A 57535-nucleotide genomic window follows, 5' to 3' on the forward strand; every position below is an offset into this window, starting at 1 on the left:
AGAACCTGTCAGAACAAGTCCCCCCGTGCCTCGCGGCGACAAGAAAAGACTTTACACACCCACAAACACCAACACCAACTCGAAACCACGTGAAACACGCCACACACCCCCACAACCCCAGCATGACAAGGCAAAACGGCCCGGAAACTACCTCAAGAGGTGGCTTCCGGGCCGTCGTCGGCAGGTGTCCGCGAGCTATTTGCTGCGCACGGTCACCATTGCCATGTTCTTCTTGCCACGGCGAATGATCGCGTACTTGCCGTGAAGCAGCTGCTCAGGGCCTACTTCCGCGTCTTCGCCTTGGACCTTGACGTTGTTCACGGCGGCCCCGCCCTCCTTGAGAGTGCGCCTGGCCGCGGATTTGGACTCGCACAGATCGGTGCTGACCAATAGGTTGATCAGGGAAAGATCGGAGCCGTCTACTTCCGCATGCGGCAGTTCAGCCGTCGCGGCCACGAGGGTTGCTTCATCCAACGCGGCAAAGTCGCCCTTGCCGAACAACGCGTTGGAAGCTTCAATGACCTTTTCGGTCGCGTCGACTCCGTGGACCAGAGAGCAGACCTCATAAGCGAGCGTCTTCTGCGCTTCACGACGGAAGGGCTCTTCCTCGGTCTTGCGCCCCAGCTCTTCGATCTCCGCGCGAGTGCGGAAAGTGAATACCTTGAGTCGGTCGACAACGTCGGCGTCAGCGGTATTGAGCCAGAACTGGTAGAACGCGTACGGGCTCGTGAGCTCGGGATCCAGCCAAATGGCGTTCCCCTCGGACTTGCCAAACTTGGTACCGTCCGAATTGGTGATCAGAGGAGTCCCGATGGCGTGGACCGTTTCCCCTTCGACCTTGCGAACAAGCTCGGTTCCCGAGGTCAGATTGCCCCATTGGTCGGAACCGCCGGATTGCAAAGTACATCCGTACTGACGGTAGAGCTCCAGGAAGTCCATACCCTGCAGAATCTGATAGCTGAACTCCGTGTACGAGATACCCTCATCCGAATTGAGCCTTTTGGCCACAATCTCTTTTTTGATCATCGTGCCCACGCGGAAGTTCTTGCCGATGTCCCGCAGAAAGTCGATGGCCGACAGTCCTCCGGTCCAGTCCAGATTATTGACCATTCGCGCCGCGTTTTCGCCTTCGAAGGAGAGAAAACGCTGGACCTGGCCACGCAGGGCATCGACCCAGTCGGCCACGACCTCACGCGAATTCAAGGTGCGCTCCGCGGTTTGGCGGGGGTCCCCGATCAAACCTGTCGACCCACCGACCAGGCCCAACGGTTTGTGACCGTCTAGCTGGAGCCGGCGCATGACGAGGAGCTGGACCAGGTGTCCCAAGTGCAAGGACGCTGCCGTGGGGTCGAACCCGCAATAATAGGTGACCGTTTCTTCCGCCAGGGCCTTCTCCAAGGCTTCCTGGTCGGTCGAGACGTGGACCAGACCACGCCACACAAGTTCCTGCCAGATATTGTCAAAACTCTGGTCATTGGACTGTTCGTGCAATCCATGCACCGAGTCGATCACGGGATTATTCGTCACGCGGTTCACGCTACCATTCGCCATGCGTCATTGCTTCTTTCATCACAGTTCCTATCCCCTACGAAGACAGGGAATCCGTCGTCCATTCCTCCAGTCCAGCGGGCACATCGTGGGAAGCGATCAACGCCAACCGCTGCGTCGGGCGGGTCATGCTCACGTAGAGATCGCCGACGGTTCCGTACGCCGCATCCACCATCGACCCGGGCTCCGCGATCACGACGGTGTCGAATTCGAGCCCCTTGGCTTCCCACGGGGTCAGAACCAGGATCTGCCGTTCAAGGGCTGTCTCCGAGGTTCCCGTCAAATCCGAGAACTCCTCGGTCACCGCCCTGACCACGCGCTCGTAGTCGGGCTCGGCCACGATGACGCCGACCAACCCACCGGCCACCGCGGACAGGTCCTGCCGCAGTCGACGTTTCAACGCACCGAGTACGTCGTCGGTGCGGATCACCTCAGGACTCCATTGGCCCTCACGAACCGCCCGTGGGGCCGAGACATCGAGCCCCGCGGCCTGGGCCATCGACACCGCTGCGTCAGAAATCTGCGACGGAGTACGGTAGTTGACGGTCAGTTCGTCGAGCGTGTACCGCTCCCCCGCGAAGGGTTCCAGGGCCTCGTGCCAACTGGAGGACGATGCGGCGGCCGAGGCCTGAGCGATATCACCGACGATCGTGAAGGATTTCATGGGGCACCTCCTCATCAGGAGGCGCCATTGCATCGGCGAGAGCTCTTGTGCCTCGTCCACGACGACGTGCCCATACGCCCAAGTACGATCGGAATTCGCGGCTTCGGCGGCGGTCATTCGTGCTGTACCGACTTCGTTGTACCCCGCAAGCATCTCCGCGGTCACCACGCCATTGACGCCCATGTCTTCCAAAGCCGCGTCGACGTTCTCCAGGGTCTTGGTCGCGTTTTCGAGATTGAAATTGCGCTCCGCCGCCGCCCGTGCGGCGGACTGACCGACGGCCGCCTCGAAGTCGCCGAGCAATTCGGCGGCCTCATCCAAGAGGGGCACATCGGCCTCGGTGAAAGGCGCGTCCTTGGGCCGGAGCAGCGCATCGATCTCCTCCGACGTCAGATGCGATGCCGCCGACTCCAAGTATTGACGCTTCGAAAACAGGTCACGGACCAGCATCTCGGCAGTCATCGGCATCCAGGCAAGATTCAGGGCCACTCGGACATCGCGCGACTGACGCACGTCTTCGACGAGGTAGGAACGATCCATGTCGTTGCCGCTCGATTCGTTGAGTTGCTTTTCGAGCTGGTCCGCCAGATCCTGCACAAGGATCTTGACGAAGGTCTCCCGTGCCTGGTTATGGGGCTTTCCGGTGGCGCGGGCACGCTCTCGCGCATGCTTGACCTGCCTCGGCCTGAGCTGAACCTTCGAGGAATCAACATAAAGTTCTTGGATTTGCTGAGGAACCTTCTGGCGGTCGGCGACTGCCTTCTTGACGACCTGAGCCATCTCCAAGGCTCCCTTGATGCGCGCAACCCGCGGATCGGTTTCCGGAACCGCACGAATGCCAGGGAAGAGGGTAGCCAGCGAGGACATCACGACGCCGGTCTCCCCGAGGGACGGCAGGACGCGTTCGATGTACCACATGAAGGAGGAAGACGGCCCGACGACAAGGACCCCGGACTTCTGAAGCCGCTCACGATTGGTATAGAGCAGGTACGCGGCTCTGTGAAGTGCGACCGCAGTCTTGCCCGTTCCCGGCCCGCCCTGGACAACCCGGATCCCGGCGAGGTCCGCGCGGATGATGCGGTCCTGTTCTGCCTGAATGGTAGCGACAATGTCGTTCATCCGACCCGTGCGCTTGCGGTTCAGAGCAGCCAATAATGCGCCTTCGCCGTGCAGCACCTCCTCGCTGTCGAGGAATTCCGGGTCGAGCACGTCGTCCTCGATGTTCTTGAGAGTGCGTCTGTCCAGAATCAGGTGGCGACGCCGCTGAACGCCCTGCCGCTCGAACGCGGTCGCCTGGTAGAAGGTTCCCGCCTCCGGGGCGCGCCAATCGACCATGAGGCGCTCATGATTCTGGTCGGCCAGGCCAATGCGCCCGATATAGCGGGTCGATTCGTCATCGAGGTCCAAACGGCCAAAGACCAAACGGTTGTCCACGGCGTCAAGCTGGGCGAGCCTGTCCTCGTAGAACGTCGCGTAGGCGTCTCGTTCGGATCGATTTTGATGGCTCCCTGCCGAACCGGTGCGGCGCACATCGGCGAGTTTTCCCCGATTTTCTTCCCGGAGTTCGTCCAGGCGCGTGTAGAGGCGGTCCACGTAGGCACGCTCATGGCTCATGGCCTCCTCGAGCTGCCGCTCATAGGCCTCGTGATCTGTGTTTTCGGGGGTCGCCTTCTGCGGGGCGTCCTCGTGAGGGGTAGACATAGGCGTTCTGAAATTCCCTAGAAAGTCCGAGATGTGGTTGCTGAAGAGTAAAGAGTCTAGACCGTGTAGAGGGCGCTGACGTTATGCCCTTGGAGATTTGATCGCCCGTTCAGCCCGTCAAGTTCCATGACGACGCCGATTCCGATCACGTCCAACCCGGCCCGTTCCATGAGTTTGACGGCAGCGCCGAGAGTCCCTCCGGTCGCGAGAATGTCATCGAGGATCAGGACTCTGCTGCCAGCGGGAATATCGTCGCGATGGATTTCCAGGGTCGCGGTCCCGTATTCGAGCTTGTACGACTCGGCGTAGGTTTCCCGCGGCAATTTTCCTTCTTTGCGAACCGGCATGACCCCGACACCCGCGGCATACGCTGCTGCCGAGGCCAGGAGAAAGCCGCGCGCCTCGACGCCCGCGATGACATCGAATTGGCCCTCGAAGCGGTTCAGGAGGGCGTCGATGACTTCACGGAATGCCGCACCGTCCGCGAACAGCGGAGTCAGGTCCCTGAAGATGATTCCCGGTTCCGGATAGTTCGGGATGACCGCACACACCTTGTCGATGGTCTTGGCAACGCGGGTGTCCGCGGTGGGCGTGATGGACTCGTTCATAACTCGCCTGACTTCCGGGCGCGCAAGGCCCCATTGGACGAAAAGTGCACACAACAGAGTACGCCACACTGCCCTGGCGAGATAACTCACCGAGGCAGCATGGCACGCAATCAAACGGTCGGCGAGCCCGGGCTGTTCTTGCTTGTCACATGGAGACCGGAGCGAGGTCAGTCGATCATGCGGAGACGCTCCGCAAACTTCCTGTCGGGACCGAGCGCCGTCTTCAACGCTTCGAGCTGCGCCTTCACGGCCGACGGAGCCGTGCCACCCTGGGAGGCACGCGAGTTCAAGGAACCTTCGACGGTCAAAACCTCTCGGACCGCAGGTACCAAGTGTTCCGAGATCTGAGCGAAGTCCTCGTCGGACAGATCCCAGAGCTCGCAGTCCTTTTGCTCGCAGACGCGCACGGCGTCTCCCGCGATTTCGTGAGCCACACGGAACGGGACCCCTTGACGCACAAGCCATTCGGCGACATCGGTCGCCAAAGCAAAACCTTGCGGAGCAAGTTCTGCCAGCCGTTCGATGTTGAATTCCAGCGTCTCGATCATGCCCGAGACCGCGGGCAGCAAGACCTCGAGCTGGTCGATCGCGTCGAAGACGGGTTCTTTGTCCTCTTGCAGATCCCTGTTGTACGCGAGAGGCAACGCCTTGAGAGTCGCCAGCAGACCAGCGAGATCGCCGATCAGACGGCCGGATTTGCCTCTGGCCAACTCTGCGATGTCCGGATTCTTCTTCTGGGGCATGATCGAGGATCCGGTCGAGAAGGAATCATGGAGCTTGACGAAGGAAAACTCTTTGGTAGCCCAAAGGATGACTTCTTCCGAAATGCGGGACAAGTCAACCGAGATCATCGCCGCGATCCAGGAGAATTCTGCATAGACATCGCGACCGGCCGTCCCGTCGATCGAATTATGCGCTGCCGAGTCGAAACCGAGATCTTGGGCGACGGCCTTCGGATCGAGTCCCAAGGACGATCCCGCGAGAGCTCCGGAGCCGTACGGGGATACCGCGGCACGCTTGTCCCAGTCGCGAAGGCGTTCAAGGTCGCGCGAGAGCGCCCATGCGTGGGCCAGGAGTTGATGGGACAGCAAGATCGGCTGGGCGTGCTGCAAGTGCGTCCTGCCCGGCATCGGGGCGTAAGGATGCTTTTCCGACTGCGAGATGAGTGCATCGATCACATCCAGAACCCCCCGGGCCAAGAGTGATGCGTGATCCCGGAGGTACATGCGACCAAGAGTCGCGATCTGATCATTGCGCGAGCGGCCAGCTCTGAGTTTGCCGCCCAGATCCACGCCTGCCCGTTCGATGAGCCCTTTCTCCAACGCACCATGGACGTCCTCGTCGGAGTCCGCAGGAACATACGCTCCCGTGCGGACGTCCTCTTCCAACTCGTCCAAGGCCGCGAGCATGCCCGTCAGCTCATCGTCGCTGAGCAGCTCCTTTGCGTGCAGAACGCGGGCGTGAGCGCGCGATCCAGCGATGTCGTACGGAGCCAGCCGCCAGTCGAACTGGGTCGACTTGCTCAGGGCCGCGAGCGCTTCCGACGGTCCGCCTGCAAAGCGTCCGCCCCAGAGGGCGCCGTCGTTGGTTCCGTGCTTATCGTGGGTTGAAGTCACCGTTCGCCTTTCATTACCGCCCACCGTGGGCTCGGTCCTCGACATCGACCTCTGCCCGCCGGTCGCGGACCGGCGGGCAGAGCCAAGAGGTACTGCTGACTACAGTCCCAACCGCTGGTCACGAGCGGACGCGACCTTGGAGGACATACCGAAGAGTTCGATGAATCCTCGTGCCTGGGACTGATCGAAGCTGTCGCCCTCATCATAGGTCGCCAGGTTGAAGTCATACAGAGAAGTATTGGACCGCCGCCCCGTAACGGTGGCCCGTCCACCGTGCAGGTCCATGCGGATCTCACCGTTGACCATTTTCTGCGTGTCGTCCACGAAGACGTCGAGGGACTTCTTGAGCGGGGAGAACCACTGACCGTCGTAGACGAGCTCCGTCCACCGCTGGTCGACCGTCTTCTTGAAACGAGCCTGTTCACGCTCGATGGTGACGTTTTCGAGCTCCTTGTGGGCGGCGATGAGAGCCATCGCACCGGGAGCCTCGTAGATCTCGCGGGACTTGATTCCAACAAGGCGATCCTCGACGACGTCGATCCGACCGATCCCCTGAGCACCAGCTCGACGATTCATGATCTCGATGGCCTCGAGAGGAGTCACCGACTGACCGTCAATGGCAACCGGAATTCCCTGTTCGAAAGTAATGGTGACTTCGTCAACGGCCGGCGGGAAGGTCGGATCGTCCGTGTAGTCGTAGACGTCCTTGGTCGGCTTGTTCCAGATGTCCTCGAGGAACCCGGTTTCCACGGCCCTTCCCCACACATTCTGGTCGATCGAGAACGGATTGGACTTGGTCGTCACGATCGGCAGGTCATTATTTTCGGCGTACGTGATCGCTTTTTCACGGGTCAGGGCAAGATCACGTACCGGTGCAATGCACTGGAGATCCGGTCCGAGGGTCTGGATGCCGACCTCGAAACGCACCTGGTCGTTGCCTTTGCCCGTGCACCCGTGGGCTACGGTCGTCGCATTGAACTGCTTCGCGGCTTTCACCAGATGCTTGACGATCACCGGACGGGACACCGCGGAAACCAGAGGATAGGCATCCATGTAGAGGGAGTTGGACTTGAGCGCGGGCATGCAATATTCGGTCGCGAATTCTTCGCGAGCATCTGCGACGTACGCCTCGACGGCGCCGCAATCGAGGGCTCGCTGCCGAACAGTCTCCAGGTCCTCGCCGCCCTGCCCGACGTCGACCGCCACGGCGATCACTTCGGCCCCGGTGGCTTCTCCGATCCAGCCGATGGCCACGGAGGTGTCCAATCCTCCCGAATACGCGAGTACAACCCGATCCGTCATGGGTGAACCTTTCTGCTAGTTCGCGACCGGCCGTTCGGCCAGCCCTTCATATCTCGTTCTTGTATGACTATACATAAATTATTGTATTTATACACATTGGCGTCATACCCACTTTCCCCACCGCAGGCACGGCGTTATGTGCCGGCGAAACGTCTTCCGTGTGCGTCGGCCAGTCGTCCTGTACGATTATTTTGAGTAGTTCACAATAAGAGGATGGAGAAACAATGACGGACCAGGAACAGAACCCCCCGGAGCTGACCGATCAAGAACTCGACGTCCTGCATCAAATCTTCGACCTGGCCCGCGAGGGTCAGGCAGAACAACTCGGTGCGGCCCTCGACCAAGGCGTCCCGGTCAACCTGACCAATTCCAAAGGCGACACCCTGCTCATCCTGGGGGCGTACCGGGAACAGCCCGAGGTCGTCTCACTGCTGATCGACCGCGGGGCGGACCTGAACCGGCTCAACGACCGCGGTCAGACTGCACTCGCGAGCGCGATCTTCCGAAATAACCGGGAAATCGCGACCGCGCTCCTCGACGCAGGCGCGGATCCTTCACTCGGGTCTCAGACGGCCACTGCGATCGCGGACTTCTTCGACATCGCCGATATGAAGGAGCTGCTCCGCGAGCGGGGCATCGACTAATCCAGGACCTCCAATCTTGGCCCTACTCCGACCATTCCAGGAAGCGCTGCGCCAGAGCGTTCCCCCCGTTGGGGTCTCGGGAAACCACCATCACGGTGTCGTCGCCGGCGATCGTTCCGATAGCTTCCGGAATATCCGTGTGGTCTAGAGCCGAGGCCAGGAATTGGGCGGCACCCGCGGGGGTCCGGAGCATCACAATGTTCCCGCTCGATTCGGCCATAATGAGCAGATCACGGAAAAGACCCTTCAACCGATCTGGCGCATCCCTTTCCTTGACCGAGTCCGACCCCGAGACCGAATAGATGAGGACGCCGTCCGAGCCCCGGATTCTCTCGGCGCCGATTTCCACGAGGTCTCGAGAAAGTGTCGCCTGGGTCACCTGGACCCCGTCCTGTTCCAAGTACTCTGCGAGCGCAGACTGCGACCGAATCTTCGCCGACTCGAGCAATGAAATGATGCGAGCCTGACGCGCGGCCTTGGTCGAAGGAATCCCCATCGTTATCGTCGTTCCTTTCCCAGACCCGAGGCGCTCATCAGCCAAGCCATGAGCGCCTTCTGTGCATGCAACCGATTCTCCGCTTCATCCCATACAACCGAGGCCGAACCATCGATCACTTCGGAAGCGACCTCCAATCCACGGAATGCTGGCAAACAATGCATGAATATAGCCGATTCGCCGGCCTTGTCCATCGCCTCGGCGCTGACCTGGTACGGGGCGAAAATGCTCTTGCGTTCCTCAGTCTCGTCCTCCTGGCCCATCGAGACCCACGTATCCGTTACGACGACGTCCGCGCCTTCGAGGGCCACTGCCGTATCGGTCGTAGCCACCACGGATCCGCCGGTCTCGGCCGCACGCTGCCGCGCGGCGTCGAGCACCTCTGAGCGAGGAAGATACCCCTCCGGGCCGGCGACCCGCACATTCATGCCGGCCGTCGCCCCACCCAGCAGATACGAATGGGACATGTTGTTGGCGGCGTCGCCGAGATAAGCCAAGGTCAGACCCTCGGTCCTACCGAACCGCTCCTTGATCGTGAGAAGGTCGGCCAGGATCTGGCACGGGTGATAGTCGTCGGAAAGGGCATTGATGACCGGCACCGTCGAATACTCCGCCATCTCCTCGAGGCCCGACTGCTCGAATGTGCGCCACACGATGGTCGACACCATACGTGTGAGAACTCGGGCCGTGTCCGCAATCGATTCCTTATGACCGAGCTGGGACTCCCCAGGATTGACGATCAATGGATTGCCACCGAGGTCGCTGACTCCTGCACCGAACGAAAATCGGGTACGGGTGGATGTTTTGTCGAAGATGATCGCGACCGATTGAGGGCCGGCGAACGGTTTGGCCGCCCAGCGGTCCTTCTTCATCGCCTCGGCCAGCTCGAGAACGGCTTTCTGCTCTTCGGGGGAAAGGTCGGTGTCCACCAGGAAATGGCGTGTCATGGTCTCAATTCTTCGTAGCTCGAAAGGGTGGAAGGGCCGATGGCCGTTTTTAGGCGCCGTGTGCCGCTTCCAAAATGGTCGGGAGGGCCTCCAAGAAGGCATCGACATGCGTGCCTTCGATAATCAGCGGCGGGGCGAGGCGCAGGGTCGATGGCCCGGTGGCGTTGATGATGAAGCCTCGTTCTCGGGCGGCCGAGACGGCTTTTGGGCCGAGAGCCCCTTCCGCTGAATTCGGCTTCTCCAGGTCGAAGCCGATGAGAAGTCCGCTCCCCCGGACATCGACGACACCGTTGATGGCACCCAGTCCATCCCGGAGGCGTCGGCCCATGGTCCACGCATTCTCGAGCAGGTCTTCGTCTTCAATGGCTTGAATGGTCGCCAACCCCGCCGCCATAGCCAACGGGTTTCCACCGAAGGTCGTGCCATGTTTTCCGGGCCCCAGGACGTCCACGGCGTCCGGGGTCATCGCGAGCATCGCCCCGATGGGGAACCCCCCGCCCAAGGACTTGGCAAGGGTGACGACGTCAGGCTCCAGACCCCCCGAGAGCGTGCCCTGGCTCGCGAGCCACTGGCCCGTACGGCCCATCCCGGTCTGAACCTCATCCACCACGAGCAATGCACCGTTGTTCTTCGTCAGACGGCGGGCAGCTTCGAGAAATCCCTCCGGCAGAGGGTGAACACCGGCTTCGCCTTGGATGGGCTCGAGAATGAGCCCGGCGACGTCCTCGTCCATGGCATGCTCCAACGCGTCAACCGTAGGATCAATGAATTCGACGCCGCCCGGCAACGGTTCGAAAGGCGCTCGGTAGTCCTCCTTGGAGGTCACCGCCAGGGCTCCGGTGGACCGACCGTGAAAGCCGTGTTTCAGGGCCAAGAGCCTGCTCTTGCGCGGATCGGTCGAGTTTCCGTGAGATCTGACGAGCTTCAATGCGGCCTCGTTGGCTTCGGTTCCCGAATTCGTGAAGAAGACTTTCCCTCCGTCCGGGGCACCTGCGATATCGAGGAGCTTTCGGGCGAGCCGCAATTGCTCAGGAGTCGTAAAGAAGTTCGAGACGTGGCTGAGCCGGCCCGCCTGACGCGATATCGCCTCGGTCCATGCCGGGTGGCCGTGTCCCAGAGCGTTGACCGCGATCCCGCCCAGAAGGTCAAGGTAAGTCCGGCCGTCCGCATCCGTCACGAGGCACCCTTTGCCTTCCGTGAGAACGAGAGCCGGATCTCCGAATACGCCCAGTAGGTCGTTGCGATAATCGTCCAGAAGGTCTTGCTGCGTCATGGGGTCTCCTCTGCTGTGTGGAATGGGTTGACCAGAACGAAGTCGGCGAGCGGCTTGGGAGCCGATGCTGTGCCGGTCACCTGGGTCCCGATTCCGGAGTCTGTAAAGATTTCCAAGAGCGGCGAATGGGCTCGTCGCCCGTCGACGATCGAAGCCGTGGGAACACCGTTTTCGACCGCTGCCAGGCACGCGCTCATCTTTGGGATCATGCCTTCCGCCAGCTGCGGAACCAAGTCCCGCAGTTCTTTGGTGGTCAGGGAGCTGATGAGGGAGTCGGTGTCGGGCCAGTCGGCGTACAGACCCTCGACGTCGGTCAGCATCACGAGCTTTTCCGCTCCAATGGCAGCGGCCACGGCCGCCGCTGCGGTGTCCGCGTTGACGTTCAAAACTTCACCGGTCGGCGTATCGAGCGGCATGCCTTCTTCGACGGCTCGTCCATCGGCCAGTATTTCCGGCGCGATCGAAGAGATGACCGGTATTTTCCCGGCGTCGATCATGGACGTGATGGCGGTGGTGTTGACCCCGACGACTTCGCCCACGAGACCGAGATCCACTTCCTCGCCGTCGACGACGGTCTTGATCCGACGCGCACGCAATAGGCCTCCGTCTTCCCCCGACATGCCGACCGCGTGGGGACCGTGCTGATTGATGAGACCCACCAGCTGACGAGCAACCTGCCCAGTGAGCACCATCCGAACCACGTCCATCGCTTCCGGTGTGGTGTACCGCAATCCACCGCGGAATTCGCTAGGGATACCTAGTCGAGCGAGCATCGTGGATATCTGCGGCCCACCGCCGTGGACCACCACAGGTTTGATTCCCACGGAACGCAGGAACACCATGTCCTCCGCAAATGCTGAGCGAAGCTCTTCGCTGATCATGGCGTTACCGCCGTATTTGAAGACCATGATTTTCCCGGCGAACCGCTGAATCCACGGGAGCGCTTCCATGAGCGTCTCCGCTTTGCTCTGCGCCGAGGCGTACCGCAATTGGTCACTCTGCTGTGGCACGGTAGATCGATTCTCCTAGCTCGAGTACGCCGAGTTTTCTTCGACGTAGTCGTGGGTCAAGTCGTTGGTCCAAATAGTCGCGGATTCAGTTCCGGCGCCGAGGTCTATGACGACCTCGACTTTCCGGCTGCTCTCGAGGTCCACCAGCGATCGGTCTTCCCCGATCGCCCCACCAGCACAAATCTTGACTCCATTGATCGCGACATCTACCTCGTCGGGCTCGAAGTCCGCCGACGTTGTGCCTACCTCGGAGAGGATACGACCCCAGTTCGGGTCATTTCCGAAGATCGCGCATTTGAAGAGGTTGGATCGGGAGACCGCTCGGGAGACTTCGAGTGCCTGGGGCTCCGACACAGCTCCCCGGGTCGTGACGTGGATGTCGTGACTGGCCCCTTCGGCGTCCGAAATGAGCTGAAGGGCCAAGCTCACGCAGACTTTCGTGAGGGCTTCGGCGAATTCTTCGACATCGGGGCTGGTGCCGCTTGCACCGGAGGCCAGGAGGGCGACCGTATCGTTCGTCGACATGCACCCGTCCGAATCCGCGCGGTTGAAGCTGTGCTCCACCGCAGCCTTCAACGCGGAGTCGAGGTCCTCCGCGCCCAATGATGCGTCCGTTGCGAGCACGACGAGCATGGTGGCCAAACCGGGGGCGAGCATTCCGGCACCTTTGGCAATGCCTCCGATCCGAACCTGGCCGTTGGAAGTCTGCAACGTCATGGACGCCTTCTTCGGAACCGTATCCGTGGTCATAATCGCGGTCGCGGCCGCGTCGTCATTCTCAGGCCCGCTGCCCAGGGACCGGACGGCGTTCTTGATGCCGGGCAGCAGTCGGTCCATCGGCAGTTGCTCGCCTATCAATCCGGTTGAGCAGATCAGCACGTCACCCGCAGCCGATCCGGTCAACTCTGCAACCTCTTCTGCGCTGCGGTGTGCGTTGCGAAAACCTTCGGGCCCGGTGCAGGCGTTTGCGCCGCCCGAATTGAGCAGAATGACGTCGGCCCTCCCATCCGCAACCACCTGGCGGGACCAATCGACCGGAGCCGCAGCGAAGCGGTTACTCGTGAAGACGGCAGCTGCCGAGAACTCTGGCCCCAGATTGCGCAAGACGGCGACGTCGTTGCCACCGCTGGCCTTCAGACCCGCGGCGACGCCGGAGTATTCGAAGCCATGGACCACGGACAGACCGTGTTCCACGTCGACATCGGAAAGTTCGGCTGGTTCATGGCTCACGGAACGAGTCCTTCCTGTTCCAAGCCCGTGGTCTCGGCGAGCCCGAGGGCGATGTTCATCGACTGAATGGCGCCGCCGGCGGTGCCTTTCGCAAGATTGTCGATCGCGCAGGTCACGATCACACGCCCCACGTGCTCGTCGAAAGCCAGTTGCATCACTGCGTGATTGCTCCCTTGCACCGACTTCGTCGTCGGCCATTGGCCTTCCGGCAACACGTGGACGAAAGGTTCAGGGTCGTATGCGGTATCCCACATCGTCCGGAGATCATTCGACGTGACTCCTGCTTTGACCCGGGCCGTGGCTGTGGTCAGGATTCCCCGCGGCATCGGGGCCAGAGTAGGCGTGAAGCTCACGCTGACCTGCCGCCCCGATGCATCAGCAAATCCCTGCTCCATTTCCGGTGTGTGCCGGTGAATTCCGCCAACTCCGTAAGGGGACATCGAAGACATTGCTTCGCTGGCCATCAGATGTGGCTTAAGAGCTTTGCCCGCCCCGGATGTGCCCGAAGCAGCAACGATGACCACATCCTGAGGTTCTAGTACGTTGGCCGCGAATCCCGGGGCCAGGGCCAGCTGGGCGCTCGTGGGATAACACCCCGGCACGGCGATCCTCTTGGCGCCCACCAGGTTCTCGCGCTGCTTAGCCATCTCTCCTCCGCGGGTGGGCGAAGTAATGAGCTCGGGAAGCCCATAAGGCCAATGACCTGCATGGTCGGTTCCATAGAACCGAGACCAGGCATCTGGGTCACGAAGGCGATGGTCGGCACCGGCGTCAATCACCAGCGTGCCTTCGGGCAATTGGGCCGCAACCGGACCGCTCGCCCCGTGAGGCAGAGCCAGGAAAACGACGTCGTGTCCGGCCAACGTATCTGCAAAGGTCTCCTGAACAGTCAGATGGGCCAGCGAACGCAGATTCGGGACGAGTTCGCCAAGGCGACCACCGGCCGTTGAATTCGCCGTCACCGTGGTCACTTCTGCTTCCGGGTGTTGCGACAGGAGTCGTAAGACCTCTCCACCGGCATAACCCGTCGCGCCCGATACTGCTACCGAAAATGTCATGAACCCACCGTACCGCAGATTTATACAATGAACTAAATCTTTATACATACAACTACTAGGATGGCCGCGAGACCACAGTCCAACCGAAGGAGATGGCCTTGTCAGAGCAGATACCCGAAACCATGACAACCGTTGTTGCGCCGGTGAGCGGTGGTCCACAGGTCTTGGTGGATCAGCAGGCTCCCGTCCCGGACCCGTCGGCAACCCAATTGTTGGTGAGGAACGTCGCTACGGGAGTCAACTTCATCGAGACTTACCAGCGCTCCGGTGTCTACGACGTGAAGTACCCATTCACGCCCGGAAGCGAAGCAGTTGGCGTGGTTGTGGCCGCCGGATCCAGTGTGACCCACGCTCGAGTCGGCGATCGGATCGCCACCAGCCAGGCCTTGGCCACCTACTCTGAATACTTCCTGGTCGAAGACGACAAGGCAGTCAAGCTTCCTGAAGGAATAGATCCGAAGGACGCCGCGTGTCTCCCGCTTCAGGGTGTGACCGCGCATTACCTGGTGCGTTCGACCTACCCTGTGAGTGCGTCGGACACGGTGTTATTCCACGCAGGCGCGGGCGGAGTAGGTGGTTTGGCGATACAGCTCATCAAGAATCTGGGGGCCAAGGTCATCGCGACAGTCTCTACGGATGAGAAGGAAGAGATCGCTCGTCGTCACGGAGCAGACCACGTGGTCCGGTACGAGCATTTCGCGGATGAGGTTCGTGAGCTGACCGACGGCCGCGGAGTGGACGTCGTGTACGACTCTGTCGGCAAGGCAACGTTCGAGGATTCCTTGACGACGCTCCGACCTCGAGGGGTCGCGGTTCTCTTCGGAGGTGCAAGCGGACAGGTACCGCCTTTCGATCTCCAGCGACTCAATGCGATGGGCTCGTTGTATGTGACGCGTCCGTCGATAGGAGCGTATTTGAGGGATCGGAGAGAACTCGAATGGCGCATGAGCGAGCTATTCGACGATGTTCTGGCTGGACGATTGAAGGTCAGCCTGGACGCAACCTTTGCCTTGGCCGAAGCCGCCCGGGCCCACCAGTATCTGGAAGATCGAAAGACTCGAGGCAAGGTATTGTTGCAGCCTTAATAGGTGACACCAACGCGGCGGTTTCGCCCCCCCCCCCCGCATGCAAGAAGGCCCGTCGAGGAATTCCTCGGCGGGCCTTCTTACGGTCAATGGCGGGCTATGCCTCGGACCGAGAGCGTTTATGCACTGATCTGTTCGTGGAGTTCTTCTTCGCGAGTCTTATGTCTGGCGAAGATTGCCCCGGCGATTCCGGCCAGGAACACCACGACCGCACCTGCCACCATGAGCCAGCCGTTCCGCTTCTCCGCAGAGACGCTGTCATCGGTGACGGGTTTGAGAGTACCTGCATCGTCGGTCTTGACGACCTTCAGCACTCCCTTGTCCACAGCCATCAGAGCATCGACATTCTGCGGGAAGTCTTCGTCCTGAGCGCCGGTTTGGGTCCCTCGGAACTGAACCTGTTGACCGGGTTTGACCTCGGTAGGGTCGTTCACGCCACCGTCGAACCGTTGGTAGGACACGTTCGAGTCCGAGGGGAGCTTGCCTTGGTACACACCATTGAACGTTTTCGTCTGAAGGTCGTTCGTCGATGTCAGGAACTGCCCTGAAACCACCCAGGAGTGCCCCGCGTAGGGAGCATCTTCCTTGGCGGAGTGCAACGACCGGACACCACCGTATATCAGCAGGCCAGCGAGAATCAGGGCGACCAGAATGATCAAGACACCGAGCCAACGCCATTTGGAGCGGCGGCGAAGGTAGTGCCCCGTTTGTTCGTCGTCTTCGTCAAAGCCAAAGAAGTCTTGTGACACGATTCTCCTCGTCTACCGGATGTTGCTGGGGAAGCCCGGTGTCGATGGGGCGGACTGGTGGTAGTTTACCCGCGCAGAACGGCCCCGTGGCGTTGTGACGCTAGCTCGATCGCGGCCTCTCGTGCCTCGCTGGCTTCGTCGTTGGTCAGCGTACGGTCCTGCGCTCGGAAGCGCATCGCGCACGCCAGAGATTTCTTATGTTCCTGGATACCTTGACCACGGTAGTCGTCGAAGACTCGAACATCCTCCAACAACTCTCCGGATCCCTCCCGCAAAGTGGCCAGGATTTCCGACGCCGGCAGATCTGAGTCCACGACGAGCGCGACGTCCTGGGAAACAGCGGGGTACCCGGAGATCGGCTCGGCCGTCACCGGTTTGCCTGCGTGACTGACCAATTGAGTGAAGTCCATCTCCATGGCCACGGTCCGCTCGGGCAGATCCAAGTTCTTGAGCACTTGCGGGTGCAGCTCTCCGGCGAATCCCAGATGATGGCCTTCCGAATCCATGAGTTCCGCGGTCCTGCCGGGATGAAACGCCTGGTGCCGTCCCTGGCGTATTTCGATCTTTACTCCGGCCGAATCCGCGATCATGCGGGCCACATCGAGCGCGTCCTGCCAGTCGTAGGGACGAGGGGTGATACCCGGGGAAGGCTGAGCATCGTTCCCGGTCAGAATCGCGGCGATATGACGCGGCTGCTGAGGCAGTCCCGCATTGAGGTCGGCAAGGACTCCTGCGCCCGGCTTGATACCCACTGCCGGGATGCGTTGAGTGCCCAGGTGCTCCTTGGGGTGGAAGACAAGGGCCGTCTCGTAAAGTGCCAAGTCGCGGAATCCACGAGAATGATTACGTTTGAGGACCTGAACCAAACCCGGCAAAAGCGAGGTTTGAAGGTAGCCCAGGGCCTCACTGATCGGATTCTCCAGTTTGATCGCGGCCACACGTTGATCTGTCTCCGGGGTCCCGAAAAGCGCGTTGTCGGCCTCGCTCACGAACGGGTACGAGGCGACCTCGGTCAGCCCGGCCGCCGCGAGCGCGTTGAGGCAGCGACGGCGCACGGATTGTTCGACGGTGAGTCCTTTGCCGCTCGGAGGGACCGGCAGAGTCGAGGGGATCTTCTCGTAACCCGACAACCGAGCGATTTCCTCGGCGAGGTCTTCCGCCTCGCTGAGATCGGGGCGCCACGAAGGTGCCGTGACCTGCAGGACGCCCCCGGTCTGGGTGACCTCCGCCCCGATGTCTTCGAGGATTCGGACGACGTCCTCCTGAGGGAAGTCCATGCCGACCCTTTTGCCCGGGTAATCGACTCCCATGTGAATTTCATGCGGGTAATAGTGCTCGAAGACGTCCGTCACGCCCTGTTCCGATCGTCCACCAGCCAGCTCCTCCAAGAGCTCGACTGCCCGTTGGGCGGCCGCAGCACAGACGAGAGGATCGACTCCGCGTTCAAACCGTTTCGATGCTTCGGACGGAAGCTTGTGACGGCGCCGGGTCCTGGCGATCGATACCTCCTCGAAACGCGCGGCCTCGATGAGGATGCGGCTGGTTGAGCCGGTCACCTCAGTTGTGGCACCACCCATGACCCCGGCCAGGCCGATAGGACCTGACTCGTCGGTGATCAACAGATCTTCCGGATCGAGTTTTCGCTCTTTGCCGTCGAGGGTCGTGAGGGATTCCCCGGACTGTGCACGGCGGACTTGGATCTCACCGGTCAATCGATCGGCATCGTAGAAGTGCAGCGGCTGTCCATATTCCAACATGACGTAATTTGAAATATCCACCGGCAAGGAGATCGACCGGATTCCGGCAAGTCGAAGACGTGAGGACATCCACGTCGGCGTCGGAGCTTCAGGGTCAACGTCGGCCACGGTTCGGGCAACGAATCGGGTCGCTCCTTGCCGATCGTGGATCGGCGACTCGTCGCTGATCCGAACCGGGTAACCCGCGTCGTTTCCGTGGGGCGCCCGCTGGTCCAAAGCTTCCGCAGGATCCGTGAATTTTTCGTTGACGGCGTGGCAGTACTCGCGGGCAACACCACGGATCGAAAAGGCATATCCGCGATCTGGAGTCACGTTGATCTCCGCGGCTTCGTCGTCGAGACCGAGCAGTGAGAGAGCGTCGGTTCCCGGTTCCGGGTCGAGTCCCAACGTCGAGAGAACCAGGATACCGTCGTGGTCGTCGCCGATTCCGAGCTCACGCACAGAAGCGATCATGCCCGCAGAAACATGTCCGTACGTCTGACGAGGCGTAATCCGGAAATCTCCCGGTAACACGGCGCCCGGCAGGGTCACGACGACCTTGTCCCCCGGTTTGAAGTTGTGGGCTCCGCAGACTATGCCCTGAACACCCGAAGGGTCAATGCCTTCGCCGGTGAGCTCCTGCGACTGGCCCTCAGGCACAACGCGAACGGAACACCAGTTCACGGTCTTGCCGTTCGAGTGTTCCTCCGGTTCCATGGTCAGCACCTGACCGACCACAATTGGTCCCGAAATCTCGTCCGACGGACGGTGGACGTCTTCTTCTTCAAGCCCAACCTTAACGAGGGTCTCCATGAGGTACTCCGCTGAGGCACCCGCAGGGAGGGGCGCATACTCGCGCAGCCACGAAAGAGGAATACGCATTGAATTAAATCTCCATCCCAAAATGCTCGCTGAAGCGGATATCGCCTTCGATCATGTCCCGCATGTCCGGTACGCCATTGCGGAACATCAGGGTCCGCTCGATGCCCATACCGAATGCGAATCCGGAGTATTGGTCCGGGTCGACTCCCCCAGCGCGCAAGACGTTCGGGTGAACCATTCCGCAACCACCCCACTCGATCCACTGCGGCCCGCCTTTGGCGTCCGGATGCCAAACATCCATTTCGGCCGAAGGCTCCGTGAAAGGGAAATAATTGGGGCGAAGCCTGATCTTCGCTTCGGGCCCGAACATCTGACGGGCGAAGTGCTCGAGCGTACCTTTGAGATCAGCCATCGTCAGCCCACGATCCACCGCGAGTCCTTCAATCTGGTGGAACACCGGCGTATGCGTTGAGTCCAGTTCATCCGTCCGGTAAACCCGGCCTGGGCAGACAATGTAAAGCGGCAATTCGCGTTTGTGCAGAGCCCTCATCTGGACCGGCGATGTGTGGGTGCGAAGCACCAAGTGGGCCTTCGCGGGATCAACGAAGAAGGTGTCCTGCAATTCGCGGGCAGGGTGGTCCGGCTTGAAGTTCAAGGAATCGAAGTTGAACCACTCGGATTCGACCTCGGGTCCGTCCTCGACTTCCCAGCCCATCGACACGAAGATGTCAGTCGCCTGTTCTTGAAGCAGCGTCACCGGGTGGCGTCCGCCGATGCACCGGTGCCCGGAACCGGCCGTGACGTCAACAGATTCCTCGACAAGGATCCGTTCCGCATGTTCGTTTTCCAGCACCTCATTCCGAGCCTCGAGCGCTTGGGTGATCCTGCCGCGCGCCTGGCCCAGCAATTTGCCGATTTCCTTCTTATGCTGATTCGACAACGAACGCATTTGGCGGTTCGCAGCGCTCACGCCCGACTTTTCGCCGGTAAATCGAAGCCGAACGTGCTTGAGTGCTTCGAAATCCGGGGTTCGGCTCTCGATGCTCTCGAGGGCTTGGGATACCTCCGCAGCGAATGCCTCGCGGACGCGCTCCAAACCCTGTTCAGGATCGTTTTCCAGGACGCCCACCATGTCTTCAAGGACCGGATCAGGTCCCGACGACGATGCGGCGCTGTCCGGCGACGTTTCAGTCATGAACAACTCATCTCTTGAAATTGCTGGCTTGTGCGTTGAACTCATTGCCTCGACGGGACGCATGGAATCCGGCCCAGAGGTCTTCGAGCACCCCCAGTCTAGAGGATATGGAGGTCTCTCAGCTCACCTTGTGGATAAGGGCGTCGATGATCGGCAGGTCGGCTGGGATCCAGGGAAGGGCCCGAAGTCTCTGCCTGTCGTCCAGGGGAACCCACTGCAATTGGCGGTGATCTTGAAGCGGCCGAGGGTCGCCGGTCGTAATGGTGCCAATGAACACCCTCATGGCGAGTCTTTCGTTGAGAGGCCACCCTTGTGGGTGGGGGCCTTCGACCTCGTCGAAGAGCTCCGCTTCTATGCCCAGCTCTTCGCTCAATTCGCGATGCAGGCCCTCCAGCAGATCCTCACCCGGCTCGACTTTTCCGCCGGGGAATTCCCACAATCCGTCGAGGGCAGCGGGTGCAGAACGTTGAGCTGCCAATAGCCGAGTTGGGGCCGATATGTCGTCGACGAGCGCGGCGCCTACAACCTGCACCGGGTACTTCTGTTCGGAGCTATCCACGCGTCAGTCCTCTCTTGTGCCTGGCCCGTCGTCGCTTTCGGGCCCAGTGGACACGTAATTCTCTCGATAGATATCCGGCTCGATGTAAATGACACGAGCTTCTGGTACCGCGTCTCTGATCCTGGCTTCCGTTGCGTTGATGGCATCCACAAGACCTACGGTGCTCACGTTTCCAGCAACGGCGATTTTGGCGGCCACCAGAATCTCCTCCGGGCCGAGGTGCATCGTTTTGAGGTGGATCAGATCGGTATCGGCCTGCTGGGTGATAGCCTCCCGGATTTTGCGTTCCGATTCCGGGTTGGCGGACTCCCCGACCAGCAGGGATTTGATCTCCACAGCGAGGAACACTGCAACGACGACCAAGAGAACTCCGATCGCCCCCGAACCTGCCGCATCCCAGCGACCGTCGCCGGTAACGACCGTCATCACCACCCCCACCAGGGCCAGGACAAGGCCGGTTACGGCGGCCGAGTCCTCGAGCATCACGACGGGCAGCTCCGGGGACTTGGCAGCGCGCAGGTAGCCCAGCCAACTACGACGTCCGCGGTTCTGCTGAGCCTGTTTGTTTGCGACGAGGAACGAGCGGCCTTCAAGCAGAATCGAGCCCACGAGAACCACGATCGGGACCCACGCCCACGATTCGATGGCGTGGGGTTCGTGCCATTTCTCCCAAGCCTCGTACAACGAGAAGAGCCCGCCGAGGCTGAACATGACGATCGAGACCAGAAAAGCATAGATGTAACGATTCTGTCCGTGGCCGAAGGGATGCTCTTTGTCGGCCTTTTTCCTGGAAGCTTTCCCACCGATGAGGAGCAAGATCTGGTTTCCGGTGTCCGCCAGGGAATGGATCGATTCCGCGAGCATGGACGAGGACTTGGTCAGCAAGTACGCCCCGAACTTCAGGATCGCTATACCGAAGTTGGCGCCTAGCGCCGCAAATATCGCTTTGTTTCCGCCGTTGTCAGCCATGTGGTGCCTCCCGGATGTTGGACTTCGTCGTGGGAAAGGGTGCCCTCGGGCTCGAAGAACCTACGGTCGCCTGGCTCGTGCGCTCGAATAGAGGCAAACTGTCGCCGCTGTCCCAACGTTCAGGGATTCGGCGCGTCCGTAGACAGGAACGGCGACTCGGGCGTCGGCCAGGTTCTTTTCCTCATCCGTCAGGCCTTGCGCTTCATTGCCGAAGAGCCACAGTGTGGGCCGTCGGAGATCGATGCCATCGGCCGGGGAGTCCTTTCGTTTCTCCACCCGAGCTTGGGCAGCTGCGTCGGACAGGTCATCCAAACTGTGGTCGCCATAGCCATCAGCGGCCAAAACCATCATGCCGCTCTTGCGTGCCTTGCCGACGAGCTCGTGGATCTCCATGCCGACCATGACAGGCAGGTGAAACATCGAACCGGCTGTGGAGCGGACCGTCTTCGGATTCAGAACGTCGACGCTGCCCTTGGTCGTGATCGCGGCGTCCGCGCCGGCTGCATCGGAGGCACGGATCAGCGTGCCGACGTTACCCGGATCCTGTACACGCACCATTGCAGCGATCAGCCCGGGATCATGACCGACAGCCCACGGACTGTTGCCGAGGCTGGGCTCAACGTGCGCCACAGCGATCACGCCCTGAGGAGTCAAGGCATCGGACATCGCAGCGAGAACCTCATCGGTTACTAGCCGTATGAAAACCTTGCGGCGTTTGCCGCCGGCCGAGGGAGCCGTGCTCCCCTCGGCCGCCGCGATCGCATCCCCCAAACCGGGATGCTTCTCCAGGGCCGCCTCGGTGACGTAGATGGCATCGAGCACGGGATGGTCCCGATGAGCGGCCAGGGCCTCACGGACTCCCTGAGGCCCTTCGACCATGAACAGCTCTCTTTTGGCCCGGGTCCGCGGGCGAGCCAGAGCAGCGATGTCTTTGACACGATCGGCGGCCGGGTTGATCAGGGTGCGCTCGCGTGAGAGCGTCTCGAAAATATCCACTGTGCCAGGCTACCCGAAGCCGACGGACCCACACCGCGGTCGGAACAGGGCATGCAAAAACGACGACGCCGCCGCGCCGACTCCACGGTGGGAGAGGGTGCGGCGGCGTCGTTCGGTGCCCGGGAAGGCTCCGCGCGGCCTTAGGCGGCCTTGGCTGCGGAGGTGTCCTCGGGAAGGTTGTTCTTGGCGATGTCGATGAGCGCCTTGAAAGCGGTCGGCTCGTTGACGGCCAGCTCAGCGAGCATACGACGGTCGACCTCGACTTCAGCGGCCTTGAGGCCCTGAATGAAACGGTTGTAGGTCAAACCCTCGGCGCGAGCAGCCGCGTTGATGCGCTGGATCCACAAACGGCGGAAGTCGCCCTTCTTCTTGCGACGGTGGTCGTAGCTGTAGACGAGCGAGTGCGTAACCTGCTCTTTGGCCTTGCGGTACAGGCGCGAACGCTGCCCACGGTAGCCGGACGCACGGTCCAGAGTTGTACGACGCTTCTTATGGGCGTTTACCGCCCGCTTCACACGTGCCACGTGTGTACTCCTAACTGTTCGGTGGGCCGCGGCGAAGGGGCCCAGAATTCTAGTGAGACGGCCTGAGCCGCTCGGGGCGAAGTGACTACTTGGTCAGCATCTTCTTAATGACCTTGGCCTGACCGCCCGTGACGATCTGATCGCTCGCGAGGCGACGAGTCAGACGGGAGGACTTGTGCTCCAGGTAGTGGCGGCGGTTGGCCTGCTGGCGCTTGACCTTGCCCGAACCTGTCAGCTTGAAGCGCTTCTTGGCACCAGAGTGAGTCTTCTGCTTCGGCATATCAGCCGTTCTCCTAACGTTCTTCTCCCTCCACGCTCCGTGGAGCGTGACGGGTTGGACTTGCAGTGACCGTTCAGGCCACTGCTGGCGGGGATCCTGCCACGCGGAAGCAAATCCGACGTGCCGCAGGGTCAACCGAAACGGCTGAGCCCTTGTTTACTCTGCGGAGGAACTGGGCTTCGGTGTGGCCGAAGTCTCGCTTTCCTGCCCCTTGGCTTGATCTTTGAGCTCGGCAGGCATGGCATCTGCCATGCTGTTGGTCACCGGCTCCGCATTGCTGGTGTCCACGCGCTCACGCGTCTTGCGGCCACCGCCCTGCTGGTTCTTCTGATCGCGGCGTGCCTGGGCACGTGCCTCAGCCTTGTTACGCAATGGTCCGATAACCATGACCATATTGCGGCCGTCCTGGCGGGGGTTGGACTCGACGGCCCCTACCTCTGCCAGATCGTCAGCCATGCGCTCGAGAAGCCGGACGCCCATTTCGGGGCGCTGCTGCTCGCGACCGCGGAACTGAATCATGGCCTTGACTTTGTCACCTGCGGCCAGGAAACGCTTTGCGTGCCCCACCTTGGTTTCGTAGTCGTGGTCATCGATCTTCAGACGGAAACGGATCTCTTTGAGCACCGTGTTCGTCTGGTTCCGACGAGACTCGCGCGCTTTGACCGCGGCTTCGTACTTGTACTTGCCGAAGTCCATGAGCTTGCATACCGGCGGCTTGGCGGACGGTGCTACCTCGACCAGATCAAGATCCGATTCGCGCGCCAGACGCAGGGCGTCTTCTACGCGGACAATCCCAACCTGTTCACCGCTTGGGCCTACCAGGCGGACTTCCGGGACGCGGATACGGTCATTGATACGTGGATCGCTAATGTGGCACTCCTGTAGTTAGCGGGTTTCCCCATAGGTTGTTCGTGCATGCAACGGCAACAAAAAAAAGCCCCCGTTGCTTTCAAACGGAGGCATGGCCCAATGATCCAGATAGCACCCGCCACCACTGGCGAGAGCACCCGAGTCTTCGGGGCGCAACCCGGCAATCCACTGGACTGACGCGGGTGGGAGACATGCTCCGCTTGAAACTCCTCAACACTATACACCATGGTTACTCTGGGGCCCAGTGGCGTTCCCGACAATCTCCGTCACCCAGGACCGAGTCCTCGCATCCTTGTGGGAAGCTTGGGTTATGACCAACAATCCTTCATCCCAGGACTCGACTTCAGGTGAGCACCCGCAGGAAACGTACAGATTCGACGAGGCTGCTGCGGCGGCCCAGAACACCTCAGGTTCTGAACCCACACCTGAGGACATCGAGGCCATAGGCCAGCAGATGCGCGATATCGCCGATGTCGCGGCCGTCGAAGTCATCACCACTTCAGCCGTGCACATGATGAGTGCCGCAGCCGTCAAGTGCGGTCTGGCCGCCGAGGAAGACGCGGCTGAGGTCAAGGACCTCGATGAGGCGCGCAAACTCATCACGGCGCTCGCAGGTTTGGTAACCGCTGCCGCCCCCGAAATCGGGTCGCAGCATGCCGGTCCGCTGCGCGACGGCCTTCGCTCGTTGCAACTTGCATTCCGCGAAGCGTCGATCGCTCCAGACGCGCCGGGCCAGGGGCCGGGCGAAAAATTCACCGGCCCCGTCTTCTGACCAGCTGATCTGCGAACTGGCGGGGTGATCAGCTCAAGCCGACGCCGCACGCAAGCGGATGTCGGCAGAGTCGACTCGCTCCGCCAGAATTCCATGGGTAGAAAACCTGTTTTGGAACCCTTGCACGACGTCGTCGAGTTCCTGCTGGTCCAGACCCGGTCGAATCGAAAGTTCGATGCTCAATTCGGGGCCCGGTCCACCGCCCGGCAAAATGTGGCCATCAGCGTCGCGGCAGCCAACTCCTCTTCCGGGCGCCATGTTGACCGTGGCAATGTTCGGTTCCGCAACACCGCACTCCTGAAGAGCTTCGAGCACAGCCGGATCGGAGTACGCCGGACGCCACCGTTTCCCCTTGGCTATCGCCCACATGGCCGGTCTGCGAACCACGAAGGTCAGATCGGTTCCTGGATTGAGCACGAGCATCTGGTTTTCGTCCTCAACCGCTGACAATGCAATTTTTCGGGAATCAGCGGCCACAGGCCGCGCTTTTTCATGCCACGAGGTCAAAGCATCCACGTTGGAAAATACCGGCAAGGCCTTGCGTCCGTCGGGAGCTTGGATGCTCACGAGCGCCATATCCGATTCCTTGTCCGAGACCAGACCCGTTTCGGTGATGTGTGATTGGGACAGCTCGGCCAGTACCGGTGCAAAGAGCCGAATTCCGGCCATGGCGTCTACCACGAATTCCTCTGGCGCTTCTCCTCGCGAGAAACGCTTCAGAGCGTCCGCGAGTTCTGCCGGTGTCCTACCGTCATCCCTGGGGTACTGGTGGGTGTGGGAGGTCCCCTCCCCCAAGTCCCGCCCCTTCCAGGGTTGACCACCAGTGTCCGTTTCCCGACCGGCGCTGGCCAATTGGGCCTGAATGTGCGCGGGCAGATCTTTTTTGTCGGCCATGGCTATTCGGGGCGACCCGCGACGTCGAGGGCCTCGACGAGAGTGAACTTCCCGGCGTACAGCGCCTTTCCGACGATGGTCCCTTCGACACCGCGGGGAACCATAGCGCGGAGGGCCTCGAGGTCGGCGAGCGACGAGATCCCGCCCGAAGCGACGACGGGTTTGTCCGTCCGTTGCGCGACTTCCGCCAACAATTCGGTGTTCGGCCCCTGCAGGGTTCCGTCCTTGGTAACGTCGGTGACCACAAAACGTGAACAACCATCGGCATTGAGCCGGTCCAGGACCTCCCAGAGATCCCCGCCTTCCTGAGTCCAACCGCGGGCCGCAAGGGTGGTCCCACGGACGTCTAGTCCGACCGCGATGAGGTCACCGTGTTCTGCGATCACGCGCCTGGTCCACTCCGGATTTTCCAAAGCCGCTGTGCCCAGGTTGATCCGGGTTGGTTCGAGCTTCAAAGCCCGATCCAGTGATTCGTCGTCCCTGATGCCTCCGGACATCTCGATTTTAAGGTCCAAGGCCTGCGAGACTCGCTGAAGCACATCGAAGTTGTTGCCGCGACCGAAAGCTGCGTCCAGGTCCACCAGGTGCAGCCATTCGGCACCCGCCTCCTGCCACGCCAGCGCCGCTTCCACGGGGTCGCCGTACCCCGTTTCGGATCCGGCCTCCCCTTGGACGAGTCGCACGGCCTGGCCGTTGGCGACGTCGACCGCGGGCAAGAGCTCCAGGCGATCATTCGGATTCATGCGGTCCCCTTAATCAAGAGTCGTAACGTAAAAACCGTAAGCGAAAAGAACCACCGCGAGAACCCAAAGAACGATTTGGGCGATGACCGTGATTTTCTGCTTTCGGAATGAAATTGCGCCCCCGGCGAGAAATGCGCCGAAGGTCATGAGCAAGAGGCCTGAGACAATAGGGCTCATCGCGGCTCTTCTCCTCTCGGTGTGATGTCTTTACTGGCCAGGTCGACGGGCTCGCCCTCGGTATCCAGGCGCCTTGTACGCGGCAGTGACCCCAACCAGTTTCTGAGCAATTGAAGACCGGCGGCGGAAGATTTCTCCGGGTGGAATTGAGTTGCGGACAAAGGTCCGTTTTCGACCGCCGCGATGAATGGTCCGCCGTGATGCGACCACGTGACCTGCGGAGGCTTCATAACCTCTATGGTCTGGTCGAATTCCCATTGCTGAACGCCATAGGAGTGCACGAAATAAAAACGTTCGTTTTCAATTCCTTGGAAAAGGACGGTCTCGGCAGGCGGTTGCACACGGTTCCATCCCATGTGCGGCACGACGTCGGCTTTCAAACGCTCCACGAGACCCGGCCACTCGCCGAGCCCATCCGTCTCCTCTCCGTGCTCATCACCGTGCTCGAAGAAAACCTGCAGACCGACACAGATACCGAGCACCGGTCGAGACCCTGCGATACGGCGGCCGATCATGCGAGGAGCGTCCGCAGCGCGCAGGGCGCCCATCACGGCGGAAAAGGCTCCCACTCCTGGAACCACCAGCCCATCAGCACCCAGGACGTCACGCTCGGACCGAGAGAGCACGACGTCGGCGCCAGCGGCTTCCAGCGCTCGAACAACTGAGCGAACATTGCCGGCACCATAATCCAGGACCGTTACCGTTGGCCGGTCGGAACTCTCCGGCTCCTGATCCTTCAATGGATTCTCCGAAGACGCCATCTACAGAGCTCCCTTGGTGGACGGAATTCCTTCGACACGTGGATCCGGCTCAACCGCCTCCCGCAGTGCCCGGGCCAATGCTTTGAACTGGGCTTCAGCGATATGGTGCGGATCCCTCCCTGAAACGACCTCCATGTGGAGACAGATCCCCGCGTGAAAAGCGATGGCCTCCAGCACATGGCGCACCATAGAACCCGTAAAGTGCCCGCCGATCAAGTGGAATTCGAAACCGGCCGGCTCACCGGTGTGCACGAGGAAGGGCCTGCCGGAAATATCGACCACAGCACGAGCCAGGGCCTCATCCAAGGGGACGGCCGCCTGGCCGAAACGACGTATCCCGCGCTTCTCACCGAGGGCCTTCTTGAGCGCATCTCCCAGGACGATCGCGGTGTCCTCGACGGTGTGGTGGACATCGATATGCGTGTCGCCCGAACACTGGATGTCCATGTCGATCAACGAGTGCTTGGACAAAGCGGTCAGCATGTGGTCGTAGAACGGAACCGATGTCTCGATGTGCGATGAACCCGTTCCGTCAAGGTCGATCGTGACGGACACGTTGGATTCGCTCGTCTCACGCTCAAGACTCGCGGTGCGTGCCGTTGATGGGGTCGTCATGACTCTCCTGCGGTCAAGAGGGCGCGGCCCTCGCTGTTGTGGTCGGTTCGTAAAGCGCTAGCTCGCGGCGCTCCCGGGGGCGCGATGCTTTTCGACGTGTTTGTCCAGACTATCGAGAAAAGCGGTGGTCTCTTCCTCCGTGCCCGCGGTGACTCGCAGATGGCCTGCAATGCCGACGTCCCTGATCAGCACGCCGTCTTCGAGGAGATCCTTCCACAGGCCGTGACTGTCGTGGATTCCCCCGAAGAAAACGAAATTCGAGTCGGATGAGGCCGGTGCAAGTCCCAGACGCCGCAGGTGATCGACGATCCGGTCCCGCTGAGTCTTAATGTTTTCGACGTTAGCCAGGAGTTGCCCACGATGGCGCAATGCTGCGAGGGCGGTTGCCTGCGTTATCGCCGAGAGGTGATAAGGGAGCCTCACGAGCATGACGGCATCCACTACGCTCGGATCCGCCGCGAAATAGCCGAGTCGGGCACCGGCAAAGGCGAACGCCTTGCTCATGGTGCGTGTCACGATGAGCCGCTGCCGCCCCGGCAAAAGCGTCAGAGCGGTCCGTCGGGGATCACGAGCGAACTCCGCATACGCCTCGTCAACCACGACGATGCCGTTGAACGACGATGCAGCTTCGTATACGGCTTCGACGACATCGAGATCGAGGCCGGTACCCGTCGGATTGTTAGGAGAGCACAGAATGGTGACCTCTGGCCGAGCTTCTGCGACTTGCCGCGCGGCAGACTCGGCGGTGAGGGAGAAGTCATCAGCGCGCTCACCCTCGATGAATTCGGTATTGGTGCCGGAGGCCAAGAGCGGATACATCGAGTAAGTCGGCACGAAGCTCATCACGCTTCTGCCGGGACCGCCGAATACTTGCAGGATTTGCTGAAGGATTTCATTCGAGCCGTTGGCAGCCCACAGATTTTCCGTACGCAACTCGTGGCCCAGAAACGCGGCGAGTTCGGAGCGGAGCTCGACGAAGTCGCGGTCCGGGTATCGATTGAGGGTCTTTGCGACCTCTCTGACACCATCCGTAATGGCGTCGACCACTTCCACAGGCACGGGATGCGTATTTTCATTGACGTTCAAGGCATAAGGAACCTCAAGCATGGGGGCCCCATAGGGTGAACGACCCCTGAGGTCATCCCGAAGGGGCAGGCTATTCAACGCATCCAATGAATCAGTCACCCCCTCATCTTAAGGACTGCAGATCATCCCTCGGAAATCACCGGCACAATAAGACGCTGTCCCGGAGTAACGCGGCCGCTCGAAAGATCGTTCAGGTCATTGATCTTCGCAATTGCCTCCCGGGTGTCCCCACTGGGATCCACGTCCCGAGCAATATCCCACAAAGTGTCACCGCTGCCGACCGTGACGGTCTTCGTCACAACCCCCGCACTTTCGGTGCCTGCATTGGCCGTCCCTGCAGCGAAAAACATCATCAAAAGCGCTGCTGCAATGATCACGGTCGAGAGGAGCGGCAAACCGAAGAACACAAAACGACCGCGGCGCGTCAAGGTCATCGGCGAGTTCTTGGACGGAGTAGCTTCTGGTCGGCGGATCCACTCCGTGTCGCGGTTCTTAAGGGACAGAACGGTGCGCATCAGATGATTCCTTCATGTTGAGCGAGAGTGATCGATACTCGAATATTTGTTCGAGTTCGTACATCTGTTCTACCAAACTATTCGAACACTGTCGAGAAAAATAGAACACATGTTTGATTTGCCACCTTCACTGGCCTAGCCTGAGAGGTAACATGTCGGCTCGATCGGCTGGATGACGCGCTTCTTTCTCTTCCTGAAAGTCAGGGCTCAGCGTCTTTCTCCGTCGGTCGTAGTCCTAGTACACACAGGGCGACTGACAACTTAAGCTCCCCAGGGAAGGACGAACCGGTGGCCACCCAGCTTCCTCAACAGGCCAAGCCGCTTACCCCGCGTCAGCGCAAGATCCTCGAGGCCATTGCCTCATCCATCGCGACGCACGGTTACCCTCCGTCCATGCGGGAAATCGGTGACATCGTCGGCCTATCGAGTCTGTCCAGCGTGACCCATCAGCTCTCCCGCTTGGAGAGCCTGGGCCTGATACGCCGGGACCCCAAACGTCCGCGGGCCATAGAAGTCCTCTGCGATATGCCTCTGGGTGAGGAGGCCCCCAGCGCCCCCGCCCCGAACGGCCAGGCCAAGCGGGCCCCCGGCAACGATGACCAGAAGGTTGTCCAGCTGTTCCCAGAGAACGACGCCGAAGGTTCCACGGCTCAGGTTCCCCTGGTCGGAAGGATCGCGGCCGGTGTTCCGATTACTGCGGAGCAGCATGTCGAGGACGTCGTCGCGCTCCCCCGGCAATTAGTTGGGCAGGGCCAATTGTTCATGCTCGAAGTCCGAGGCGACTCCATGGTCGAGGCGGCAATTTGCGATGGAGATTGGGTTGTCGTTCGGCAGCAGAACAATGCGGAGAATGGCGATATCGTCGCCGCGTTGCTCGACGAAGAAGCAACCGTCAAGACATTCCGTCAACGGGACGGCCACACCTGGCTGCTGCCGCAGAACCGTCAGTACGAACCAATCCTCGGCGATCACGCAACCATCATGGGCAAGGTTGTTTCGGTACTTCGTTCCGTCTGAGCCACCACCGTCGCGTCAAAAAAGCGCTTCAGTCGTACCAGCTGGCTGAAGCGCTTTTCCCGGTTGGGTCGGAGCCGAAGCGGGCTCGGAGGCTAGTCTGCCGAAAGCCTTCTCAGAGCGGCAGTGACGATGGGCAGTTTGTCGGTTGTCCAAAGCGGTGGAAGCGCGCTGCGCAAGAATCCGCCGTACCGGGCCGTCGCCAACCGGGAATCCAGCACCGCGACCACGCCTCGATCGTCGTGAGCGCGGATCAGCCGCCCGGCACCCTGTGCGAGTCGAATTGCCGCATGATACGCGGAAATCGCCATGAAGCCGTTTCCTCCCGATTGGCTCACCGCGCGTGTGCGTGCGGAGGACAATGGATCATCCGGGCGCGGGAAGGGGATTCGGTCGATCATAACCAAGCGGCAGGACTGGCCCGGGACGTCTACCCCTTGCCACAGACTCATGGTCCCGAAGAGGCATGTGTCTGCGTCTTCCGTGAACTCCTTGACCAAACCTCGGAGGGAAGACTCCCCCTGCACCAAAATGGTCAGATTCGAATTGTTCCGAACGTATTCTGCCGCCTGTTCCGCGCCTCTTTTGGACGAGAACAGGCCTAAAGCTCCGCCTGACGAGGCTTCGACCAGTTGGAGGATTCGTTCCAATTGCTCTTCGGAAACGCCCCTACCCGGTTTGGGCAAGTCCGAAGCGAGGTAGAGCATCCCCTGCTTCGGATAGTCGAACGGCGAACCTACGTCGAGCCCTTCCCATGTGGGCGCTTTCTCGCCCTTGAGCCCGAGCGATCCGGCCACCGAATCGAAAGAATGACCGATGGACAATGTCGCCGAGGTCAAGATGACTGTTCGGTCTTGGAACAGCCCTTCCCGGAGCCGCGACGCCACGGAAAGCGGGGCAACATTAATCGTCGCAGGGTCGGTATCGGCCGCCGCCACATAGCCCCGGCCTGGCTCCCAACCGCCGACGCGGCTGATCCAGACGACCTCGTATTTGCCGTCTGCGCCTAGCGTTCTTTCCGCCAACTCGAGAACTTCGGTCAATCGGGCTCGGGCCATTTGTCGCCCGGCGTCCGAGTCCTTGCCATCCGGCTTGGTGTCTGACAATGCGGCACGGCTGGCATCTCGCACGAGTTCCATGGCTCGTTGCAGGTCCGGCGTCAGGCCGTGAGCCATGAGTTCGGCAGGCTTACCGGTGCATGCTGCGTCCAGGGCCTCGGCGGCAGAGTTGAGCGGCTCATGGGCGGCACTCGTGTTTTTCCTGATCGCCCGGGCGGCCGACCGAACCATGACGGGCGAAATTGCCCCCGTCACCGCGCCGGTCACTCGGTCCACGAGCTCGTGTGCCTCATCGACGATCACCGTGTCGTGCTCGGGAAGAACGCCTATTCCCTCGAATGCGTTAATGGCCAGGAGAGCGTGATTGGTGATGACGACGTCAGCTTCTCCCGCTTTTTGCCGGGCAAGCTCGGAAAAGCATTCCTCGACGAGCGGGCATTTTCTCCCCAAGCATTCCGATGCGGTCACCGAGACGTGGCGCCAGGCCTTGTCGCTCACACCCGGCAACAGCTCATCCCGGTCGCCGGTATCGCTTGTCTCCGCCCAGGAGCGCAGACGCACGACCTCTTCCGCGAGTCCCGAACTGGACTGATCAGGATGACCCGAGGCAGATGCCCCTTCGGAGTTCAGAGAGAAGAGCGAATTGGGGTCTTCCTCATCCGGGTATCCGCCCTCGAGCTTATGAAGGCAGACGTAATTGTTCCGCCCCTTCAGCAGGGCGACGTCGACCGGGCGTTCGAGCTGATCGTTCAGAGCCTCGAGCAGTCGAGGCATATCCCGGTTCACAATCTGGGACTGGAGAGCGAGGGTCGCCGTGGCCACCACGATGGGCGATTCGGCGTCTATCGAATGCCGGATCGCGGGAACCAGATATGCCAAGGACTTACCCGTGCCCGTGCCTGCCTGGACCAAGAGATGCTTGTTCATCTCCAGGGCCTGGGCCACGTGGGCAGCCATGAGCCTCTGCCCATCCCGCCTTTGCCCACCGGATCTCTCTACGGCCGTGTCCAGCAGTTCCAGCGCGTCCTTTGCTCCGGGCAGAGTCTCTGGCTCATCGCCCCTCAGCGCAGCGTCCATGTGCGTTTCCCTCCGCGCGCTCAAGCGTCCTAGACCGTGTATTCGTGCAATTCGGATGCCGTATCCGGCCTCACCAGGACCGACATTCTCGTTCCGTTTTCTTCGAACTCGGTCGACAGTATCTCGGCATCCCAGGAGTGCAGACGAGAGACGATTTCGCCGTGTGTATAGGGAACCAGAATTTCCAGCCGCACGTCCGGCCGCGGGATGGTTTCCGAGATGAGCTGCTTGAGCTCCTCGATTCCGGCTCCCGTCCGTGCCGAAACCACGGCGTGCCGCGGTTCGCGTTGGCGTAAACGCTCGATGACGTACGGGTCGGCGGCGTCTGCCTTATTGAGGACGATGATCTCCGGCACGTCGCGGGCGTCTACGTCGGCCAAAACTTCGCGCACTGCACGAATCTGCCCTTCCGGTTCCGGGTGGGATACATCAACGACGTGCAGGACCACGTCAGCATCGGCGACTTCTTCAAGTGTCGAACGAAAGGCCTCGACCAATTGGGTCGGTAGAGAGCGAACGAATCCAACGGTATCCGAGAGCGTATACCCGATGCCGTCCGGTGTTTCCGCTTTGCGCACCGTGGGATCCAAGGTTGCGAACAGCGCATTTTCGACGAGAACGCCTGCATCCGTCAGCCGGTTGAGCAACGACGACTTGCCGGCGTTGGTATAACCGGCGATCGCAACGGACGGAACGTGGTTGCGACGTCGGTTGAGTCGTTTGGTTTCGCGTGCCGGCTTCATTGCCGCGATTTCGCGACGTAATTTTGCCATGCGTGTGCGGATACGACGTCGGTCCAACTCGATCTTGGTTTCTCCGGGCCCGCGAGAGCCAATGCCTTCGCCACCGGCAGCCCGACCACCGGCCTGACGGGACATTGACTCGCCCCAGCCGCGCAAACGCGGCAACAGGTATTCCAGCTGTGCCAATTCGACCTGAGCCTTGCCTTCACGCGATTTGGCGTGCTGCGCAAAGATATCCAGAATCAGCGACGTGCGGTCGATGACCTTGATCTTGACGATGTCCTCCAAAGCGCGTCGCTGCGACGGCGCCAATTCGGAGTCGACGATCACGGTGTCGGCGCCGGTCGAGTTCACGATTTCACGGAGCTCTTGAGCTTTTCCGGATCCCAAGAAAGTTCCCGGATCCGGTTTGAGGCGCCGCTGAACCAAGCCATCCAACACTTCCGAACCCGCCGTCTCCGCGAGAGCTGCCAGTTCACGCAAAGAGTCCTCGGCTTCGGTTTGCGTTCCTTCCGACCAAATACCTGCAAGAACCACGCGTTCGAGTCGCAACTGGCGGTATTCGACTTCGGTGACGTCCTCGAGCTCGGTCGAAAGCCCCTGGACGCGTCGCAGCGCGCGGCGCTCTTCGAGTTCTTGTTGGTCCCCGTCGGCGTCAGTGTGCTGTGTGTTGTCTTCCGACAGCTCACGGGCCTTGCGGTCGAGGATCGACTGCTCGTGTTCCTCCTCAGGGGAGAATCGTCCGAGCACTCGGTCCACCGTAGCCCGCAGCTGGGCATCGCTCGGCTGTGAGCCGCCCTGCTCGTCGGGTCCGGTTGTTTCGTTCTGGGGCATAGTGCCTTTCTTCTTTTGTCGCGGGGCAACCCCACGACGCGGTATTCGATGATTCTATCTGTGCCGCGATGCGGCGGCCGCCTCATCCGGCGAATGTGTGGAGAAGAACTCGGCCACTTCCTCGGCGTCGGAGACCCCAAGGGGCACACACGATGCCGTAAAATCGCTCACCATGGCTGAGCATTACTTTTCTTCGCATGATGAAGGCGATTTGCAGACCCGTCCCCTGACCGTCGAGCTCGACGGTGTGAGGCGCGAGCTAGTAACAGCCTCGGGCGTCTTCAGCCCCAAAGGGCTCGACAAAGGAACTGCGGTCCTCTTTAAAGAAGTCCCTCAGCCCTCAGGAAATTCCCTCTTGGACATCGGTTGTGGTTGGGGGCCCATCACCTTGACGATGGCTCTCAGGAATCCCCTCGCGAAGGTGACGGCAATCGATGTCAATCAGCGGAGTTTGGAGCTGACACGACGCAACGCCGCCGCATTGGGCATCGAGACCATTTCCGCTGCTCTGCCGGAAGAGGTCGATCCTGAATTGACCTTCGATACCATCTGGTCGAATCCTCCGATCCGGGTCGGCAAGGAGGTCCTCCACGATATTCTGCTGACTTGGCTCCCCAGGCTGGCACTCGGCGGTTGCGCCTACCTGGTGGTTCAAAAGAACCTCGGGGCGGACTCGCTGGTGCCATGGATCGACGAGCACTTGGGCCAAGGCTTCGACGTCGGCCGATACGCGACGGCGAAGGGCTTCCGCGTGATCGAAGTTCGACGTCACATCCCGACGCGGACTAGTTGAGAACCACTTTCCCTACCAGGACCGCAGGACCCGAAAGCACAACGTGCTCGAGCTCATCCGGCCCCAGGACGAACGTCGTTCCCACGGCCCCTCCCGGGACCTCAACCACCCACTCATCGGGAGCGTCCTCGCCTGCCCAGAAACGTGTTGCCGCGGCGGCCGCGCACGCTCCCGTACCACAGGACTGGGTTTCCCCGACTCCACGTTCATGAACCCTCATGGCGATCCGTCCGACGGTCTCGTGCTCTTCCGAATCCATGGGAACCACGAATTCCACATTGGTTCCGTCCGCCGGCGTCGGTCTCACTGTCGGAGCCGATTCCAATCCCAATTTTTCGAGCTTTTCTTCCCCGGCGAGGGCCACCACAGTGTGCGGATTCCCCATGGTGATGGACACTCCGGGACGAGGAGTCCTCAGGCCGCGCGCCGTCACGAGACAATCAGATCCGGAATCCCGAGCTTCGTCACCATTGATGAATCCCCACGGGCCCATATCGACCGCGTAGCCGGAATCGACCTTGGCGACCGTTTTGGGACCGCCCCGCGTACCGATGGTCAAGGTCTGACCTTCCTCGAGGCACACGAGACCCTCCTGAATCAGGTAGTGAACGAAGACGCGCACCCCATTACCGCACATTTCCGACACAGAACCATCCGCATTGCGGTAGTCCATGAACCATTCGGCCCGAGGAGCAAGGTCAAGAAGGCTCCTCCCCTCCGCGAGCCGTTCCGACCGGATCGCTCGGATCAGACCGTCTGCCCCGATACCAAGGTGCCTGTCGCAGACCGATGCGACCAGTGCGTCATCCAGTTCGAGCTGTCCATCCGTATCGGTCAGCAACACGAAGTCGTTGCCCGTTCCGTGGCCTTTCGTCAAGGTGATCCCGGCAAACTCACCCCATGATGGTTCGCTGGCCGCTTCTGAGGATTCGGCAGCAGGCGTTGAGTTGTCGAGGATCGTCTCGGTGGGCTCGGGCGCATCGGTTCGTTGAGAAGTCACCACACCAGTTTAACCCTCGGTGGCTCGGTGGAACAGCTCGACGGCTCGGTTCACGTTATTCGTGAAAGGCTCCGTGAAATTCAGCCAATGAACCCGAGGGTCGGCACGGAACCAGGTGGTCTGCCGCCTCGCGAATTGCCTCGTCGCGATGATGGTTTCCTCGACCGCCTCGTCAAGGCTTTTCTCTCCGTCGAGAACCTGAAGGATTTGGGCGTACCCCAGGGCGCGCGAGGCGGTCCTACCATCCCGCAGTCCTTGCCCGTCCAGGCGTTCGACTTCATCGACAAAGCCCCGGTCGACCATCGTGTGCACACGAGCAGCCAAACTGTCGTGGAGCACGGCGCGAACGCCATCCAGACCGATCTGCAGGGCTGGCTGAATGTACTCGCGCCGGGGCATGTACGAGGAGAAACGTCGACCGGTGACCTCGTGAACCTCCAGCGCACGAATCAGTCGTCGGTCGTCCTTGACCCGATGAGCCGATTCAGGATCGATTTCCTTCAACCGATCGAGCAGTGCTCCTCGACCGCGAACGGCGAGGTCGTTTTCCAACCGTCGACGCACGGAAGAATCCGTCCCCGGAAATTCGAGCACGTCGAGAGCGGCACGAACATAGAGCCCCGAACCGCCGACAAGGATCGGGGCACGACCCCGGCCCCTGATTTCGTCGAATTGGTTTCGAGCCGCAGTTTGAAAGTCGGCAACCGAGGCTTCCTCGCGCACGTCCAGGGTGTCCAGGAGGTGGTGCGGGATTCCCCCGCGCTCGTCAATCGGCAATTTGGCGGTACCGATGTCCATGCCTCGATAGAACTGCATCGAATCCGCATTGACGATTTCGCCGTCGACGGCGCGGGCCAGGGCAACTGCGAGATCGGACTTTCCCGTACCTGTGGGCCCGACCACGGCAACAATCGGACTCGTGGACCTCGACGATGTGGTGGCCAATTCGGGGCCGACGGCTGTTTCAGTCCTCTCGTGCCCCAGGGGACGATTCACCACTACGAGGCGCTGGTCAGGTCCAGCGACGGCTTACGAGGGATCGTGGGCATACCGAGATTTGTGGTGCCGGGTTTGCCGGTCCCTGCACCACAGGACTCCGCCTGTGTACGATCCCACGCGTCCCCGGCGCGCGAGCGACGTACGGAATACTCTGTCGACCCGAAGGATTGAGGGTCAGCAATCAGGTGGAATGGTGCGGCCTCCGTGATCTTGAGCGTCACCAAATCTCCCGGTCGCGGTGTCTCGCCGCCCTCGGGAACGGAAAAATGCACGAGTCTCTGATCCCTGCTGCGTCCCGAAAGGCGGTGCGTCTGTCCACCCTTGCGTCCCGAATCCGCGGACACCATGACCTCGACCCGCTGGCCAACCTGTCGGGCATTCTCTTCTTCGCTGATCCGGTCCTGAAGCTTAGTCAGTCGCTCGTACCGTTCTTGAACCACTTCCTTGGGCACCTGGTTATCCATGGCGCCTGCCGGAGTTCCTGGCCGAATCGAGTATTGGAAGGTGAAGGCCGAAGAGAATCGGGACTTCTCCACGACGTCGAGGGTCGCTTGGAAGTCCTCTTCGGTTTCCCCGGGGAATCCGACAATGATGTCGGTCGTGATCGCCGCGTGGGGAATCTTCTGCCGGACTTTGTCCAGGATTCCCAAGAACTTCTTGGAACGGTACGAGCGCCTCATGTCTTTCAGGACCTTGTCGGAGCCCGATTGCAACGGCATGTGCAAGACCGGCATAACGTTGGGGGTCTCAGCCATCGCATCGATCACATCGTCCGTGAATGCGGCCGGGTGGGGACTTGTGAAACGGACCCTCTCGAGGCCTTCGATCTCGCCGCATGCGCGCAACAACTTTGAGAAAGCCTGCCGGTCGCCGAATTCGACACCGTAGGAATTGACGTTCTGCCCCAGCAAGGTGACTTCAATGGCCCCGTCGTCCACCAGGGCCTGCACTTCGGCCAAGATGTCCCCTGGCCGACGGTCCTTTTCTTTGCCTCGCAGTGACGGAACGATGCAAAATGTGCACGTGTTATTGCAACCCACCGAGATGGATACCCACCCCGAGTAGACCGAATCGCGTTTGGTCGGGAGGGTCGAGGGAAATACCTCCAGGGACTCCAGCAATTCGGTTGCCGCCTCGTCATTGTGGCGGGAGCGCTGCAGGAGCGTGGGAAGTGACCCGATGTTGTGAGTACCGAAGACGACGTCGACCCAGGGAGCTTTTTTGACGATCGTGTCCTGGTCCTTCTGGGCCAAGCATCCGCCGACCGCAATCTGCATACCTTGGTTCTCGCGCTTGGTCGGCGCCAGGTTTCCGAGATTCCCGTACAGCTTGTTATCGGCGTTTTCGCGAACCGCACACGTGTTGAAAACCACGAGGTCGGGAGTGCCTTCGGTATGCGGGACGTAGCCTGCCGATTCGAGAAGACCCGAAATTCTTTCGGAATCGTGCACGTTCATCTGGCACCCGAAGGTCCTGACCTCGTAGGTGCGGTGCTCGCCCGTCTGCTCGTCGATGCCGGGCATCGGCTGCGTAGCTTCCGTGGGAAATGTATGACTGAGTGCTTCGGTTGGGTTTGATGTCACCCTGCCAGCGTACAAGAAGCCGGGCACCCCATGCCCACCTCGTTGACGAGCGTCACGGCCAGCGCCCCCAAACCGGCCCGGACCACAACGAAGTATCCTTGGCCTGTGCCCGATTCCTCTCCCAATCACCACGACGACCCGCCGCCCGTGGTGTTCTTCACGGGTGAAGACTTGGTGCGAGCCATGTCACCCCGAGCGCGGGAACCCCTCCGTCACGGTTGTGCCCTTTCGGCAGAGTTTTTGGGCGAGCCGATCGATTCGGCAGAGCTTTTGTCCTCGACCAACCGGTCCGTCGTCGTGCGTTGCCGCGCGGGGCAAGCCTCCGTGGTGGTCAAACATTTTCGCAGACGTGATTCGGCGAGAAACGCGAGTGGCTTCGGTTATTTGAGAGCGCGATACGGTTCGGACGTTTTACCGTCATCCGCCCGCCTCGTGGCCCACGACGACGCTGACCGGATATTGATATTCGAAGACTTCGGTTCGAGTGTGGACCAGAACCTGAATCGGGAAGATCTCCGCAAGTGGATCAGCATCTGGCCGAGCATGGTCCTTCCTGCCGAATCCTCGGCGGCCCTGTGGTTCCGCGACTCGTTGGCTGCGGCCGATCCGATAGCCGCGGCCAAGGGGCGCCCCGGGGCGCTGCCTTCGCTCGGATTGCTCGACCGGAGTCGCCTTTCAATCGAAGACGTTGGCCGGTTGCTCGACCCGAAGGTCTCCGTCCTGTGGTGCGGGGATATGACTCCGGGCAATTTCGCGCCCTCGGCCGACGGCGGGTACCGACAAATCGATACCGAAGGCACGGGATACTGCGACCCCGCGATACTGGTCGCCGAGGTCAGGATGGGGCTTCCTTCGGCCATCGGCCACAAACGACTTCACGCGTTGCTCGATCCCGACGAGTGGGGCGACGCAGCAGATTCACTGGCCGAACAATGGAACGTCGACGGTCAGCGTGAGATCCGCGCCCGCCTGGCATTGGAGGCTATCCTGCGCGTTCTCGCCCCGTCCCGCATTCCTCTGCACGGTATCGAGTCATTGCCTTAGGGCAGTTCTTCGTATTCCGAACTGACAAAGTCCGCATCTACCGTGTTGCCGCCATCCAAGCCCGTGTCCGAGTACTGGTCAGCTGAACCTCGAAGTTCCTGTTTGACTACTTCGAAGGCCATACCAGAGGAATAACCGCGGCGCGCAAGCATCGAGGCGAGGCGTCGGAGTTCCTTTTCGTGAACGGCTCTGTCGGACAGGTCCACGTTCCTCTTGATTTTCTTGCGTACGAGTTCCCTCGCATCTTCGCGCTCGTCGTCGTCCGAGCGCTGCGCGAGAGCCTCTTCCGCGATGTCGCCCGTGACGCCCTTCTGAGCCAGCTCTCTCCTGAGTGCAGGGCGAGCGAGCTTTCGGCTCATAGACCGGCTTCTGACGAACATCTCCGCGAATTGCTGGTCGTCAACCAGCCCCAGGTCTTCATATCGGTCGAGGATCTCCGAGACCGTGTCCTCGGAGATTTCTTTGGATCGGAGCTTTTCCTCCAACTGGCCACGGCTACGTGCCGCCATGGTTAATTGGCGCAGGACGATGTCCTTCGCGCGGTCGTACTCGGATTTCTCGGTGGAGTCCGCGCGTGCCTTGTCGCGATCGGTTTGGGGATTCAGATCAGTATTGGAGGGAACCGTTGCAGCGGCCTTGTCTGCAGCCCCGGAACCTTCCAACCCCAAATCCTTGACCGGCGGGGTCTTCGCACCCCCGAGTTTCCGTCCCTGACGACGACGGCCGGAACCATAGCGGTTCCGGCCGTCACCGCGTCCTGAGCTCAATGACATTAGAAGTTCTCAGGCAGGGCGTCCAGGGGATCGTCACTCAGCCCGGCGGAGTCCACGCCGTCACCCGGCGCGGCCGCCGTTTCAGTTGGTGCGGCAGCACCATCAACATCTTCCTCTTCCGTGCCAATGATGCCGGCCTTGACGAGAGTTTTATGTTGGATCTCTTCGGCCAATTCAGGATTGTCCTTGAGGAACCGGCGGGCATTCTCCTTGCCCTGGCCCAACTGATCGCCTCCATAAGTGAACCAGGCGCCGGACTTCTTGACGATGTTGTGTTCGACCGCCATATCGATGATGCCGCCTTCGATCGAAATTCCTTCGCCGTAGAGAACGTCGAACTCGGCGACCTTGAACGGCGGGGCCATCTTGTTTTTGACGACCTTGGCCTTAGTGCGCGAGCCGATGGGATTGGCGCCATCCTTCAAAGTCTCAATACGGCGAATATCAATCCGCACCGAGGAATAGAACTTCAGGGCCTTACCGCCGGTCGTGGTCTCAGGGCTGCCGAAGAACACACCGATCTTCTCGCGAAGCTGGTTGATGAAAACTGCCGTGGTGTCGGTTTGGGACAAACGGCCTGTGATTTTGCGCAAGGCCTGAGACATCAGGCGAGCTTGCAAGCCCACGTGGGAATCGCCCATCTCGCCTTCGATTTCCGCGCGCGGTGTCAACGCCGCGACGGAGTCGACCACGATGATGTCGATCGACCCGGAGCCAACCAACATATCCATGATCTCGAGCGCCTGCTCACCGGTATCCGGCTGAGAAACCAGCAACGAATCGGTGTCAACCCCGAGCTTTTCAGCGTAGACCGGATCCAGAGCGTGCTCCGCGTCGATGAATGCCGCGATGCCGCCATTCTTCTGACAACTGGCCACGGCGTGGAGTGCGAGCGTGGTCTTGCCCGAGGACTCGGGCCCGTAGATCTCGACGACGCGGCCGCGTGGCAACCCGCCGACACCGAGGGCGACATCCAGGGACAATGCGCCGGTGGAAATGGTCTCTGTCTTGACGGCCTCTCGATCGCCCAGGCGCATGACCGAGCCCTTGCCGTAATTCTTGTCGATCTGGGCGAGGACCGTGTCCAGAGCCTTTTCTCGGTCCGTGCCGGTTGCGCGGGAGACGGAAGTCGTGTTTCGCGATTTAGCAGCCATGATTACCTCAATTCCGTGGCCCTCCAGTGGTGGCAGGACCTGCTGTCGTGCGTTTCAGTCCTCACGCTAGTCGCCGGGACTGACAAGTTAAGCGCTTTGGGGCATCTGTGGAAAACCCGCGTCTCGCATCTGCGAACAGTCTAGCCGATGTCGAACACTAATTCGAATATAGTTTCGATCGGCGCGCCCCTGCGGTCTTCGAATGCCTCCGAGCCTCAGGACTCACCGGGGCTCCCCGGGATCGACTCCCAACCAACGATCTTCCGGCAGATCGTGCTGACGGCAGACGGCCTGCCACACCTTCAGCGGTGCAACTCCGGATTCGAGGGCCTCGTTCGCCGTGCGATTGTCCACCGCATCGAGAACCGTTTGGCTTCCCACGACCCGCGCGTATCCGGAACCGAATTCGTCCTCCATGCTCCGCCAGAACTCCGAAACCTTCACCGTTTCTCCTTTCCGGGCTCATCACAGCATTCCTCAAACTCGACAATAGCGGCCGTAGAGCCACAGGCAGAAGCCCGGTATATGGACCCGGAAACGCGAAAATCCGCATTGCCTGCGAATTGATCGCAGACAATACGGATTTTCAAACTACTCGGAAGGACTCATGGATGCGAGTCCTCCGCGGACACGACCAAATTTCGGTCGTTCACGCTTTTTCCGGGAACTATCGAACGATAGGGCGGGTCCGGTGCACGGCCGGCAGATCGCTGGAGCCCACGGCGTTCATGCCGTATTCGCGGCGGAACTCCTCGGAAAGCTCGTTGGGTACGGTATCGGGAACGTTGAGTCCCTCGGCGGAGGCGAGTCGGTCGGAGACCTCGCGGAGCATCTGGGACATGGGAATCTCCAGTGCGACGCAGATTGAAGCGAGCAGTTCTGACGAGGCTTCCTTCTGACCGCGCTCGACCTCACTCAAATATCCGAGCGAGACACGGGCACTGTGGGACACCTCGCGCAGGGTCCGCCCCTGACGCTGTCGGATGTCTCGAAGGACCTCACCGATTTCGTGGCGTAGGACAATCACTTTGGGCTCCTGCGGTTCGGGCGTGAAATTTTCTGACTGTCCCACGTCCTTCCAACGGACGACGCCGTTCACGGACACGGGTTGCTTAGTCATCTTTATGCCTATCTCCCTTTTCGATGTGGCCCCTTAGTATTGAGTGCCACTGGATTTCTTCAGCCTAATGCAGTTCTGACGTTCTCGTTAGGCCTGTGGACGGATCATCTTCACACCGTCACAGTTATTCAAACCAAGTTTCCTGTGAATTCATTCCCGCTCATGGCGAAAGGTGCCTGGGAATATCCTGGGCATGCTGTGGGAACCGCGTTTCAGGCGTCCAGGATCATCGTTTCCAGCAGGAGACGCAGGGCTGCCCGAACGCTTTGCTCGCGGATCTCCGCCCGGTCACCGTGAAAGCGCAGTTCCTTCGTTGCGAAACCAAGCGGGCTCGCACAACCGATATAGACCAATCCTACGGGTTTGCCGTCGTGGGGCTCGGGGCCGGCGACTCCTGTCGTAGAGATCCCCCAATCAGTGCCGCAGACATGCCGCGCACCGGCCGCCATGGCCCGAGCGACGTCGGGGTCTACCGACCCTTTGTCGGCCAGCAGGCTCTCCCGAACCCCGAGAACCCCCGCCTTGACGGAGTTGTCGTAGGACACCACGCCTCCCCAGAAGGCTGCCGAGGCCCCGGAGACCGAGCAGATGGTTGATGCGACCATACCGGCCGTCAACGATTCCGCCGTGGATATGGTCTGACCCGATACAGTCGCCGACGCGACGATTCTGGCCGCCAAGGATGCTGCGGATTCCGTCTCGGGAACGCCCATTCGGCTCATGACCGTCCGTTCTCAGCCAGGTAATCACGCCGCAGGGTGACCGCCTTCGCCACATAGTCGATGCCAGTCACTACGGTGACAACGACGACCGCGGCCATCACGATCCACCCCGGGATCATGGCCCACCACCCGAGTGCACCGAGCGGAAGAATGAACAGAATGAGTGCGATCGTTTGGAGAACTGTCTTGAGTTTGCCCCCCTTGGAAGCGGCCATGACTCCGTACCGAATCACGAAGAATCGCATGACGGTGATTCCCCACTCGCGGATCAGAATCACGATGGTGACCCACCACCAGAGTTCGCCCAAGATCGACAACACCACGAATGCCGCTCCCGTCAGGAGCTTGTCCGCTATGGGATCGGCGATCTTGCCGTAATCGGTGATCAAATTTCTCGAACGGGCAATGTCCCCGTCGAGCTTGTCCGTGTACATCGCCACTCCGAAAATCACGACGGCCGCCCATCGCATCCACATCGAAGTCTCGCCGAAATGCCCACCTGCGACCAAGAACCACACGAAGAACGGAACCATCACGATCCGGACCGTGGTCAGAGCATTCGGCAGGTTGAGGTTCGACGGTTTGGACGTCTCCTCGGGTTCTTTTGCGGTGCTCATGAGTGTCCCTTCCACGGGCCTTCAATTTTCGGTCTCATCGGCCGGTCAGCTGCCACGCGTCATTGTCCCCATTCGACTCGTCTGCGTGATCGTTGTAGTCCGGCGCGACGTTCTGCAAGGATTCTTCCACGGGGTCCCCTCCAGGATTCGCACCACCGTCTCCGGAGGATTCGGGCGGCTCCTCGCCCCTGAGTTTGGCCAGAGCAGCCGGAAGGTCGTCCGGAGATACAAGGACGTCACGGGCCTTGGACCCCTCGGACGGCCCCACGATTTCGCGGGACTCCAAAAGGTCCATGAGGCGGCCCGCCTTGGCGAAGCCCACGCGCAGCTTGCGCTGCAACATCGAGGTCGACCCGAACTGCGAGTTGATGATGAGTTCGGCGGCCTGAAGAAGGACGTCGAGGTCGTCGCCGATGTCGTCGTCGATCTTCTTCTTCGGCTGGTCCTGGATCACGTCCGAACGATAGCTCACGGGCATCTGAGTCTTGACGTGCTCGACGACGTCGTGGATCTCCGATTCGGTGACCCATGCGCCCTGCACACGCATGGGCTTGGACGCACCCATCGGAAGGAAGAGAGCGTCACCCTGACCGATCAGCTTCTCCGCGCCCGCCTGGTCCAGGACCACTCGGGAGTCCGTGACGGATGAGGTAGCGAACGCCATGCGGGACGGCACGTTCGCCTTGATCAGGCCCGTAACCACGTCCACTGAAGGGCGCTGAGTCGCGAGGACCAGGTGGATACCCGCGGCACGCGCCAGCTGGGTGATGCGGACGATGGCGTCTTCCACATCGCGCGGAGCGACCATCATGAGGTCGGCCAACTCGTCCACGATCACCAAGAGGTACGGATAGGGGCGGATTTTACGTTTGGAACCGGGTTCCGGTTGAACCTTCCCCTCGCGAACGGCCTTGTTGAAGTCGTCAATGTGCTTGAACCCGAAATGGGACAGGTCGTCGTAACGGGCGTCCATTTCCCGGACGACCCACTGCAGAGCTTCTGCCGCTTTCTTCGGGTTGGTGATGATCGGGGTGATCAGGTGCGGTACACCCTCATAAGCCGTGAGCTCGACGCGCTTGGGATCGACCATGACCAGACGAACTTCGTCAGGGGTCGAACGCATCAGAATCGAGGTGATCATCGAGTTCACGAAGGATGACTTACCGGCACCGGTGGCACCGGCGACGAGCATGTGCGGCATCTTGGCGAGGTTCGCGACGACGAAACCGCCCTCGACGTCCTTCCCGACACCCATGACCATGGGGTGCGGAGAGGCGTGGGCCTTGTTGGACCGCAGAACGTCGCCCAAAGCGACGGTTTCCCGGTCGGTATTCGGAATCTCGATGCCGATCGCGGATTTGCCGGGAATCGGCGAGAGAATCCGGACATCGGCACTGGCGACCGCGTACGAGATGTTCTTGGACAGGGCCGTCACGCGTTCGACCTTGGTCCCCGACCCCAGCTCGATCTCGTACCGAGTCACGGTCGGACCGCGAGAGAACCCGGTGACCTGGGCATCGACCTTGAACTGCTCCAGGACGTTGGTCAAGGACTCGACCACGGAGTCGTTGACTTCCGAGCGTTCCTTGGCCGGAGGACCCTGGATCAGCATCTTTTGCTGCGGCAGAACATAATCCGTGGTCGATAGCGCGGCCTCACGGGCCGCATCCCGCTGTGGCTGTGCATGAGGGATGCTTTCGTCCGACGGTGCGGGTGCACTCGATGAGAAAGTCTCGGCTTCCTTAGGATTCGGTTTTTCGACCAAAGGAGAGACGCCCTCGTGGGGGTCCTCGAACTGAGTATTCGGCTCCTCGGGCTCCTGAGGAGCCTTCCGCTGGGGCGCCGCCTGCTGGGGAGAAAGGACCTCGGTAGCGTCTCCGTCCGGACTCTGGATCACGCGGGTCCGGTCCAGGTCCTCCTGGACGGCTTCGGCAGTCTCACCCGATTCTTCCCCGCCATCCCGAGCGGCACGCGCACGATTGAACTTGCCCAGGTCGAAGAGCTCGGACTTCTTTCTCTTCTGCGGTTTGGCGCCAGCGGCCGCGGAATCGCGATGGTGATCGAACACCTCGGTGGGCGCGGTTGCCAAACGGCCACCGTGCGGATCCGCCGTGGAGGCATTCTTGTCGACCACTGCCCTCGTAAAGGCCTCGTCACCCACGTAGGTGTCCAGGGGACCCGAATCTTCCTCGGTCTTCTTGCGCCGTCCGAACAAGGAACGCTTGGGTTTGGTCGTCTTCGCCTCGTCATGGCCCTCGTCGAGGTAGCTGCGATCATGCTCCGGCGCAGAGACGTCGGTTCCCTGACGCTGAGGCTTCTCACCGACCAACCGGGCGAAAGCTGCTTGAATATTCGGCACGATCTGACGAATCGGCGTCGCGGTGATGATCAGGACCGAGATCAGAGCCAGGAGAATGTGGATCGCGACGGCGCCGGGAACCGTGACCAGCTTGGAGAACGTGGCCCCGGCCAACAAACCGACTATGCCTCCTCCCCCGCGAATGGCGTCCAGTCCCGAATCGATGCTCGGGGATCCGGCAGCCAAGTCGAAGAGGGCCGAACCGCTGATCACCATGAGAAGCAACCCGACGGCAATGCGGTTGTTGGCGCCCATATCCGTCGGGCGTCTGAAGGCACGGATCGCGAAGCCGCCGAGCATCACGGGCGCGACGAGCGCCATATGCCCGAAGGTTCCGGCCACCACAGCATGCCAAGCCGTGGCCGGCCAGGACACAGCCTGCACCCCGACGGAAGCAAGGCTCCACCATTCGACGGCCGCGGTGACCAGGGCCAAAATGAACATCAGGAGGGCGCCGCCGTCGCGCCGATCCTCAGGAGCCAATTCGGTGCGCAACGTGCCCATTCGACGGATTGCGCCGCCGACGAGATGGGCACAACCAACCCACGCGCCGAGGATCGCCCGGATGAGCCAGTTGGGCTGATCGGGTGCGCTAGTGGTCGCACGCGAAGAACGAGTGGCGGCTTTTTTGGTGCCGCTCGACGAACGCCGCGACTGCGATGCGCCCTTTTGAGGGGTGGGGGAAGTACGAGTCGCCATATCTTCCAGGGTAGACGATGAGGGCGGAACCCACACTCGCTCCGGTCAAAACCGCGCGAATCTGTGGATTACCGCCCTCGGCTCGTGGCTCTGCGCCGCGAGATATTCGTCTCTACTTCTCCTGATTGGCCTCCACGACCACGGGGATGATCATCGGTTTGCGACGAAGCTTCCGACCAATCCATTGGCCAATCGTACGGCGCACGATCTGCTGCATCTGGTGATTGGTCACGCGCTTGGCGGACTGCTCCTGAAGAGCGTCCTCGAGCGCCTCCGTGATCTTGGGAATCATCGGCGAGAAAACGGCGTCTTCTTCTGCAACGCCTCGGGCGTGGATATCCGGTCCTGCAACGACGCGTTTGGTCTTGCGATCGACCACAATCACGATCGAGACGAAGCCTTCTTCGCCCAACGTGCGGCGGTCCTTGAGGTCCTGGTCCGTGATTTCGCCCACGGACTTGCCATCAACGTAGACATAGCCACAATCGACGGCGCCCACGATCCGGGCCTGCCCGTTCTTCATGTCCACCGCGATGCCGCTTTCGCCCAGGAGAACGTTCTCCTCGGGGACACCGGTTTCCATCGCGAGCTTGCCGTTCGCAATCAGGTGACGGACTTCGCCGTGGACTGGAAGGACGTAATTCGGCTCGAGGATGTTGTAGCAGTACAACAATTCGCCCGCGGCCGCGTGGCCCGAGACGTGAACCTTGGCATTGCCCTTGTGGATCACATTCGCACCCAATTTGAGCAAGCCATTGATCACCCGGAACACGCTGTTCTCATTGCCAGGAATCAAGGACGAGGCCAACACGATCGTGTCGTCCTGGTCGATCTGGATCCTATGGTCCCCACTGGCCATGCGGGACAACGCAGCCATGGGTTCTCCCTGAGAACCGGTGCACATCAGAACAACCTCGTCATCGCGGTAATTGTCCACGTGCTTGAGATCGATCAGGACGTTCTCCGGAACGTGCAAGTAGCCGAGCTTCTCGGCGATCGACATATTGCGGACCATCGAGCGGCCGCACAGCGCTACCTTACGGCCTCGCTCGACCGCGGCGTCGATCACCTGCTGAACACGGTGAACGTGAGAGGAGAAGGAAGCCACAATGATGCGTTTGGGGGCGTCCCGGAAGACGTCGGAGAGCACCGGACCGATGTTCTTCTCCGTAGGAGTGAACCCAGGGACCTCCGCGTTGGTCGAATCCGGAAGGAAAAGATCGACGCCTTCCTCACCCAGTCGGGAGAAGTGACGCAAGTCGGTGATGCGACCGTCCAGAGGAAGCTGATCCATCTTGAAGTCGCCGGTGTGCAATACCGTCCCGGCCTTGGTTCTGATGAAGACAGCCAAGGCATCCGGAATCGAATGGTTCACGGCCACGAATTCGCATTCGAACGGCTTGAGATCCTCGACATCGCCTTCCGCGACGGCCATGGACGTCGAGCGAATACGGTGCTCCTGAAGCTTCGCCTCAACCAGGGCCAGAGTCAGCTGCGAACCGATCAAGGGGATATCGGGCCGACGCTTGAGCAGATACGGAACCGCGCCGATGTGGTCCTCGTGACCGTGGGTCAGGACAATGGCAACGATGTCGTCGAGACGATCAAGAATATGGTTCAGATCCGGCAGGATCAGGTCGACGCCAGGCTGGGTCTCCTCTGGGAAGAGAACACCGCAGTCTACGACCAGGAGCTTGCCGTTGAGTTCGTAGACCGTCATGTTGCGGCCTATCTCACCCAGTCCGCCGAGGGCCAGAACACGCAGAGTGTCCTTTTGCAGCTTCGGAGGTTTGGGCAAATCGGTAGGTATCTGGGTCACGGGACCCCTTTCTGATGATGAAGGCCCCGCCGGCTCTGCAGCGGGGCCCGTGAGGTTATTCGATGCTTGAGGCGGCGACTGACCCTTCGAGGTCTGACCGAATTCGTGCGGTCTCCGCCTCGGTGGGTTCAACGTGCGGCAGGCGCACCGTATTGGTTGCGAGCCTTCCCTGCCATTGAAGAATTGTTTTGGCGGCCACGGCCCCGGGAACCCGGGTCATGGTCGCGGTGACGACCGGATGTACATCCCGATGGATTCGCTGCGCGGTGGCCAGATCGCCCCGAACGACGGAATCGATGAGATCGCGGAACTGCTCCGGAATCACGTGCGTGGTCACTCCGATGAGTCCCTGCGCACCGATGGCCATCCAGGGGAGGGTCAATCCGTCGTCGCCCGAGTAAAACTGAAGGTCCGTCCGAGACATCACTTCGGTTGCGCTCGCGAAATCTGCCTTGGCATCTTTGACGGCAACAATATTCGGGTGTTCTGCGAGCGCGACCATGGTTTCGGGCGCGATCTGGATCCCGGCGCGGCCGGGGATGTCGTACAACATGATCGGGGTCTTGACCGAGTCGGCCACGGTGCGGAAGTGCGCCAGAAGTCCCGACTGAGTCGGCTTGTTGTAATACGGGGTGACGACCAGGAGACCGTCGACGCCGACTTCTTCAGCGAGCGACGCTACATGAATCGTGTGCTGAGTGTCGTTGGAGCCGACACCAGCGATAATCGAAGCCTTGTCCCCCACGGCGTCCTTGACGATGCGGAAGACACGGGCGTTCTCCTCGTCCGTCATGGTCGAGTATTCGCCTGTGGTTCCGCAGACGACGAGACCATCGTTGCCGCGCGCGACGAGCTCTTGGGCGAGCTCGGCGGTGGCTTTCTCGTCCACGGATCCGTCCGCCGCGAAAGGAGTGACCATCGCGGTCAGGAGGCGACCGAACAGGGGCTCAACGGGGGCTGTGTTCTCGATCGAAGACTCAGACATGTCTCCCAGGCTACAGCAAATTCACGCCTCCTCGCCTTGCGACAAAGCACCGGCGGCCCTGCCCTGATACAAAGCCACGGCGTCACGCATGGAGCGTCTTGCCCTCTTGCGGTCTCCGGCCGCGTCGTAGGCACAGGACAGCCGGAACCACGTGCGCCAATTTTCGGGGTCGGCCTCGACTTCCTGCTGGTACACCGGAAACTCCGCATCCGCGGCATCCCGGTCGATACCGCCAGAGGCAGTGCGCGGCAGATTGTCCTCGGGCAGGCCTCCTTCTCGTCCCAGGATTGCGGCGAGTTGTTGGACGCGCACTCCGAACAGGACTTCCCGGATCAGTGCCCAAGCGCCTATCAGCGGAAGCACGATCAAACCGGCACCAAGCAGGATTCCCGCGATGTCGCCCGAAGCCACCAGAAGGATGCCTCGCTGCAAGGTCAGGACCAAGTACAGGGCGAGCAGCGCGACCGTGATGGCCGCGAAAGTTTTGCCCTTGTTGGTCGAATCAATGAAGACGAAAGCCGCACTGAACGCCAGGATGACAAGAATGAAAAGTCGCGTCCCGGGAGGTACGGGGAGCAACCAGACGGTGATTGCGACCAGAACGACCGCCGCGGCCGTGAAAATCTTGAGTCCGCGCACGCTTCAGTCCAGGTCCAGGTAGCCGTCGAGCCCGTGTGTCAGCCCCGGGCGGTCACCAACGGTCCGTATTCCCAGAAGAACCCCTGGCATGAAGGAGACTCGGTCGAACGAGTCGTGACGAATCGACAGTTGCTGCCCCTCATCCCCCAGAAGGATCTCCTCATGGGCAACCAAACCGCGTAAGCGCACGGCATGGACATGCACATCTTCCACGACGGCGCCCCGAGCGCCCTGAGGGTCGGACTGTGTCGCGTCGGGGCTCGGCCCGCGTCCGGCACTTTTCCGGGCCTCGGCGATCTCGTGCGCGGTGTGCGCCGCGGTTCCGGAAGGAGCGTCCAATTTCTGAGGGTGGTGCAATTCGATGACTTCGACGGACTCGAAATATTTGCTCGCGGTCGCGGCGAATTTTCCCGCGAGGACCGCGCCGATGGCGAAGTTGGGGGCAATCAGAACGCCCGTTCCCGCATGTTCTGCGAGCAGCTTCCCCAACCGGTCGAGTTTGGTCTCATCCCAGCCCGTCGTCCCGACAACGGCGTGCATTCCGTGCTCGACCGCGTATCGGACGTTTTCCTCGCTGGCCGAGGGGACCGTGAGGTCAACGACGACGTCCGCCCCCGATTTCCCCAGGTCCTCGAGGCGATCCTGAGAGCCCAGGGCCGCCACCAGTTCCATATCTTCCGCATTTTTGACGGCTTTGACGGCTTCTGAGCCCATGCGGCCCGCCGCACCGAGTACTGCAACTTTGATCACGTCAGTCATGCTTCCCACCCTATCGCCGCATATGTCGGTCACCGAGTTGCGGCGGACCAGTTCATGAGGAAAGCCTCAACCGTCCGGGAAGCAGGAACCGCCCTCACGTGATTACCATGTTCAGGGAAGTTTCCTCGAACTCCCGGTAAACCACACTCACCAAGGATTTCTGCCCTCTTCATGAATTCGTCGTCCCTTTTTGCGTCGCCCGTACCACCCGAGGCAGGACAAGAGCGCTTCCACCTGAGGGGGCTTGATGGGCTTCGAGCTATCGCGGTGATTTCAGTGGTGATTTACCACTTGTGGCCGAGAGCATTGCCAGGTGGGCTGATCGGGGTCGATCTGTTCTTTGTGATTTCCGGTTACTTGATCACCGCACTGCTGCTGCGAGAAGCCGCGTACACCGGAAAAATGCACCTACCCCAGTTCTGGATGCGGCGATTGCGTCGGCTGATACCGGCAATGGTCTCCTGCGTTCTCATCTGTACGAGCGTCGCGTTCCTGATCGGCGGCGACATCCTGGTCCATATGCCGCGGCAAGTGATCTCGGCCCTGACGTATACGTCGAATTGGGCGAGCATCGTCGCGGGCAACGATTATTTTTCGAAAACTTCGCTCGAGCTGTACACCAATTTCTGGTCGCTGGCACTCGAGGAACAATTCTATTTGGCCTGGCCGGTCATCCTCGTCACGACCTGCATGCTGGTGATGTCGTGGAAGAAACGCACGCTGGTACCCGCTTTGCTCTGTGTCGCCTCGATCTCCGCCATGGTGTTGTGGAACCACTTTGAGCCAGATATGACACGTGGATACTACGGTCTGGACACCCACGCATTCGGCCTGATGACGGGTGCGGTCCTCGCACTGATGATCCCGTGGAGCATGTACCCGCCGCGCCCCGGAATTCGGGTGCGGGCCCTCGAGCAGCGGTACATGCCCGCGCTCAACGTATTCCGAATCCTTGCGGGCTGGGCCAGCCTCTTCCTTCTTCCCGTGTTCGCTCGCATCCTCACCGAGGACGAACCCACGATTCTGGCGCCATGGGGCCTCCTGGGCGCTTCGCTTCTAGGCCTGGGGGTCATTCAGACTCTGCTTCCGGACGTTCGCGGCATCGGTGCAGAATGGCTTCGTCGGCTCTTGTCCCTCAGCCCTTTGGAATGGCTCGGCAAACGATCCTACGGTCTGTACTTATGGCACTGGCCTGTGATGACTCTGTTGCACTACGGCGCCCCCACCGTTCCCGACCAGGTCAAAAACGTCCTGGTCCTGATCCTGACAATCATCGTTGCGGCGCTGTCCTACCGATGGCTCGAGCAGCCCGTTCGCCGAAAAGGCTTCCTCGGAGCCGCAAATGCATTTTTCCGGGCTTTCGGCCGGCCCGTTCGCGCCCGATGGGCCGCGATCGCATCAATGGCGCTCGTGGTGTGCGCGGTCACGGGAACGGTCGCGGCCTGCCTGAACGCCCCGCAAAAGACGCAAGCACAATCCGTGATCGCACAAGGTCGGGAAGCCCTGAAGTCGACCGAGTCGCCCTCGCCGTCCCCCAGCTCCTCGGGGCCCGAAGCGTACCGTCCGTCGCCTGGAGGAGAGGACGTCACGATGATCGGCGATTCCGTGACACTTGCCTCTGCGGACGCGTTGCAGTCCCATGCGCCAGGCATAGACGTCGATGCCGCGGTCAGCAGAAACATGTCCGCTGGGATAGACCTAGCACGCAAACGACTCGATCAGGGAACCCTGGGGCGGATCGTGGTGATTTCGCTGTCGACCAATGCCGAGGTCTCATCCGAGGACATCGACAAACTGACCACGATCTCGGAATCGGGCGAGACACGCGAGGTCGTCCTGGTCACGGGCCAAGCGCCCGAGAAACTCGATTGGGTCGGCCCATCGAACGACGCAATCCGCGCTGCCGGATCCGGAAACGACAAAATCGTCGTCGCGGACTGGGCAAAGGCTTCCGACGGCCAACCGGAGCTTTTGGTCTCGGACGGTGTCCATCCCGAGGCGGCGGGTCAGGAACTGTATGCATCGACCGTGGGAAACGCGATCGGAGAGGCCAAACAGAAACTCGCGCAACGGACCGGTGGCGGAAACGCTCCCGGCGACCAGCCGGGCCCCAAACCCGGCGGTCCGTGACGGCCTTGGCAGACTCGCTACGCAGCGAACTGCTAAGTTCGAATGTATGGCAGATCACCTTCCGTTGGAGCCGTCCACGAGCTTCGTTCTGACCGATGCCGACGGCAGAATACTGGCGAGCCGATCGCCCCAGAAGGTCTACTATGCCGCGTCGACCATCAAATTGGGCGTCGCGCTGGCCGTCGGACGGCACGTCCGTGACGGCTCGCTGAGCCTCGAGACGAATTTCGCGGCTACGAGAACCTTCAGAGGTGTGGACGGAGAGCCTTTCACCCTCTCGGGAGACCACCTGGACGACCAGTTTCCCCACGATGGCACCTGCTTGGCCGTCTCACAGCTCCTCCGTGTCATGATTTCTCGATCCTCGAATGAAGCCACCAACATCCTGCTGCGGGAAACGGGACTCGAGACCGTCACGGAGGTGTTCCACGATCTGAATCTTCAGGTCACCCGAGTCGAACGGCTGATCGGGGACTCCGCGGCCGAGATCCGCGGACTGACGAACGAGACGTCGGCCGCGGATCTGGTACACCTCATGCGCGGCGCCGTGACCGGTCTCGTCGGAGACCGCCCTCGGTTGCCGAATCCCGTCACGGTCGAGATTGTGCGTGCCCTGGAAGCGCAGACCGTTCCTCCGATCGGGCGGGTTCTTGGACCCCGCGTACGGTGGGGTTCCAAGTCCGGCGAGGTCCCCGGTTATCGCCACGACGTCGCTTTCATCGGCAACCCGGCCACATCTGAGTGCCGGTATTTGGCGGTGTGCACCCGCGGGTTCGAGGAGTCTGAAGCTGACGAGTCGATCGCCGCAATCGTTCAGGCCCTGGGCCTCGACTCAACCAGCGGCTCGGGAACAGGGGACGATGTCCGAGAGGATCGGACCTTGGACTGAACAGCGCGGACCGAACGACCGACTACGAGGTTGCCCCACCCTCATTCTCCCAATCTTCCTCGTCCTGCTCGAGCGCGGCTTGGTTGACGCTCGTGAGGAATTTGAAGGATACCTGCTCGGCCAGATCCTTCACGAGGTACAGTCGGTGGGCTTCGGAGTCGGAGTCTCGAAGGGCCTGATCCCTGGCAATTTTTCGCTCGCCACGCAGCGCTCTGCCGATCATGGCCAGTCGCTCGCTGAGCACCGTGGCCAGACCGTCTCGCAATTCGACCAGGTTGGTCCCTGAGACTTCGAGGCGTCTGTCCACGACGTCGAGCGCGACGTCCGGATAACCGGCCGCGACCAGGAAATCTCGAGTCGACTGATCTGTGATCGCAGCGATTTCGTCGCTGACTGGGCGACGGGTAAACATGATGTCGACCATGTACTGCTGGGGCGCCTCGTCGGTCATGAGCGTCGGCGGCAGGGATCCGGTCATGACCGCTCCCAGGCCCAGAATTCCAGCTTCATCCGGGATATTTTCTATTCGCTCTTCCATATATGAACTCTACGCCGTATATTGCGCGGACTACAGCACGCGAAGAATTAAATTAAAAAGGAATTTTCAGCTGGCGTTCGGAAAAAGATTGTATGATTCAGGTACAGAGGAATTGCAATCCCATGATCGCTCGGAAAATGTCCGGAGCCTGCCTCTCTGCCGCGCGGCCTTCCCATTCATCGGGTGCTGCACGGTGTGGGACCAATCGACGCCTTTGCAGTCTTCGCGTTCACGCGCAAGGCCAGGGCGCCAGATGTGAGGACATCATGGCCACTGAGCCAAATTCTCGTACCCAATCCACCCGACGAGGCAGAACAGCTGCCCCACAAGAATTTACCGAACTTGCCAAGAATATTCGGCAGAGCGGTTTGTTGAGACGGAGATATGGATATTACTGGACCAAAATAATTGGCCTTTTCCTAGCATTTTCTGCAACAGTTCTGGCGCTCATTCTCATCGGAGATACTTGGTGGCAAATGATCACGGCCGTCGTGTTGGCCTGCGTACTGACACAAATCGCCTTTCTGGGGCATGATGCCGCGCACCGCCAAATCTTTGCATCCGGCCGGTGGAACGACTGGATCAGCATCGTCCTCGTGGATTTCCTCGTGGGTATGAGCTACGGGTGGTGGCAGCACAAGCACACCAAGCACCATGCCAATCCCAACAAATCCGGATCGGACCCGGATATTGAGCTCCCGATTTTCGCGGTCACCGCTGAACAAGCCGACAGTCACCAGTCTTCACGTCTCAGGACGTGGGTGCGCGGGCGCCAAGGTCTCCTGTTCTTTCCCCTACTGTTCCTGGAGGGTCTCTCCCTCCATGTTTCCAGCGTCCAACGATTGGCCGCGCCAGGGAAGCTCAAGCGTCGGTGGGCCGAGATCACGCTGATCACCGTCCGCCTCACCAGCTATGTGCTTCTCGTCTTCTGGGTCCTCTCCCCCGGAGTTGCCGGTGCGTTCTTGGGCGTTCAACTCGGACTCTTCGGTTTCTACATGGGTATGGCTTTTGCCCCGAACCACATGGGAATGCCGATTGTCCCCAAGAACATGCGTATCGATTTTTTGAGAAGGCAGGTTCTGATGAGCCGAAATATCAAGGGGTCACGCTTCCTGGACACCGCGATGGGCGGACTCAATTACCAGATCGAACATCATCTTTTCCCCTCGATGCCGCGACCCCATCTCCGGAAGGCCGCACCGATGATCGCCGCGTACTGCGAGGAGCACAGAATCACGTACACCCGGACGAGTCTGCTCCAGGCCTACGTTCGTGTCGCCGATTACATCAACCGCGTGGGACTCGGCAAGAAGGACGTCTTCACGTGCCCCCTCGTCCAGGAACGCCAGTCTCCAGGCGTCCCCGTTCCGGTGGGGCATTCGTAGAGGAGACGTCAGGCTCCGATGACCGTCGCGGCTTCCCGCTCGCGGCGGTCGGAGGAGAGACCTTCGATCCAGCGAGCTATGCGATGCGCATTTCCGCCCCGCAGAACCGCCGCATGATCGCCATCAACCACGTGTGTTTCCAGAGAACTGCACAATGGCTCCCACGCGGTCGGGTCGGCACCGGCCTCGAGGGTTTGACGTGCCGAGCAGAGAACCACGCGACCGTCGAATCTGCGCGGTGAGTCCCCTCTCGTGTATCCCATGGCTTTCCACACGGACGCGATGCAGGTGCGCAGCGCGGAGTCGTCCAGGTTCGCCAACGCAGAACCGTGCTCCCGCAAGGCCGTGACGGTCTGTTCCAGACCGGATGGAACAGTCTCAGGCTCGATCCCGCCCATTCTCATCAGGGCGATCCACAGATCCGATTCCGCGGGCTCCGGTCGGGTGAGCCAGTACGCCGGCGGATACGCGTCGAGGAGTACGACTTTCTGGACCGGAAGACCGGAGTCCGAAGCGCGAGCCGCGACGTCGACCGCGGCGATCCCTCCGACCGACCACCCCCCGAGGATACAACCGTCCGGGGCCACTTGCCTGAGGGATCTCGCATATTCCGCGGACAACGCTTCAAGATCCTCCGGCCACGGCGCCTCGGGCATCGCAAATTGCGGTGCTTGCAGGGTCCAAACCGAACGAGCAGGATCGAGGTACTGCAGAAGCGACGCATAGCACCAGCCCAGTCCGCCGGCCGGAGGCAAGAAAACCAGCGGCGCCAATGCCGGGTCCTGTCCACGGCGAAGTTGCAGCGCAGGGGCGAGTTCTCCGAAGCCTTGCTTCTCGAGTGCCCCGGCCAGCGACCGTGGGGTCGGATGAGCAAAGATTTTGGCCAGCGAACAAGACAGCCCGAAATGCTCTTCGACCCGGATGCCCAATTCGAGGGCGCTCAGCGATGCCCCGCCCGCCGTGAAGAAATCCGTTTCCGGGCCGACCGCGGGAATATTCAGCACGTTGCCGAACAGCGTGCACATGACCTGCTCCCGAAGATTCTGGGGAACCCCGCCTTGGTCCGGAACGACCAGTTCTCGCGTATCCAAGGCCCTGCGATCGGCTTTTCCGTTAGAGGTGACCGGCATTCGGTCAAGCGCCGACCACAACGTCGGAACCATGTAGTCGGGCAGGTTCTCCTCGCAGTGGGTTCGGGCCGCCGCAAGCGTTTCTTCGGCCCCACCCGAATCCGTCTCAACGAATGCCGCGAGGACGTCTTGTCCGCCGATGTCTTTGACGAGTACGGCCGCGGCATGAACGCCCGCGACGTCGGTAAGGACCGACTCGACCTCGCCGAGTTCGAGGCGCTGCCCGC

The 57535-nt window shown here is 60.9% G+C and carries 54 protein-coding genes (1 of these 54 cut by a window edge); 9 read left to right on the plus strand and 45 right to left on the minus strand.

What is annotated here, in order from left to right; genetic code table 11:
* Positions 1-195: 195 nt before the first annotated feature.
* From tyrS to EWR20_RS10075, 5 genes are all read right to left on the minus strand, one after another.
* A complete protein-coding gene (tyrS, locus tag EWR20_RS10055) occupies positions 196-1527 on the minus strand; it encodes a tyrosine--tRNA ligase (RefSeq protein WP_371811894.1) in 1332 nt (443 codons plus the stop codon).
* Positions 1528-1585: 58 nt separating this feature from the next.
* A complete protein-coding gene (locus tag EWR20_RS10060; RefSeq protein ID WP_129360555.1) occupies positions 1586-3913 on the minus strand; it encodes a HelD family protein in 2328 nt (775 codons plus the stop codon).
* 56 nt (positions 3914-3969) lie between these two features.
* A complete protein-coding gene (locus EWR20_RS10065) occupies positions 3970-4521 on the minus strand; it encodes an adenine phosphoribosyltransferase (protein WP_129360556.1) in 552 nt (183 codons plus the stop codon).
* A 167-nt stretch (positions 4522-4688) separates the two neighbouring features.
* Positions 4689-6182 carry an argininosuccinate lyase gene (gene argH, locus EWR20_RS10070; RefSeq protein ID WP_129360557.1) on the minus strand — a complete coding sequence of 498 codons (1494 nt, stop codon included), beginning with the start codon at positions 6180-6182 and terminating at the stop codon, positions 4689-4691.
* Between the two features lie 54 nt (positions 6183-6236).
* Positions 6237-7439 (minus strand): argininosuccinate synthase, encoded by a 1203-nt coding sequence (locus EWR20_RS10075; RefSeq protein WP_129360558.1) that lies wholly within the window; start codon positions 7437-7439, stop codon positions 6237-6239.
* Between the two features lie 224 nt (positions 7440-7663).
* Between EWR20_RS10075 and EWR20_RS10080 the strand changes: the two genes are divergently transcribed.
* On the plus strand, positions 7664-8083 hold the full coding sequence (locus EWR20_RS10080; RefSeq protein ID WP_129360559.1) for an ankyrin repeat domain-containing protein: 420 nt from the start codon (positions 7664-7666) through the stop codon (positions 8081-8083).
* Between the two features lie 22 nt (positions 8084-8105).
* Here the strand turns inward: EWR20_RS10080 and EWR20_RS10085 are convergent, their stop codons facing one another.
* The 6 genes from EWR20_RS10085 to argC form a co-directional block, all read right to left on the minus strand.
* The gene (locus EWR20_RS10085; RefSeq protein ID WP_129360560.1) at positions 8106-8579 is read right to left on the minus strand and encodes an arginine repressor; all 474 of its coding nucleotides are present in this window, start codon (positions 8577-8579) and stop codon (positions 8106-8108) included.
* Between the two features lie 2 nt (positions 8580-8581).
* Positions 8582-9526, minus strand: a complete 945-nt coding sequence (gene argF, locus EWR20_RS10090; protein WP_129360561.1) for an ornithine carbamoyltransferase — start codon at positions 9524-9526, stop codon at positions 8582-8584.
* Between the two features lie 49 nt (positions 9527-9575).
* A complete protein-coding gene (locus EWR20_RS10095) occupies positions 9576-10799 on the minus strand; it encodes an acetylornithine transaminase (RefSeq protein WP_129360562.1) in 1224 nt (407 codons plus the stop codon).
* Entirely contained in the window at positions 10796-11749 is a 954-nt protein-coding gene (gene argB / locus EWR20_RS10100; RefSeq protein ID WP_129360822.1) for an acetylglutamate kinase, read from the minus strand. The genes EWR20_RS10095 and argB overlap by 4 nt, the downstream gene beginning before the upstream one ends.
* Before the next feature lie 75 nt (positions 11750-11824).
* The gene (gene argJ, locus EWR20_RS10105) at positions 11825-12991 is read right to left on the minus strand and encodes a bifunctional glutamate N-acetyltransferase/amino-acid acetyltransferase ArgJ (RefSeq protein ID WP_129360823.1); all 1167 of its coding nucleotides are present in this window, start codon (positions 12989-12991) and stop codon (positions 11825-11827) included.
* 44 nt (positions 12992-13035) lie between these two features.
* A complete protein-coding gene (gene argC, locus EWR20_RS10110; protein ID WP_129360563.1) occupies positions 13036-14097 on the minus strand; it encodes an N-acetyl-gamma-glutamyl-phosphate reductase in 1062 nt (353 codons plus the stop codon).
* A gap of 122 nt (positions 14098-14219) precedes the next feature.
* Between argC and EWR20_RS10115 the strand changes: the two genes are divergently transcribed.
* Entirely contained in the window at positions 14220-15182 is a 963-nt protein-coding gene (locus tag EWR20_RS10115; protein WP_129360824.1) for a quinone oxidoreductase family protein, read from the plus strand.
* Between the two features lie 119 nt (positions 15183-15301).
* On the opposite strand, the gene EWR20_RS10120 is transcribed toward EWR20_RS10115, so the two are convergent.
* The 9 genes from EWR20_RS10120 to infC form a co-directional block, all read right to left on the minus strand.
* On the minus strand, positions 15302-15931 hold the full coding sequence (locus tag EWR20_RS10120; RefSeq protein ID WP_129360564.1) for a hypothetical protein: 630 nt from the start codon (positions 15929-15931) through the stop codon (positions 15302-15304).
* A 65-nt stretch (positions 15932-15996) separates the two neighbouring features.
* Positions 15997-18549 carry a phenylalanine--tRNA ligase subunit beta gene (pheT, locus tag EWR20_RS10125; protein WP_129360565.1) on the minus strand — a complete coding sequence of 851 codons (2553 nt, stop codon included), beginning with the start codon at positions 18547-18549 and terminating at the stop codon, positions 15997-15999.
* A gap of 4 nt (positions 18550-18553) precedes the next feature.
* Complete coding sequence (gene pheS / locus EWR20_RS10130) at positions 18554-19684, minus strand: phenylalanine--tRNA ligase subunit alpha (protein WP_129360566.1); 1131 nt, start codon at positions 19682-19684, stop codon at positions 18554-18556.
* 118 nt (positions 19685-19802) lie between these two features.
* Positions 19803-20243 (minus strand): (deoxy)nucleoside triphosphate pyrophosphohydrolase, encoded by a 441-nt coding sequence (locus EWR20_RS10135; RefSeq protein WP_129360567.1) that lies wholly within the window; start codon positions 20241-20243, stop codon positions 19803-19805.
* Positions 20244-20246: 3 nt separating this feature from the next.
* A complete protein-coding gene (locus EWR20_RS10140) occupies positions 20247-21212 on the minus strand; it encodes a cation diffusion facilitator family transporter (protein ID WP_129360568.1) in 966 nt (321 codons plus the stop codon).
* A gap of 60 nt (positions 21213-21272) precedes the next feature.
* On the minus strand, positions 21273-22208 hold the full coding sequence (locus EWR20_RS10145; protein WP_129360569.1) for a TrmH family RNA methyltransferase: 936 nt from the start codon (positions 22206-22208) through the stop codon (positions 21273-21275).
* Positions 22209-22348: 140 nt separating this feature from the next.
* Positions 22349-22732: a 50S ribosomal protein L20 gene (rplT, locus tag EWR20_RS10150; protein WP_129360570.1), complete on the minus strand. Its 384-nt coding sequence runs from the start codon at positions 22730-22732 to the stop codon at positions 22349-22351.
* Between the two features lie 85 nt (positions 22733-22817).
* Complete coding sequence (gene rpmI / locus EWR20_RS10155; RefSeq protein ID WP_030016127.1) at positions 22818-23012, minus strand: 50S ribosomal protein L35; 195 nt, start codon at positions 23010-23012, stop codon at positions 22818-22820.
* Between the two features lie 156 nt (positions 23013-23168).
* Positions 23169-23882, minus strand: coding sequence for a translation initiation factor IF-3 (gene infC, locus EWR20_RS10160; protein ID WP_129360571.1), 714 nt, complete (start codon positions 23880-23882; stop codon positions 23169-23171).
* 310 nt (positions 23883-24192) lie between these two features.
* Here infC and EWR20_RS10165 point away from each other — a divergent pair, with 310 nt between their 5' ends.
* Positions 24193-24654: a DUF1844 domain-containing protein gene (locus EWR20_RS10165; RefSeq protein ID WP_129360572.1), complete on the plus strand. Its 462-nt coding sequence runs from the start codon at positions 24193-24195 to the stop codon at positions 24652-24654.
* A 33-nt stretch (positions 24655-24687) separates the two neighbouring features.
* On the opposite strand, the gene EWR20_RS10170 is transcribed toward EWR20_RS10165, so the two are convergent.
* The 7 genes from EWR20_RS10170 to EWR20_RS10195 are packed head-to-tail and all read right to left on the minus strand — an operon-like array spanning position 24688 to position 29445.
* Positions 24688-25548 (minus strand): SseB family protein, encoded by an 861-nt coding sequence (locus tag EWR20_RS10170; RefSeq protein WP_129360573.1) that lies wholly within the window; start codon positions 25546-25548, stop codon positions 24688-24690.
* Between the two features lie 2 nt (positions 25549-25550).
* Complete coding sequence (gene priA / locus EWR20_RS10175) at positions 25551-26291, minus strand: bifunctional 1-(5-phosphoribosyl)-5-((5-phosphoribosylamino)methylideneamino)imidazole-4-carboxamide isomerase/phosphoribosylanthranilate isomerase PriA (protein ID WP_129360574.1); 741 nt, start codon at positions 26289-26291, stop codon at positions 25551-25553.
* Between the two features lie 9 nt (positions 26292-26300).
* Positions 26301-26468 carry a hypothetical protein gene (locus EWR20_RS12690; protein ID WP_165001014.1) on the minus strand — a complete coding sequence of 56 codons (168 nt, stop codon included), beginning with the start codon at positions 26466-26468 and terminating at the stop codon, positions 26301-26303.
* Positions 26465-27229 carry an imidazole glycerol phosphate synthase subunit HisH gene (hisH, locus tag EWR20_RS10180; protein WP_129360575.1) on the minus strand — a complete coding sequence of 255 codons (765 nt, stop codon included), beginning with the start codon at positions 27227-27229 and terminating at the stop codon, positions 26465-26467. Before hisH ends, EWR20_RS12690 begins: the two co-directional genes overlap by 4 nt.
* Entirely contained in the window at positions 27230-27844 is a 615-nt protein-coding gene (gene hisB / locus EWR20_RS10185; RefSeq protein WP_129360576.1) for an imidazoleglycerol-phosphate dehydratase HisB, read from the minus strand.
* A gap of 57 nt (positions 27845-27901) precedes the next feature.
* The gene (locus EWR20_RS10190; RefSeq protein WP_129360577.1) at positions 27902-29029 is read right to left on the minus strand and encodes a histidinol-phosphate transaminase; all 1128 of its coding nucleotides are present in this window, start codon (positions 29027-29029) and stop codon (positions 27902-27904) included.
* Between the two features lie 23 nt (positions 29030-29052).
* On the minus strand, positions 29053-29445 hold the full coding sequence (locus EWR20_RS10195) for a LysM peptidoglycan-binding domain-containing protein (protein WP_238147702.1): 393 nt from the start codon (positions 29443-29445) through the stop codon (positions 29053-29055).
* 288 nt (positions 29446-29733) lie between these two features.
* Here EWR20_RS10195 and lexA point away from each other — a divergent pair, with 288 nt between their 5' ends.
* Positions 29734-30462, plus strand: coding sequence for a transcriptional repressor LexA (gene lexA, locus EWR20_RS10200; protein WP_129360578.1), 729 nt, complete (start codon positions 29734-29736; stop codon positions 30460-30462).
* A 92-nt stretch (positions 30463-30554) separates the two neighbouring features.
* Here lexA and EWR20_RS10205 read toward each other — a convergent pair whose 3' ends face one another.
* Together EWR20_RS10205 and hflX are read right to left on the minus strand one after the other, a co-directional pair.
* A complete protein-coding gene (locus EWR20_RS10205; RefSeq protein ID WP_129360579.1) occupies positions 30555-32594 on the minus strand; it encodes an ATP-dependent DNA helicase in 2040 nt (679 codons plus the stop codon).
* Positions 32595-32623: 29 nt separating this feature from the next.
* On the minus strand, positions 32624-34171 hold the full coding sequence (gene hflX, locus EWR20_RS10210) for a GTPase HflX (RefSeq protein ID WP_129360580.1): 1548 nt from the start codon (positions 34169-34171) through the stop codon (positions 32624-32626).
* A gap of 172 nt (positions 34172-34343) precedes the next feature.
* On the opposite strand from hflX, the gene EWR20_RS10215 reads away from it, so the two are divergent.
* The gene (locus EWR20_RS10215) at positions 34344-34964 is read left to right on the plus strand and encodes a class I SAM-dependent methyltransferase (protein WP_129360581.1); all 621 of its coding nucleotides are present in this window, start codon (positions 34344-34346) and stop codon (positions 34962-34964) included.
* Here EWR20_RS10215 and dapF read toward each other — a convergent pair.
* From dapF to miaB, 3 genes are read right to left on the minus strand one after another with little or no spacing between them, the layout of a single operon-like run.
* Positions 34957-35922 (minus strand): diaminopimelate epimerase, encoded by a 966-nt coding sequence (dapF, locus tag EWR20_RS10220; RefSeq protein ID WP_129360826.1) that lies wholly within the window; start codon positions 35920-35922, stop codon positions 34957-34959. The two genes, EWR20_RS10215 and dapF, sit on opposite strands and share 8 nt — an antisense overlap.
* Before the next feature lie 51 nt (positions 35923-35973).
* Positions 35974-36909 (minus strand): tRNA (adenosine(37)-N6)-dimethylallyltransferase MiaA, encoded by a 936-nt coding sequence (gene miaA / locus EWR20_RS10225; protein ID WP_129360827.1) that lies wholly within the window; start codon positions 36907-36909, stop codon positions 35974-35976.
* A 53-nt stretch (positions 36910-36962) separates the two neighbouring features.
* Positions 36963-38486 (minus strand): tRNA (N6-isopentenyl adenosine(37)-C2)-methylthiotransferase MiaB, encoded by a 1524-nt coding sequence (gene miaB / locus EWR20_RS10230; protein WP_129360828.1) that lies wholly within the window; start codon positions 38484-38486, stop codon positions 36963-36965.
* Positions 38487-38576: 90 nt separating this feature from the next.
* On the opposite strand from miaB, the gene EWR20_RS10235 reads away from it, so the two are divergent.
* Positions 38577-39590: a hypothetical protein gene (locus EWR20_RS10235; RefSeq protein ID WP_129360582.1), complete on the plus strand. Its 1014-nt coding sequence runs from the start codon at positions 38577-38579 to the stop codon at positions 39588-39590.
* On the opposite strand, the gene EWR20_RS10240 is transcribed toward EWR20_RS10235, so the two are convergent.
* The 11 genes from EWR20_RS10240 to dapB all read right to left on the minus strand — a co-directional run bounded on the left by EWR20_RS10240 (position 39587) and on the right by dapB (position 51236).
* On the minus strand, positions 39587-40363 hold the full coding sequence (locus tag EWR20_RS10240) for a regulatory protein RecX (protein ID WP_238147703.1): 777 nt from the start codon (positions 40361-40363) through the stop codon (positions 39587-39589). The two genes, EWR20_RS10235 and EWR20_RS10240, sit on opposite strands and share 4 nt — an antisense overlap.
* Positions 40363-41517 (minus strand): recombinase RecA, encoded by a 1155-nt coding sequence (gene recA / locus EWR20_RS10245; protein WP_129360583.1) that lies wholly within the window; start codon positions 41515-41517, stop codon positions 40363-40365. The genes EWR20_RS10240 and recA overlap by 1 nt, the downstream gene beginning before the upstream one ends.
* A gap of 222 nt (positions 41518-41739) precedes the next feature.
* A complete protein-coding gene (locus EWR20_RS10250; RefSeq protein WP_129360584.1) occupies positions 41740-41961 on the minus strand; it encodes a DUF3046 domain-containing protein in 222 nt (73 codons plus the stop codon).
* A gap of 223 nt (positions 41962-42184) precedes the next feature.
* A complete protein-coding gene (locus EWR20_RS10255) occupies positions 42185-42637 on the minus strand; it encodes a helix-turn-helix domain-containing protein (RefSeq protein WP_129360585.1) in 453 nt (150 codons plus the stop codon).
* A 212-nt stretch (positions 42638-42849) separates the two neighbouring features.
* Entirely contained in the window at positions 42850-43359 is a 510-nt protein-coding gene (locus EWR20_RS10260; RefSeq protein WP_129360586.1) for a CinA family protein, read from the minus strand.
* A complete protein-coding gene (pgsA, locus tag EWR20_RS10265) occupies positions 43356-43976 on the minus strand; it encodes a CDP-diacylglycerol--glycerol-3-phosphate 3-phosphatidyltransferase (protein ID WP_129360587.1) in 621 nt (206 codons plus the stop codon). The genes EWR20_RS10260 and pgsA overlap by 4 nt, the downstream gene beginning before the upstream one ends.
* 34 nt (positions 43977-44010) lie before the next feature.
* Positions 44011-47034: a DNA translocase FtsK gene (locus EWR20_RS10270; RefSeq protein WP_129360588.1), complete on the minus strand. Its 3024-nt coding sequence runs from the start codon at positions 47032-47034 to the stop codon at positions 44011-44013.
* A 112-nt stretch (positions 47035-47146) separates the two neighbouring features.
* Positions 47147-48853, minus strand: coding sequence for a ribonuclease J (locus EWR20_RS10275; RefSeq protein WP_129360589.1), 1707 nt, complete (start codon positions 48851-48853; stop codon positions 47147-47149).
* A 55-nt stretch (positions 48854-48908) separates the two neighbouring features.
* Complete coding sequence (gene dapA / locus EWR20_RS10280; RefSeq protein WP_129360590.1) at positions 48909-49838, minus strand: 4-hydroxy-tetrahydrodipicolinate synthase; 930 nt, start codon at positions 49836-49838, stop codon at positions 48909-48911.
* A gap of 21 nt (positions 49839-49859) precedes the next feature.
* Positions 49860-50477, minus strand: coding sequence for a hypothetical protein (locus EWR20_RS10285; protein ID WP_129360591.1), 618 nt, complete (start codon positions 50475-50477; stop codon positions 49860-49862).
* A 3-nt stretch (positions 50478-50480) separates the two neighbouring features.
* Positions 50481-51236 carry a 4-hydroxy-tetrahydrodipicolinate reductase gene (gene dapB, locus EWR20_RS10290; protein WP_129360592.1) on the minus strand — a complete coding sequence of 252 codons (756 nt, stop codon included), beginning with the start codon at positions 51234-51236 and terminating at the stop codon, positions 50481-50483.
* Positions 51237-51407: 171 nt separating this feature from the next.
* Here dapB and EWR20_RS10295 point away from each other — a divergent pair, with 171 nt between their 5' ends.
* Both EWR20_RS10295 and EWR20_RS10300 read left to right on the plus strand, forming a co-directional pair.
* Positions 51408-53366, plus strand: a complete 1959-nt coding sequence (locus tag EWR20_RS10295) for an acyltransferase family protein (protein ID WP_129360593.1) — start codon at positions 51408-51410, stop codon at positions 53364-53366.
* Positions 53367-53412: 46 nt separating this feature from the next.
* Entirely contained in the window at positions 53413-54255 is an 843-nt protein-coding gene (locus EWR20_RS10300; RefSeq protein WP_129360594.1) for a serine hydrolase, read from the plus strand.
* Between the two features lie 22 nt (positions 54256-54277).
* Here the strand turns inward: EWR20_RS10300 and EWR20_RS10305 are convergent, their stop codons facing one another.
* Complete coding sequence (locus EWR20_RS10305; protein WP_129360595.1) at positions 54278-54793, minus strand: hypothetical protein; 516 nt, start codon at positions 54791-54793, stop codon at positions 54278-54280.
* Positions 54794-55269: 476 nt separating this feature from the next.
* Here EWR20_RS10305 and EWR20_RS10310 point away from each other — a divergent pair, with 476 nt between their 5' ends.
* Positions 55270-56178 (plus strand): fatty acid desaturase family protein, encoded by a 909-nt coding sequence (locus tag EWR20_RS10310; protein WP_238147704.1) that lies wholly within the window; start codon positions 55270-55272, stop codon positions 56176-56178.
* A gap of 8 nt (positions 56179-56186) precedes the next feature.
* On the opposite strand, the gene EWR20_RS10315 is transcribed toward EWR20_RS10310, so the two are convergent.
* A protein-coding gene (locus EWR20_RS10315) for a non-ribosomal peptide synthetase (RefSeq protein ID WP_129360597.1) crosses the window boundary here: on the minus strand, positions 56187-57535 show its end. Its footprint extends 2734 nt past the window's final position; only the last 1349 of its 4083 coding nucleotides appear in the window; the start codon falls outside the window, past its right edge; the stop codon is at positions 56187-56189.

Origin of the sequence: Rothia uropygioeca (assembly GCF_004136585.1) — a bacterium.
Lineage (GTDB): Bacteria > Actinomycetota > Actinomycetes > Actinomycetales > Micrococcaceae > Rothia.

What these genes read in the sequence shown, in the direction of transcription:
- EWR20_RS10305 (WP_129360595.1), bottom strand. Translation starts at nt 54,793, where the DNA reads ATGGAAGAGCGAATAGAAAATATCCCGGATGAAGCTGGAATTCTGGGC.
- EWR20_RS10310 (WP_238147704.1), top strand. Translation starts at nt 55,270, where the DNA reads ATGATCACGGCCGTCGTGTTGGCCTGCGTACTGACACAAATCGCCTTT.
- EWR20_RS10215 (WP_129360581.1), top strand. Translation starts at nt 34,344, where the DNA reads ATGGCTGAGCATTACTTTTCTTCGCATGATGAAGGCGATTTGCAGACC.
- argH (WP_129360557.1), bottom strand. Translation starts at nt 6,182, where the DNA reads ATGTCGAGGACCGAGCCCACGGTGGGCGGTAATGAAAGGCGAACGGTG.
- EWR20_RS10300 (WP_129360594.1), top strand. Translation starts at nt 53,413, where the DNA reads ATGGCAGATCACCTTCCGTTGGAGCCGTCCACGAGCTTCGTTCTGACC.
- dapB (WP_129360592.1), bottom strand. Translation starts at nt 51,236, where the DNA reads ATGACTGACGTGATCAAAGTTGCAGTACTCGGTGCGGCGGGCCGCATG.
- pgsA (WP_129360587.1), bottom strand. Translation starts at nt 43,976, where the DNA reads ATGAGCACCGCAAAAGAACCCGAGGAGACGTCCAAACCGTCGAACCTC.
- argF (WP_129360561.1), bottom strand. Translation starts at nt 9,526, where the DNA reads ATGACACGCCATTTCCTGGTGGACACCGACCTTTCCCCCGAAGAGCAG.
- EWR20_RS10205 (WP_129360579.1), bottom strand. Translation starts at nt 32,594, where the DNA reads ATGGACGCTGCGCTGAGGGGCGATGAGCCAGAGACTCTGCCCGGAGCA.
- priA (WP_129360574.1), bottom strand. Translation starts at nt 26,291, where the DNA reads ATGAATCCGAATGATCGCCTGGAGCTCTTGCCCGCGGTCGACGTCGCC.
- EWR20_RS10295 (WP_129360593.1), top strand. Translation starts at nt 51,408, where the DNA reads ATGAATTCGTCGTCCCTTTTTGCGTCGCCCGTACCACCCGAGGCAGGA.
- EWR20_RS10255 (WP_129360585.1), bottom strand. Translation starts at nt 42,637, where the DNA reads ATGACTAAGCAACCCGTGTCCGTGAACGGCGTCGTCCGTTGGAAGGAC.
- EWR20_RS10085 (WP_129360560.1), bottom strand. Translation starts at nt 8,579, where the DNA reads ATGGGGATTCCTTCGACCAAGGCCGCGCGTCAGGCTCGCATCATTTCA.
- EWR20_RS10240 (WP_238147703.1), bottom strand. Translation starts at nt 40,363, where the DNA reads ATGTCATTGAGCTCAGGACGCGGTGACGGCCGGAACCGCTATGGTTCC.
- EWR20_RS10195 (WP_238147702.1), bottom strand. Translation starts at nt 29,445, where the DNA reads ATGCGCACCGTTCTGTCCCTTAAGAACCGCGACACGGAGTGGATCCGC.
- EWR20_RS10060 (WP_129360555.1), bottom strand. Translation starts at nt 3,913, where the DNA reads ATGTCTACCCCTCACGAGGACGCCCCGCAGAAGGCGACCCCCGAAAAC.
- EWR20_RS10095 (WP_129360562.1), bottom strand. Translation starts at nt 10,799, where the DNA reads ATGACGCAGCAAGACCTTCTGGACGATTATCGCAACGACCTACTGGGC.
- hflX (WP_129360580.1), bottom strand. Translation starts at nt 34,171, where the DNA reads ATGCCCCAGAACGAAACAACCGGACCCGACGAGCAGGGCGGCTCACAG.
- rpmI (WP_030016127.1), bottom strand. Translation starts at nt 23,012, where the DNA reads ATGCCGAAGCAGAAGACTCACTCTGGTGCCAAGAAGCGCTTCAAGCTG.
- EWR20_RS10065 (WP_129360556.1), bottom strand. Translation starts at nt 4,521, where the DNA reads ATGAACGAGTCCATCACGCCCACCGCGGACACCCGCGTTGCCAAGACC.
- EWR20_RS10115 (WP_129360824.1), top strand. Translation starts at nt 14,220, where the DNA reads ATGACAACCGTTGTTGCGCCGGTGAGCGGTGGTCCACAGGTCTTGGTG.
- EWR20_RS10080 (WP_129360559.1), top strand. Translation starts at nt 7,664, where the DNA reads ATGACGGACCAGGAACAGAACCCCCCGGAGCTGACCGATCAAGAACTC.
- EWR20_RS10170 (WP_129360573.1), bottom strand. Translation starts at nt 25,548, where the DNA reads ATGGCCGACAAAAAAGATCTGCCCGCGCACATTCAGGCCCAATTGGCC.
- EWR20_RS10165 (WP_129360572.1), top strand. Translation starts at nt 24,193, where the DNA reads ATGACCAACAATCCTTCATCCCAGGACTCGACTTCAGGTGAGCACCCG.
- pheS (WP_129360566.1), bottom strand. Translation starts at nt 19,684, where the DNA reads ATGACTGAAACGTCGCCGGACAGCGCCGCATCGTCGTCGGGACCTGAT.
- pheT (WP_129360565.1), bottom strand. Translation starts at nt 18,549, where the DNA reads ATGCGTATTCCTCTTTCGTGGCTGCGCGAGTATGCGCCCCTCCCTGCG.
- EWR20_RS12690 (WP_165001014.1), bottom strand. Translation starts at nt 26,468, where the DNA reads ATGAGCCCTATTGTCTCAGGCCTCTTGCTCATGACCTTCGGCGCATTT.
- miaB (WP_129360828.1), bottom strand. Translation starts at nt 38,486, where the DNA reads ATGCCCGGCATCGACGAGCAGACGGGCGAGCACCGCACCTACGAGGTC.
- argC (WP_129360563.1), bottom strand. Translation starts at nt 14,097, where the DNA reads ATGACATTTTCGGTAGCAGTATCGGGCGCGACGGGTTATGCCGGTGGA.
- dapA (WP_129360590.1), bottom strand. Translation starts at nt 49,838, where the DNA reads ATGTCTGAGTCTTCGATCGAGAACACAGCCCCCGTTGAGCCCCTGTTC.
- hisB (WP_129360576.1), bottom strand. Translation starts at nt 27,844, where the DNA reads ATGACGACCCCATCAACGGCACGCACCGCGAGTCTTGAGCGTGAGACG.
- EWR20_RS10235 (WP_129360582.1), top strand. Translation starts at nt 38,577, where the DNA reads ATGCCCACCTCGTTGACGAGCGTCACGGCCAGCGCCCCCAAACCGGCC.
- hisH (WP_129360575.1), bottom strand. Translation starts at nt 27,229, where the DNA reads ATGGCGTCTTCGGAGAATCCATTGAAGGATCAGGAGCCGGAGAGTTCC.
- argB (WP_129360822.1), bottom strand. Translation starts at nt 11,749, where the DNA reads ATGGAAGCGCTCCCGTGGATTCAGCGGTTCGCCGGGAAAATCATGGTC.
- recA (WP_129360583.1), bottom strand. Translation starts at nt 41,517, where the DNA reads ATGGCTGCTAAATCGCGAAACACGACTTCCGTCTCCCGCGCAACCGGC.
- EWR20_RS10075 (WP_129360558.1), bottom strand. Translation starts at nt 7,439, where the DNA reads ATGACGGATCGGGTTGTACTCGCGTATTCGGGAGGATTGGACACCTCC.
- EWR20_RS10260 (WP_129360586.1), bottom strand. Translation starts at nt 43,359, where the DNA reads ATGAGCCGAATGGGCGTTCCCGAGACGGAATCCGCAGCATCCTTGGCG.
- EWR20_RS10270 (WP_129360588.1), bottom strand. Translation starts at nt 47,034, where the DNA reads ATGGCGACTCGTACTTCCCCCACCCCTCAAAAGGGCGCATCGCAGTCG.
- EWR20_RS10140 (WP_129360568.1), bottom strand. Translation starts at nt 21,212, where the DNA reads ATGGCTGACAACGGCGGAAACAAAGCGATATTTGCGGCGCTAGGCGCC.